The sequence below is a fragment of the Cedecea sp. AS113 genome (assembly GCF_037152415.1).
Lineage (GTDB): Bacteria > Pseudomonadota > Gammaproteobacteria > Enterobacterales > Enterobacteriaceae > Cedecea.
This window is the reverse complement of the sequence record NZ_JBBCMI010000001.1, coordinates 340,721-398,391: the sequence shown is the minus strand read 5'-3', so window position 1 is coordinate 398,391 and position 57,671 is coordinate 340,721. Positions and strand designations below refer to the sequence as shown.

The window sequence follows — 57,671 nt, the reverse complement described above, 5'->3', positions numbered from 1 at the left end:
CGCCAGCCCATTGTTTCGGTTTCGCTTGGCTTGCCTGCCATATTTCAGTTTGGTGGCCTGCAGCGCGGAGGCCCTTTGCAACGTATCATGCTGGAGCATGGTGACGTTGTGGTATGGGGGGGCGCATCAAGGCTTTTTTATCACGGTATTCTGCCGCTCAAACCCGGTTTTCATCCTCTCACCGACCAATTCCGCTACAACCTGACCTTTCGTCGTGCTTCGTAAGGCGAATAAAAATAAGAATTATTCTTGATGTGGGCGGCGAGCCGTTTAAACTGCTCGCTGTTTTATTTTGCCGGTAGGGAATTATGGAGCTACTTCGTGTGGTTTATCGCCAGTATCGCTGGCCTTTTGTAATGGTCATGGCGTTAAGCCTGGCCAGTGCGGCGCTAGGCATTGGCCTGATTGCGTTCATTAACCAGCGTCTGATTGAGACACCCGATCTTACCTTCGCGGTTCTGCCAGAGTTCATGGGATTACTCTTGTTGCTGATGGCCGTGACGCTGGGTTCGCAGCTGGCGTTAACCACCCTTGGACACCATTTTGTTTTTCGTCTGCGTAGCGAGTTTATCAAGCGCCTGATGGACACCGACGTAGAGCGCGTCGAGCAGTTGGGCAGTGCTGCGCTGTTGGCGGGGCTAACCAGCGACGTGCGCAACATTACGATTGCCTTTGTTCGCCTGCCGGAACTGGTACAAGGCATTATTCTGGCTATCGGTTCCGCAGCTTACCTTGCCTGGCTGTCACCTAAAATGCTGGGCGTGACCACCGTATGGCTGGTTATCACCATTGTGGGCGGTTATCTGCTGGTGGCGCGGGTATACAAACACATGGCCCAGCTTCGTGAAATTGAAGACCAGCTTTATCACGATTATCAAACCGTTATCGAAGGGCGTAAGGAACTGGCCCTGAACCGCGAACGTGCGGAGCGGATGTACGAAGACACCTACACGCCTCACGCTGCCGATTATCGAAACAATATTATCCGCGCAGATACCTACCACCTTAGCGCCGTGAACTGGTCCAACATTATGATGCTGGGTGCGATTGGGCTGGTGTTTTATATGGCTAATAGCCTGGGCTGGTCCGACACCAACGTAGCGGCAACCTTTTCTTTAACGTTGCTATTTTTGCGTACGCCACTCCTTTCCGCCGTCGGGGCGTTACCGACGCTGCTGAGCGCCCAGGTTGCCTTCAATAAGCTGAATAAGTTCCAGCTCGCCCCGTACGATGCTGCGTTCCCCCGTTCGAAGGCCGCCGGGAACTGGCAGCAGATTGAAATGCGCGATGTGGTGTTTCAATACGGGGATAATAGCTTTAGCGTTGGCCCGCTGAACCTCACTATCAAGCGCGGGGAACTGCTGTTTCTGATTGGCGGTAACGGCAGCGGAAAATCGACCCTGGCGATGTTGCTGACAGGACTTTATCAGCCGGTCAGCGGGGCGATTTATCTTGATGGCCAGCGCGTTGAGGCCCGGACGCAGGATGACTACCGTCGGCTATTCTCAGCGGTATTCACCGACGTTTGGCTGTTTGACCGCCTTCTGGGGGCACAGGGTAAACCGGCTAATTCTGAGCTGGTAAACAGCTGGCTCGAGCGGCTGAAAATGAGCAGTAAGCTAGAGCTGGACAACGGCACCATTCTCAACCTCAAGCTTTCGAAAGGGCAGCGCAAGCGCGTGGCGCTGCTGCTGGCGATAGCGGAAGAGCGAGATATCATCCTGCTCGACGAATGGGCCGCAGACCAGGATCCTCATTTCCGGCGTGAATTCTACCAGGTATTGCTGCCGTTAATGCAGCAAATGGGGAAAACGGTCTTTGCCATCAGCCATGACGATCACTACTTTATTCACGCTGACCGGCTTCTGGAAATGCGCCAGGGCCAACTCAGCGAGCTGACCGGCGACGAGCGGGCACAAGCTTCACGCGATGCCGTGGCAAGAACGGGTCATTGAGTCAGCGCCACCTAAACAAAGTAAAAAAACCAGCCAATTAAGGCTGGTTTTTTGTTTTCTTCGTCCCGTCAGGCTATAAACTAACTCGTCGTTTCCAGGGAATTATTTTATGACCGCCATTCAGAAGTACAGCACCAAAGAGCGTGACCAGGACAGGGCACGTATTCTGCAAATTCTGTTGACCAACAAAGCCGTCGCCAGCGGTATTCTGGCCAAAGAACCTTTCGCTGAAACACAGAGCGCCGAGCAGGATATCGCCGAGATAGTGACGCTGGTTGGGCGATTGCCCGCGCCGGATCTCGCCGATGTCCTGGAAGCCTTGCCAACGGAAGAGCGCTTAGCGCTATGGAGCCTCGTCACCGAAGACCGACGCGGTAGCGTGCTGGTTGAGGCTTCAGAGACGGTCTGGGATGACCTGATTGAAGATATGAGCGATAAAGCGCTGCTTAATGCGCTGCGCCCGCTGGATATCGACGATCAGATCTATCTGGCGCAGTACCTTCCTCGCGATCTGGTCGGGCGTTTGCTGGCCACGCTGCCGCAGAATGAGCGCACACAAGTTCGCCAGATCCTGCATTATGACAAGCACAGCGTTGGCGCAATCATGGATTTTGAAGTGATCACCGTGCGCCCAGATGTCACGCTTGCCGTTGTGCAGCGCTACCTTCGTATTCGCGGCAAAGTGCCGCAGAACACCGACAAACTGTTTGTCACCAGCCGGGACAAAACGCTGTTGGGTGAGCTGGACCTCACCGCGATTCTACTGCATTCGCCGCAAACGCCGGTGCTGAAGGTGATGGACGACAACCCCACCTGCTTCGCGCCGGAAGATCATGACGAGCAGGCCGCGCGTACCTTTGAACGCGATGACTTGATCAGCGCCGCAGTGGTTGACAGTACCGGCAAGCTGATGGGGCGCTTAACGGTGGATGAGATTGTTGACGTGGTGTACGAGGAAACCGACAACGACCTGCGCCGCATGGGCGGCCTGAGCACCGAAGAGGATGTCTTTGCACCCGTCAGCAAAGCCGTGCGCACCCGCTGGGCCTGGCTTGCCATTAACCTTTGTACGGCGTTTGTGGCCTCACGCGTGATTGGACTATTTGAACATACCATTTCGCAACTAGTGGCTCTGGCATCGCTGATGCCGATCGTGGCGGGCATCGGTGGTAACACAGGTAACCAGACGATCACCATGATTGTGCGTGCGCTGGCGTTGCAGCATATTCAAGCGGGTAACATCTCCTTCCTGATGCTGCGTGAGCTTGGCGTCGCGTTGATCAACGGGCTGGTCTGGGGAGGCGTGATGGGGGGCATTACCTGGCTGTTGTACAACGACGCGGCGATGGGCGGCGTGATGACGCTGGCGATGATCCTGAATCTTCTGGTCGCGGCGCTGATGGGCGTCGTGATTCCAATGACGATGACCAAACTGGGCAAAGATCCTGCCGTCGGCTCAAGCGTGATGATCACCGCGATTACCGATACCGGCGGATTCTTTATCTTCCTGGGGCTGGCTACGCTGTTCCTGTTGTAAGTGTAAAACACCGCACAAAGCCGCCAGTTCAGGCGGCTTTTCTTTTGGCTGTTCAGGCAAAATCCAGGCACAAAAAAACCAGCCGTAAGAGGCTGGTTTTCAATGTTTATTTGGTCGGCACGAGAGGATTTGAACCTCCGACCCCCGACACCCCATGACGGTGCGCTACCAGGCTGCGCTACGTGCCGACGCAGAAGAATTATAGTACATTTTTCCGCGTTGATTGCAAGGGAATACGCAGCTAACTGTCTTATAAATAAACAATTAGTTGGCGATGAAGCGCTTCTCGTCAGTCAGCACCTGCAGCAGCAAATCAAGCTGCGGCTTGGTTTCATTGATCCGTTTACCCTGCAGATCGTACATCCGATAGTTGCCGTTGTTATTCAGCACCAGCGTCATCTCGGGCGTTGTCACGGCCAGGGTTTGATTGTCGGCACCAATCACCCAATTGTTACGGCGCGTCGCGGCAAATAAATCCTCCCCCTGAGAGTACTCATTGGCTGCCGTTTTAACGTGCAGCAGACGCTGCATCAGGGTGGTCATCACGTCCTGATGATCGGTGAGTTTGGTGATGGTCTGCGCAGGTGTGCCCGGCCAGTGAATCACCAGCGGCACCTGAATCCGCGCACGTGACCAGGCGAAAGAGTCACGCTGGTCGCCGAGCGGAATCCCGTGGCCTGCGGTAATGATAACCACCGTGTTTTGCAGCTTGCCTGCCGCTTCCAGCGCATCCAGTACGCGTTTAATTTGCTCATCAACATTACCGGCTGCGCGGGAATAGCGCTGCTCAAAGCCCTGTTGATTTCCGTTATCGTCGATGCTGGTGCCGTTAAAGGCGACCCAGGAGAACCAGCGATTGTCCTCGGAAGCATACTGGTTAAGCCAACTGATCCACTGTGTTGCCGTCTGGCCGTCGGTCTGGTTTTTGGCCGGGCGCAACGAGAAATCAGACAGCAGGGCCTGGCGGTACATCGCCGAGTTAAAGCCGTCGGATGCAAACAGGCCAAGCTGGTAGCCCTGCTGATTTAAACCCGTAATCAGTGCGGCAGGGGTGCGGTTTGACAGCACACCGTCCATATAAGCCGGGGAGATACCGTAGAACAGGCCGAACATGCCGCTATCGGTGTTATTCCCGGAACTCATGTGCTGAGTAAAGCGGATATTATCGTGGGCAAATGCCTTCAGCGCCGGCATATCTTTGCTCATGCTTGCGGCATTCAGCCCGTCAACGGTAATCAGCAGCACATTGTTACCAAGACCCATATCGCGGAATTGCAGATTACTCAGCGGATACTGGACCGACAGCGCTGCCGGGCTACCTTGCTCCACCAGCCTGCGCTGGTATTCCTTGGCATCCAGCAGACCGTGTTTTTCAAGGAAACGACGGGCGGTCATTGGGTATGAGAGCGGCAGATTAGCCCGCTGCATGGTAATCGGGCGATAGAAGTTAGCATCCGCCCAGATGTACATCAGGTGGCTACTAAAGAAAGAAATAAAGAACAGAATCACTAAAGGACGCGCGTATTGCCGACGACGCCCGAGGCTGCGCAGTTTTTGCCAGCTCCATGTCGCAAACAGCATCTCAATAAGCAAAATCACCGGCACGCTGATAAACATCAGCTGCCAGTCACGGGCCATCTCCCCCTGGTCAGGGTTAATCACCAGTTCCCAGACGGTGGGATTCAGGTGGAGGTGGAAACGCGTGAAAACTTCGCTGTCTATCAGCAGTAACGTCATGCCCGCCGTGGCCAGGGCCGCGCTGATAAAGCGCAGCAGGCGCTGCGACATGACGATAAACGTCAGCGGAAAGATAAGCAGTAAATAGGCGGCAAACACCAAAAAACTGAAGTGCCCAACAACGCTCACGTACGAATAAATTCGCCCCGTCAGCGTCGTTGGCCAGTCGGCGATAAACAGATAGCGGCTACCCAGCAGCATGGCCAGCATGATATTAAACAGGGCAAACCAGTGCCCCCAACTGACCATTTGGGAAACTTTTTCGCGGTAGCGCTGACGGTTAGTCACCATAACTTGTTACGATAGTTCCTTAGTGGGCTTTATCTTCGCTCACCGAAGCTTGAAGCGCCTCAGCAAAGGAGCGAGCCAAAGGACGACGCTGAGCGGATGCCACGTCGGTGTTTATCAGATTGGTGACCATATTTCCCAATACCATCAGGGAAAGATCGGTAGGCGCGTGGTGTTTTTCCAGCACGGCTGCCAGTTCGGTCAGCATCGCTTCAACTTGTTCGTCACTGTAGCGGGATGTTTGTGGCATAAATTAAAAATCATTCGTATTCGGGAAAGGGCATTATCTTACCGTAGCAGGGACGATTTTTCCGCTTTTTTATCACGACTTGCGTCCCGGGAGCGGCAGTGGTTGAATACCGCCCGGTCTTAAAGGAGAGTTTAACATGAGTCTGGATATCAACCAGATTGCCCTGCATCAATTGATTAAGCGCGATGAGCAGACGCTGGACGTCGTGCTGCGCGACTCGCTGCTGGCAACTGACGGTGCCGTCGAAGAGATGATGGCGGAACTGCATCGCGTATATAGCGCTAAAAATAAAGCTTACGGCCTGTTCAGCGAAGAGAGCGAACTGGCCGAAGCGCTGCGCCTGCAGCGAAATGGCGATGAGGATTTTCTTGCCTTTACCCGTGCGGCGACCGGTCGTCTTCGCGATGAGCTGGCAAAATACCCGTTTGCCGACGGCGGTATCGTGCTGTTCTGCCATTATCGATATTTGGCGGTCGAATATCTGCTGGTGGCGGTGTTGAACAATCTGAGCAGCATGCGCGTTAACGAAGAGCTGGATATCAGCGCGACTCACTATCTCGATATCAACCATGCGGATATCGTGGCGCGGATTGATTTGACCGAGTGGGAAACCAACCCGGAATCTACCCGCTACCTGACCTTCCTGAAGGGCAGAGTGGGGCGCAAAGTGGCCGATTTCTTTATGGATTTCCTGGGCGCCAGCGAAGGGTTGAACGCCAAAGCGCAGAACAAAGGTCTGCTGCAGGCGCTGGACGACTTCACGAACGAAGCTCAACTGGACAAAAACGAACGCCAGGCCGCGCGCCAGCAGGTTTACGCTTACTGCAACGAACAGCTTCAGGCGGGGGAAGAGATTGAACTTTCTTCGCTGGCGGATGAGCTGCCGTGGGCGGTTGACGACAAAAACTTCCAGCAGTTCACCGCCGAAAAAGGCTATGAGCTGGAAGAGAGCTTCCCGGCGGATCGCGGCACGCTGCGGCAGCTGACCAAATACGCTGGCAGCGGCGGCGGGCTGACGATTAACTTCGATGCCATGCTGCTGGGGGAGCGTATTTTCTGGGATCCGGCAACCGACACCCTAACCATTAAGGGGACGCCGCCGAATCTGCGCGATCAGCTTCAACGCCGTTCCTCTGGTAAATAACCTGCCAACACGGCCCGCCTGTTTTTAGCCGGGCCGTATCATCCTGCTGATGCTTAAGGCGACACCGTCGGGGCAGTATTCGGGATGTAGTCTGGCTCCGGTCCTTCGTTTTCAGGCAGTTGCTGCAAATGGCGGATCTCCAGCTTTTGCCCCATCCAGACGGCGTGATCGGTATGATCGGCCCTGGGTTGCCCGGTGTTGGGATGCAGCAGTACGGTTAACCCGCAGCGGTTCAGCATCAACCACGGCGCAAATCGAGCAAACGCCTCCGGCATAAAAGCAACCTGATACATTGGCAGCGCATGAGGGCCAACGGGCACATCGTGCCAGCGCCCCAGCAGGACTGAAAAACGCAGCGCAATCTCTGCCCGAATCCGTTCCGCAATCAGCCTTTGTTCAGGCGTCTCGAAATAGATATGGGCGTGGTAGCTTTGTATCGTCCTGATAGCCTGGATATCCTTCTCTACGGCGGGTACCCGCGATGCACCCGCAGGGATTTTTTCAACCATGGAATTTGTCTCTTTTGGCCAGGCGTGGCGTCGGAAATGCTTATATAACAAAAAACCCCGCCGAAGCGGGGTTTTTTTCGAACTTAACTCGCGATTAAGCGCGAACGAAGTCGATGTGAGTCAGTTTTGGCTTGAACGGGTGACGCTGCACAGCCTGAACTTTCACTTTTACTTCTTTACCGTCGATAGACAGGGTCAGAACTTCTTCGTAGAAACCAGGTTTAGCCTGCTGGTTCATTACGGCGTCGTGATCCAGTTCGATGGATACAGGAGCTTCCGCGCCACCGTAAACGATAGCTGGGAATTTGTTTGCTGCACGCAGGCGGCGGCTCGCACCCTTGCCATGCTCTTTACGTTCTACTGCATTGATAGTAAACATTGACTGTTTCTCTTTAAATAAGCCTGCTACAGGCGACCCAGCAGCAGGTAAAGTTTTCTGCTTTGCGGATGCAAAAGCGGGCGGCATTATAGCCGTATCCGGCTCTGCCGGCAATGAAAAGTACCCGTTAGCCGCGTAATTCGTTGGCCCGGCGGAAGCGCCCCTGGTAGTCAAAAACCTTTTCACGGACGTTCCAGAACTGGCCATTTTTACGGGCTACCACAAAATCTGGATGGCGTAGCAGCGGCTGCTGAGCCACAACATCCGCGACGGTGATCCAGCGTAACGGCACGCCGGGCGCGCGCGAGTGCGGGCGGATAAACAACTGTTCGAACGCCATGCGCTGGGCCGGCGTCTGGAGACGGAAGCGCTCGCTGACGTCTGCGCCATCTTCGTCGTAATAGGTGATTTTAAGCCAATCGCCTTTAGCGTCTCCGCCGGACTGAAGCGTCATGCCGCTGCAGCGCAGCACCAGGGCATCTTTCAGCTTCAGCGCCGCTTTAAGCATATCGTCCGGGTCGACCAGGACGTGGTCACACTGATGGCAGCGGCGGGCGGCGATATCGTTTTCAGCATTGCAGTTTGGGCAGTTTTTGAAGCGGAAGCGGTAATCGCACTGCTCGCGCAGGCCGTCATCGTCTTCAAACCAGCCCTGACAGCGGCGGCCAAAGTGTTCAATCACCTTGCCATCAGCGGTGGTTTTTCCCCAGAAGGTATTGGCAAACCCGCAGGCAGGGCAAAAAACCTGCACCGGCACGTTGTCGCTCCTCCCTTTGGCGTGGCCCACTTCCGGCGTGAATAAATCGTGTGGGTTTCCGGCATAGTCGAGAATCAAACAGTCTTTTTTCCCCGGAGAGAGACGCAGGCCGCGACCAACAATTTGTTGGTAAAGGCTCACGGACTCGGTAGGGCGCAGAATGGCTATCAGATCCACGTGCGGCGCGTCAAAACCGGTGGTCAGTACCGCCACGTTCACCAAAAAGCGGAACTGCTGATTTTTAAAAGCGTCGATGAGCTTGTCGCGCGCAGGGCCTGGCGTGTCGGCTGTGATCAGGGCTGCATCGTTTGCAGGCAAGAGGGCGGTTATCTCTTTCGCGTGCTCTACCGTGGCGGCAAAGATCATCACGCCGCGTCGGTCTGCGGCAAATTCAACGATCTGGCTAATGATATGCGGCGTGATGCGTTTTTGTTGTTTCAGCTCGCGGTTCAGATCCGCTTCGCTGAACAGCCCGTTGGACTGCGCCTGCAGACGGCTAAAATCGTACTGCACCACCGGCATATCCAGCCGTTCCGGCGGCGTCAGGTAACCATGCTTAATCATATAGCGCAGCGGGAGCTCGTAAATGCAGTCGCGAAACAGCGCCTTTTCATCGCCGCGAACCATGCCGTGGTAATGAAACTGATAAATCCAGCCTTTGCCGAGGCGGAAGGGCGTGGCGGTCAGCCCCAATAGCCGCAGCCGGGGATTGTTGCCGCGCAGATGCGCCAGAATTTGCTGATACTGGCTTTCGTCACTGCCGCCGATGCGGTGGCACTCATCGACAATCAGCAGGGAAAACTCACCGTGGAAATGCTCGAGGTTGCGGGCCACGGACTGAACGCTGCCGAACACGACTTTGCCCTGGCTTTCCTTGCGCTGCAGGCCAGCGGCGAAAATATCTGCCTCCAGCCCGAGAGAGACATACTTCGCATGGTTTTGCGCCACAAGCTCTTTCACATGAGCCAGCACCAGCACGCGCCCGCGCGCCACTTTTGCAAGCTCCGCAATCACCAGGCTTTTGCCCGCACCGGTGGGCAACACGATGACGGCAGGTTCAGGATGCTTGCGGAAGTAGCTGAGGGTGGCATCCACCGCTTCTTGCTGGTAAGGACGAAGAGTAAAAGACATGGCCGGGCGGTTTTTCAACCTTGTTATCAAATGACTGCAACGATTATGCCATAAAGCACCGTTTTACCTTGAGAGAGTTTTTGATGTCGCTATACTGGCAAACTAATTATCAGGCAAACCAATTTCCACCTGAATGTGGGCTCCAGCCCCTGCCGCACGCTCACTTGTCGGCACCTTCATGAAACAGGCAATACACTAATGCGACTCGACAAATTTATCTCTCAGCAGCTCGGCATCAGCCGTGCTATTTCTGGCCGTGAAATCCGTGCTAACCGCGTCACCATTGACGGTGAAGTTGTGCGCGACGCCTCTTTTAAACTGCTGCCGGAACATCAGGTCGCGTTTGACGGTAATTCACTGACCCAGCAGCACGGCCCGCGCTACTTCATGCTGAACAAGCCGCAGGGGTACGTCTGTTCTACCGACGATCCCGATCACCCAACGGTGCTTTACTTCCTCGACGAGCCGGTGGCGCACAAGTTACATGCTGCAGGTCGTCTGGATATTGACACCACCGGCCTGGTACTGATGACGGACGACGGCCAGTGGTCACACCGCATTACCTCTCCACGCCATCACTGCGAGAAAACCTATCTGGTGACGCTGGAATCACCGGTTGAAGAAGGCACGGCGGAACACTTCGCCAAAGGCGTTCAACTGCATAATGAGAAAGACCTCACCAAACCTGCCGTGCTGGAAGTGATCACGCCGACGGAAGTGCGTCTGACCATCAGCGAAGGCCGTTACCATCAGGTAAAACGCATGTTTGCCGCCGTGGGCAATCATGTGGTTGGCCTGCACCGTGAGCGGATTGGCGACATCGCCCTGGATGCTGAACTGGCGCCGGGGGAGTACCGCCCGTTAACCGAACAGGAAATTGCCAGCGTCGGCATGCCCTAATCACCGGAGTCACTTTTGAGCCGTAAACAGAACTCTTCTGTCGGTATTATCGTTATCCTTGGCCTGCTGGCGATGCTGATGCCGCTGTCCATTGATATGTACTTACCGGCGCTGCCGATGATAGCCCAGGGCTTTAATGTCCCGGCGGGCAGCGCACAAATGACCCTCAGTACCTATATTTTGGGTTTTGCCATCGGGCAGATCTTCTACGGGCCGATGGCCGATAGCCTTGGGCGCAAGCCGGTGGTGCTGGGCGGCACGCTGGTGTTCGCGCTGGCGGCAATTGCTTGTGCGCTTTCACAGACTATCGATCAGCTAATTTGGATGCGTTTTCTGCACGGCCTAGCGGCCGCGGCGGCGAGCGTGGTGATCAACGCCCTGATGCGCGATATCTATCCGAAGGAAGAGTTCTCCCGGATGATGTCCTTCGTGATGTTGATTACCACCATTGCGCCGCTGGTAGCGCCAATGATCGGGGGCGCAGTGCTGGTGTGGTATAGCTGGCACACGATCTTCTGGATTCTGGCCGCCGCCGCGCTGCTTGCATCGGCGATGATTTTCTTCTTTATTCACGAAACGCTCGCCCCAGAAATGCGGCAGAAGTTTAATCTGCGCACCACGGCGGGCAATTTCGCCACGCTTTTCCGCCATAAGCGGGTGCTGAGCTATATGCTGGCCAGCGGCTTCAGCTTTGCCGGGATGTTCTCGTTCCTCAGCGCCGGGCCGTTCGTCTACATCGAATTAAACCATGTATCACCGCAGCACTTTGGCTACTACTTTGCGCTGAACGTTGTGTTTCTGTTCTTCATGACCATGATCAACAGCCGCTTTGTGCGTCGGGTTGGGGCGATCAACATGTTCCGTACCGGGCTATGCATTCAGTTTGCTATGGCGGTATGGCTGGTGGTCAGCAGCCAGCTGGATTTTGGCTTCTGGGCGATGGTGCTTGGCGTGGCGGTGTTTATCAGCTGCGTGTCGCTGGTATCATCCAATGCGATGGCGGTCATTCTGGATGAATTCCCGCATATGGCCGGCACGGCGTCTTCGCTGGCCGGAACATTCCGCTTTGGCATTGGCGCGTTAACCGGGGCGCTGCTCTCGGTGGCCACCTTTAACACCGCGTGGCCGATGATCTGGTCCATTGCTATTTGTGCGACGGCCTCCGTGCTGTTCTACTTCTACGCCAGCAAAGCCCGCCACTCGAAAACCTGAAAACTGCGGGCGTTTCTGTTCAGAAACGCCCGTACTCTTCCTGAAAATTCCCGTATAATCTCTGTTGATATAGGATATATGTTTCGCATATGTAAAAGGCTCAACTGTAAAAAGTCACAACTTTGTAGTTAAAAAGGTTGAGTTAGATCTCAGAAAGCGATACATATAGCGCCGAAACGCGTGCCATAGCACAAAAATAAAGCGTTAGTTTTGAAATCTCTACATGAGATGTGAGCCGTTTTAATGCTCGTTTAAACGCAATTTATCAACATTGTGTTAACCTTTGTGTAAAGAGTTTGAGATAAATTGCCGATTGGAACTTCCGGGGAAATGAAATTGAACACCATACAACTGTCCATCGTGCATCGTTTGCCGCAGAGCTACCGCTGGTTGACGGGTTTTGCAGGCTCCAGAGTTGAACCGATTCCGCAAAATGCGCAACAGGATGACGATTGCCTGATTGGCCTGAAGCTGCTTAGCCCGGACGGGGAAAAGGCGTGGCCAATCATGGATACGCTCAGCCAGGCATTAAGCGATATTGAAGTGGACAGCTCCGTCGTGGAGTGTGAAGGCGAGCCGTGCCTGTTCGTTAACCTGCAGGACGAGCTGGCGGCAACCTGTCGCCTGAAAAACGTGGGCGTTGCTATCGCTGAATCTTTTTCCAGCCATAACCCTTTCTGAATCTCAGGCGAGCGCCAGAAGCTGACGCGTGTAGTCGCTTTGTGGGGCGCTAAAGATCTGCCTGCAGTCTCCCTGTTCGACCACTTCTCCCTGACGCAGTACCACCATCTGATGGCAAAGTGCTTTCACTACCTGTAAATCATGGCTGATGAAGATATAAGCCAGGCGGTGTTTTTCCTGCAGAGATTTTAGCAGCGTCAGAATCTGAGCCTGAACCGAGCGATCGAGCGAAGAGGTCGGTTCATCCAACACGATAAGCCGCGGCTGCAAAATCAACGCTCTGGCGATAGCAATGCGCTGGCGCTGGCCACCGGAAAACTCAGCCGGGTAGCGGTGGAGCATATCCGCCTGCAGCCCGACCTCTTCCAGCGCCTGAACCACTTTGGCCTTACGTTCTGCGGCGTTTAACGCCGGATGATGCACCCGCAGGCCTTCCTCTACAATTTGCAGCACATCCAGGCGTGGATTCAGTGCCGAATTAGGATCCTGGAACACCACCTGCACCTGGCGGCGCAGCGGCAGCAGCTGCTTACGGTTGAGCTGGTGGAGCGGCTGGCCGTCAAACCAAATAGTGCCCGTGGAATGAATCAATCGCAGCAGCGCCAGGCCGGTGGTGCTTTTGCCCGATCCTGATTCCCCAACCAGCCCGAGGCTTTCCCCTGGCCGCAGTTCAAAGCTAAGATTTTTAAGCCCGTAGTGGTGTCCCACCGTTCTTTTCAGCAGGCCCCGGCGAATGGGAAACGCCACCTGCAGATCCTCAACTTTGAGCAGGGGAATAACGTCTGCTGCCAGCGGCACCGGGTCGCCGGACGGTTCAGCGTTCAGCAGCTGTTGGGTATAGGGATGCTGTGGATGACTGAACAGATCGGTGGTGGGCTGTTGCTCCACGCATTTGCCGTGACGCATCACCGCCACGTTGTCCGCCAGCTTTTTCACGATACTCAGGTTGTGGGTGATAAACAGCAGGCCCATATTCAGTTCCTGCTTCAGCTCTTGCAGCAGCTGCAGGATCTGCGCCTGAACCGAAACATCCAGCGCCGTCGTCGGCTCATCGGCAATCAGCAATTCAGGGCGAGTCAGCAGCGCCATCGCAATCATTACGCGCTGGCGTTCGCCGCCGGACAGCAGGTGAGGGTAGTCCTGGAGCCGGGTCGCAGGGTTGCGAATGCCCACGCGATCGAGGCAGGTGAGGATCTCCGCGCGAGCAGGTTCAGGCCGCATTCCCCGGTGGAGAGAGAGCACTTCATACAGCTGTTTTTCGAGGGTGTGCAAAGGATTCAGCGACACCATCGGTTCCTGAAATATCATTGCGATTTTGTTGCCGCGCACGCCACGCAGCGTCTTTTCCGGTGCGTTTAGCAGGTCTTTGCCGTGAAACAAAATTTCCCCGGAGGGATAAACCACCGGCGGAGACGGCAGCAGGCGCAGCACTGAAAGCGCCGTCACGCTCTTGCCTGAGCCAGACTCGCCGACCAGCGCAAGGGTTTCACCCGCTTCCACCCGAAGCGAAACCGAGTCCACCACCTGCCGCAGATTTTTGCCCTGCTGGAAAGCAATAGAAAGATCGTTGATAGCGAGAAGCGGAGTGGTCATGGTCAGCGCGCCTTAGCCGGATCAAAGGCGTCACGAACCGCTTCGCCAATAAAAATTAACAGGGAGAGTAAAATGGCCAGAGATAAGAACGCGGAGATGCCCAGCCAGGGAGCCTGAAGGTTGTTTTTGCCCTGTAACACCAGTTCCCCCAGCGAGGGCGAGCCCAGCGGCAGACCAAAACCGAGGAAATCGAGCGAGGTTAATGTCGTTATCGACGCGCACAGAATGAACGGCAGGAAGGTCAGGGTAGCCACCATGGCGTTGGGCAGCATATGCCGGGTCATGATTGACCAGTCGCTGACGCCCATCGCCCGCGCCGCGCGAATATAGTCGAAGTTGCGGGTGCGTAAAAATTCCGCCCGCACAACGCCCACCAGCCCCATCCAGCCAAACAAAACGGTGATACCCAGCAGCCACCAAAAATTGGGCTGTACCACGCTGGAGAGCATGATGATCAAAAACAGCGTCGGCATGCCGGACCAGACTTCAATCAACCGTTGCCCCCACAGATCAATGCGTCCGCCGTAATAGCCCTGCACCGCCCCGGCCAGCACGCCAATGATGCTGGAGAAAAAGGTCAGTAACAGGCCGAAGAGCACGGAAATGCGCGTGCCGTAGAGGATCCTCGCCAGCACATCGCTGCCGTTGGCGTCGGTGCCAAGCCAGTTTTGCGCGCTGGGCGGGGAAGGAAAAGGGACATTGCTGGCGTAGTTGATGGTGTTGCTACTAAAACGGATCGGCGCCCAGAGGACCCAGCCTTTTTCATTCAGGCGTTCCGTTAGCCAGGGATCCTGGTAGTCCGCAGGGGTTGAGAGCGGGCCGCCAAAATCACTTTCGCTGTAGTTTTTCAGCGCCGGGAACCAGAGTTTGCCCTCGTAGTTCACCACCAGCGGGCGCTCATTGGCGACCAGCTCAGCGCCCATGCTCAGGACAAAAATCAGCGCAAAGATCCACAGCGACCAGTAGCCGCGACGGTTCTGACGAAAGCGCGCCCAGCGCGCCTGGTTTACCGGGCTTAATCGGCTCATCCGCGTCCCTCAAAATCGATACGGGGGTCGACCAGCGTGTAGGTGACATCGCTGATGATGTTGGTCAGCAGGCCAATCAGACTAAAAATATAAAGGGTGCCGAAAATCACCGGGTAGTCGCGGGAAATTGTGGCTTCGTAGCCCAACAGGCCCAGCCCGTTAAGGGAGAACATCACCTCAATCAGCAGCGAGCCGGTAAAGAACATGCTGATAAACGTCGCCGGGAAACCGGCAATCACCAGCAGCATCGCGTTACGAAAGACGTGGCGATACAGAATTTTTTTCTCATCCAGCCCTTTGGCTCGCGCCGTCACCACGTATTGCTTGCGAATTTCATCGAGAAAGGAGTTTTTCGTCAGCATGGTTAACGTGGCAAAGCCGCCGATAACCGTCGCCAGCACCGGCAGCGTGATGTGCCACAGATAGTCAGTTATTTTGCTGTACCAGGGCAGGGCGTCAAAATTGGCCGACGTTAGTCCTCGCAGCGGGAACCAGTCGAGATAAGTCCCGCCGGCAAACAGCACAATCAGCAGGATGGCAAACAAAAATGCCGGAATGGCGTAGCCGATAATAATGAAAATGCTGCTCCAGATATCAAAGCTGCTGCCATTGCTGACCGCCTTACGGATCCCCAGCGGAATCGACACCAGATAAATAATCAGCGTGCTCCACAGTCCGATGGAAATGGAAACGGGGAGGCTGTCTTTTATCAGCTTAATCACCGAGGAGCTACGGAACAGGCTGTTGCCAAAGTCGAAACGCAAGTAGTCGCCGAGCATAGTGAAATAGCGCTCGTGTAGCGGTTTGTCGAACCCGTAGCGATGCACAATATCGGCAATGACTTCCGGGTCAAGTCCGCGGCCCCCACGATACTGGCTGCTGGTGGCGTCACCCACGCCCGTTCGGGCATGACCGCTGCCCATAGCGTCGTTGCTCATGCCCGGCATGCCGGTTGTGTGGCCCATTTGTATTGCGGCAATGGCCTGATCCACCGGCCCACCAGGGGCAATCTGCACGATGAAAAAGTTGATGGTGATGATTGCCCACAGCGTGGGAATGATAAGCAGCAAACGCCGCAGAATATAAGCGCCCACGTTATTCCCCCTGACGCCGGTCGGCGGGCAGCTTCGCCGCTTTGTTGACGTCATACCACCAGTTATCAAATCCGGTGCTGTAGAGCGGATGAATGGCGGGGCGGGAGAACTTATTCCACCAGGCCAGGCGGTCGGCCGACATATACCACATCGGCAGCATGTAGTTGTTCCAGGTCAGCACGCGGTCAAGGGCACGGCCCAGCGGCAGTAGTTTTTTCTTGTCGCCCTGGTTGGCGATAATCATCTCAATGAGCTTGTCGACCACCGGGCTTTGTACCCCTGGCGCGTTATAGCTGGAATTGATGTACTCCGAGGCCCAGATAATTTGCAAATCCGGGCTTGGGTAAGGCATTGCGCGGTATAAACTTGGCATCATGTCGTAGTCGCGGCTGCGCAGGCGGCTTGAAAGCTGCGAGTTATCGACCTGGCGGATATTCATGGTGATGCCCAGGCGCTGCAAATTGCGCTGGAAGGGGAGGATCCATTGCGTGTTGCCGGCCGTGCCGGTCAGCAGTTCGAACACAAACGGCTGGCCGGTGCTGACATTCACCAGCTTCTGGTCTTTTAACGCCCAGCCCGCGTCTTTAAGCAGGCTGAGCGCCTTGAGCAGATTTTCCCGGTCAAACCCGCGTCCGTCTGATTTCGGCGGGTTATAGATTGAGGTGAAGACCTCCGGCGGGAGATCCTTTTTCATCGGCGCCAGCAGCATCAGTTCGTCGGCGTCCGGGTAACCGCGAGCGGCGTATTCCGTATTCTGGAAATAGCTGTTGGCCCGGCTGTATGCGCCATAAAACAGCGCCTTGTTCATCCATTCGAAATCAAAGGCCAGGCCGATGGCTTCCCTTACCCGGCGGTCGCTGAAAAGGGGGCGCTGGATGTTAAACGCCAGCCAGCGGGTGTCTTGGGCGGATTCGTTTTTCTGCTCATCCTTGACGATGTAATGGTTGCTGAAGTTTTTCCCGATGTAGCGCGTGGCCCAGTTTTTGGCAGAGACTTCAGTGCGATAATCAAATGCCCCGGCCTTGAACGCCTCAAAAGCCACGTCATCATCGAGATAATAGTCGTAGCGGATGGTATTAAAGTTCCAGCGCCCGCGGTTTACCGGCAGATTTGCCGCCCAGTAATCCCGCACCCGCGAATAGGTAATGTATTGCCCCATTTTCCAGTCGGTGATTTTATAGGGCCCGCTGGAAAGCGGTGGGGTAGAGAGCGGGTCGCTCAGCTTATGATCCTTCCAGAACTTCTCTGGGAACACCGGGAGCGAAAACAGGCCCAGCATCCGGTCTTTGCTTGGTGTGGCAAGCTCAATACGCACGGTGAGCGGCGCAATGGCGCGTACCGTTGCCCCTTTGTAAATCAGGCGGAACTGCGGCACGCCTTCCGTCATGAATTTATTGAAGGTGAAGGCGACATCCTCGGCGGTAATCGGACTGCCGTCCTGAAAGCGGGCGCGCGGGTTAATGGACACTTCCGCCCAGGCAAAGTTGGACGGGTAGCGGGCCATCTCGGCAATCAAAGGATAATAGCTGCCGGGTTCGTCATCGGAAGTGGTGAACAGGGTGTCATACAGCGTGTCGGTGCGAACGCCCGGATTACCCCGCATGGCAAAGCGGTTGAAGTTATCAAAAGTGCCAATGGCCGAGAGCGTGATATTGCCGCCCTTGGGGGCTGCGGGATTGACGTAATCGAACTGCGTGAAGTTGACGGCATATTTAGGTTCGCCCAGGACGGCAAAAGAGTAGCTTTCGTTTATCTCTGCGGCGCGTGGCGTAAGGGAAAAGGTGCTCAGGCAAAGCAGCATCAGTGCACGTACAGCTTTTGTCATCTTCATTCCTTGCCCGGTGGGTGGGAAAGCGCAGGCGTCACGCTGCCGCGCCCGGTAAACCCATGATGGTTAATCATAAGTTAGCCAGTGAAGATTGCGCAATGCCTGTCAGTCTTTCAATTCGTCATAAAGCGTGTGGGAAGGATTCCAACTGACAAGCTGGCTTAAGGTCAGAGGGCGGCTGAAGTAATACCCCTGCAGGAAGTTACAGCCGCGTTCGATAAGCCATTTCGCCTGCTCCGGCGTTTCTACCCCTTCCGCTACCGTGTTCATATTCAGGCGCTGAGCCAGCGTCAGCACGGCGTCCAGCACCGGCGCGGTCACCGTTTCCATACCGATAGAGTTGACGAAGCCGCGGTCAATTTTCAGATAATCCAGAGTAAAACGCTCGAGGTAAATCAGGGCGCTGTGGCCGGTGCCGAAGTCATCCACCGCAATTTCAAATCCCTGCTCGTGCAGCCAGGCGAAAATGCCCATCGCCTCTTTTTCTTTCAGCATGTCGCGTTCGGTTATCTCAAACACTAACTGGAAATGGTGCGGCGGCAGTGACGCGGCGAAGGCCTGAATGTCCTGCTTAAACGTCGGGGAGTGAAGGTGGCTTGGGGCGAGGTTCACGCCGAGCTTGGCCCCGGCGGGCAGAACTTTTTGCAGCGTTGGCGCGTCCCGGGCAATCAATTCAAACAAATGGCGCGTGAGGGGCACAATCAACTGCTGAGCTTCGGCAAAGCCGATAAACGCATCCGGGGGGATCATACCCGCCGTTGGGTGCTCCCAGCGCATCAGCACCTCTATGCCACGCATCTGCAGAGCCTGTGAGTCGACCACGGGCTGGTAAACAACAAAAAACTGCCCCCGCTTGATGCCGGTAAGAATTTCTTTCCCCGCCCGTACCTTGACCGACAGAAAGTAACCGCACAGCGCGACGCTCAGCAGGCCGGATAATAGCCCGGCCAGAATGGCCAGTTGAATATCCTCCAGCGGCCACGGTGTACCATAAATGTAGAGTTTAATCGGGTAACCATTAAGGACTGAGATTCTGGTGGGCGAGGGGGGAAGCTCATCGGTATTTATCACGTCCGGTGAATAGGACGTGAGCGCCTTGTTTCCCACCACCAGGGCCATGGAGCTGATGTCCTGCTGACGGGAGGTGAAAACCAGGTAGGGCGTAAGATTGACGTTTAGGGTGGTAAAAACGCCGCGCCCCGAGGCCAGCGGGTTAAGAAACCAGGCGGCAATCACCGGCTTGCCCGGCATCATTGGCGTGCCGTTCATAATCGCCAGGTCGACGGTTTTATTGATATTGATCTCGGGTTCCAGCGCATCCATCGACATTTCCATGTTGCCGGTGGCGGAAGAACAGTAGGCAATGCCGTTACGCACCAGCAAAAAGGCTCGTACGTTAGGATTAAAAGCCGCACGAGAAGTCAGTTCGCCGCTGACCCTTTCACACTCGTTCATGGTTAAAGGCTGGATACCCTCGGCGGTGGCGTGAAGTTCTTTAAAAAAGGTATCCAGGTAGTTACTGATGTCGCGAGAGAGGAGGTTATAGGCGGACTCACGCTTTGAATGGAGCGCCAGGCTGGTTAGCCCACCGATAAATAATGCGGCAAATAATCCCATTAGCAGGCTAAACGCGACTATCTGCTTTGGGGTGCTAAAGTAGCGTGAAAAAATATTTCTATAAGACATGGAATTATGAGTCCCGCAGGGGCAAGCGAATCATCGTTTGTTTTGTGCTTTTTTCTGACTATAACCCATAACCAGGAAATTGTTTAACTTGTTTCACAAGGTAACTATTTCATCTTTCAATTTTAAGAGGAAAGAGTAACCGTCTGAATTTTAGGCATAAAAAAACGCTGCATTGGCAGCGTTTTTAACGTTGGTGGCTTTGCTGAGTAGCCAAGGGAATAACTCTCAACAAAACATATCTTGTGGCGGCGTTAGCTGCGGCTTAGCACCCGGCGCGCTTCGTTGTAACGCTTCTTCCAGTAAGGCTCGTCCATGCTGGAGATCACAACGCCGCTGCTGGTGGAAGCATGTACAAATTGGTTATTGCCAATGTAGATGCCTACGTGACGGCCAGTTGAGCCTGCACGGAACAGCACTAAATCACCGGTGCGTAACTTGTTACGCGAGACAGATTTACCGGACTCCTGCTGCTCAGACGTTGAGCGAGGCAGGGTTAAACCAAACTGTTCCTGGAAAGTGCGCTGCACAAAGGCAGAACAATCAATACCAGCTCTGCTGCTGCCGCCAAGACGGTAGCGTACACCTTTCCAGCTCGCGTATTGCTCCATAATGCGTGACTTCACGTCAACATTACGAACCATCTCTTCGAATTCATCCTGAGAGGCTTGCAGTAAAAAACCATCTTTTTCACCGACTGCATGCGTCTCAGAATGCATATTTGCTGTGTTAGTCGAACTACAGGCGGAAAGCATAACTGCCACCGCAATCGCGGGTATCGCCCGCAAGATGTATCTCAAAATAGGCTGAGATTTGACCATTTTGTTTGTTTTCCCTTGATGTCCTTAACGAATAATTCGTTATACAAAAATACCAACGTGACGAGACTAATTACCTAAAAGCCACGAGACAATTATTCATGCACAAAAATGTGGAACATCGCACACTTTTATTCACAGCACAAATAGATCAGCCGTAGAGCAAACTTTCCCGAGACTACCCGATAAAACCAGGCTATGCGAGCGTTTTTATTCTTATTTTTATAAGAAATTGTGATGATTCGTCGCGAAAGGTTATTTCGAACAAATGATCGGCAATGCTGCTGATTTTATCGTCAGGTCATTCAAATTGAAGCGGATTTTGTATGAGTAAATATTCATCTGGCTGTCATGATGCTGAAAAAATAAACAGAGGCCCGGGTGGGCCTCTGTTCGGTGACTATCTTCATCACTTATTAACCGTCAGCGGGACGCTTTATATTTTCCCGGAACAGTGCGGTTCAGTATAGAAATTAACCGGTCGCTGACTGGGGTTAATAGCACCCAGGGCAGGCCAACCAGAGCAATAGAGACTGACCCGACGTAGACATCGGTAAACCAGTGTGCGCCTATCATTATTCTTGGCGAAGAGAAGATAAAGAAGATCGCGAGGGCAATAAGAAACGCTCGTGGGCCGAAATAACGCAGCATAAAACCGGTGAAGATAAGCAGCATCAGGCCGTGATCGCCAGGGAAGCTATCGCTCGAGGCGTCTTTCGTCGGGAAGTGCAGCAGTTCGCTGACGCGATGAATGTCTTTAAAGTACAGCGTAGGGCTGGCGTGCACCACCGGGATAAGGTGGCCGAGCTGGTTGATGACCACGGCGCACAGCAGCATCACCACGCCCATCAGCACCAGGCGGCGGCGGCCAGCGGCGTCTTCATGCAGCCAGAACCAGGAAAACAGCGCGCCCATCGCCAGCAGCGAAATGCCGTCGAAGGCCCGGTTATTGGTGATGGCAATCAGCGTTAAAAAGGTATGGCTTTTAACCAATTCATTATTAAAGAAATGGAACAGCGTGGCGTCAATGTTGAACCAAAATCCATGGTTCTCTGGCAGGTACCAGCTAAAGAACAGGGCAATGCCCAGGAGGTTCAGCAGCAGGATAAGAGGGAGGCGATTAATCATGATACAGCTTCTAAATCTCATTCTGGGGGCGCGAAGGTAGACGCGCTAACTTAAACGTAAGCTCAACAGGCTGGCTTGCAGGACGTTCCAGTCGGGCTGAGCCGGGTGAATCAATTCGATGCGGCTGTCCAGCGGCGGCGAGGGTTGCGTTTCAATATGCAGGTCGTTGCACTGGCGGTTGATACGTACCAGGCCTTCGGGAATACGCAACACGCCTTTGACTCGCTCAACCGGGGCAAGACGTGCCCACTCCAACAGGCCAATGGTGTCGAACACGGTTTCTTCATCGAAAATCCAGCCACAGGCGTAATAACCCTGCCCACTGTTCACGCTCCGGCGCCAGCGCTGATGCCCCGGCAGGCTCAGCGCAGCAAGACCATGAGGAACCGATTGGGCATGCTGGTGCTCAGGGCTTTGCGGCAGCTCGCGTTGGTTCTGTCTTGGTTTGTCGAGAAGCGCAATGCTGACGGCCCCTTTTTCTACGTGCATAAGTTCGCGGCTGTCGCCATTGTTTTGATACCAGCGCGCTAAAGCAGCCTGGCTTTCCGGCGTGGCGCGATCTTGCTTGTTGGCTACAATGATGTCCGCCGCCGCAAGCTGATCGCGGAAGTTATCATTATTCAGGGCTTTTTCATCCAGAAGCTGGCGCGAGTCGAGCAGGCAAAGCGTGGCCCGCAGGTTAATCCACGGCTGATATACGTCGGCGGTGAGCATGTCCAGGATTTGTTTTGGGTGGCCAAGGCCGGTAGGTTCAATCAGCAGGCGGTCGGGCTTGCCCTGGCGCAGCAGCGTATTGAGGCCGACCTGCATCGGCAGGCCGTTAACGCAGCACATACAGCCGCCAGGGATCTCTTTCAGCAGCGCGCCGCTATCTGCCAGCAGGGCGCCATCAATCCCCACTTCGCCAAATTCATTGACCAGCACCGCCCATTTTTCATCGGCGGGCTTGTTGGCCAGTAAGTGCAAAATGGTGGTGGTTTTACCGCTGCCCAGAAAGCCGGTAATTAAATTCGTTTTTGTCACGGTGACTCCGGGGGTTTACTGCCTGCAAACCACGTCAATCTATCAGTGATTATTCATTATTTACGCTGACTATCCTGACGACAACCCGGAGAAAAGAGAAGCCTTAACGCGGCTTACCGCACGGTAAGACCACGTTAAGCGCATTGATTGTTAACTTAAGCGCAAGTTTTCGACCGCGCCGCGTGCGCCCAGGCGGATGAGTTGCTGCCAGGCTTGCCGCACGTTTTCGACAAATTTTTCGTTTTTGGGCAGGTCATCACCAAAAATTTCGTTCAGGCAGATGAGGGCGCTGACGCGTTCGTTTTCGCCGCTGTCGCTCACCAGCATCTGGATTTTGCCCTGGAGCGGATCGCGAACGTCAATCGCATGACCCTGTTCGTCGAGGCCGCTAACGTAGCGCATCCAGCCTGCGATCCCGAGCGCCAGGCATGGCCAACTGCTCCCGTTTGCCAGATGCCAGCGCACGCTTTCCAGCCAGCGCTGAGGAAGCTTCTGACTGCCGTCCATGGCTATTTGCCAGGTTCGGTGCTTCAGCGCCGGATTTGCGAACCGCTCGAGCAGGCTGGCGGCGTACTGATTCAGGTCGATGCCCCGAATGTTCAGCGTCACCGCCTGCTCCTGCAGCATCAGGTGCTTTGCTGCACGGGCAAAATGTTCGTCAGCCATACAATCATTAATATGCGGGTAACCGGCGAGGTAGCCGAGATAAGCCATAAATGAGTGGCTGCCGTTGAGCATCCGCAGCTTCATCTGCTCGTAGGGCACCACATCGTCAACCATTTCCACCCCGACGGCTTCCCATTCCGGGCGTCCGGCGACGAAATTATCTTCGACGACCCACTGAATAAACGGCTCGGCGGCAATGGCGCAGGGGTCTTGTACGCCCAGTATTTCCGCAATTTCCTGCAGCGATTCCTCCGTGGCTGCCGGAACAATGCGGTCGACCATGGTGCTGGGGAAGGTGACTTCTTTGGCAATCCATTCTGTCAGCCCGGCGCTTCGACTCGCGGCCATACCCAGAACGGCCTGGCGAACCAGGTGCCCGTTATCAGGAATGTTATCGCAGGATAAGATCGTAAAGGGGCTAAGCCCACGCTCACGGCGACGGCTTAGCGCCTCCACAAGTATTCCTGGTACGGAATGCGGAGACTCCGGCGACGCCAGATCGTGAATAATCCGCTCATTGGTGGGATCAAGTTTTCCGCTGGCGGGATCGATGCAGTAGCCTTTTTCGGTCACGGTCAGGGAGACAATGGCGACCTGCGGTTCACAAAACTTCTCTATGATGGCTTCCATGCCATCCAGCCTCGCATTCAGGCATTCTTTCACGGCACCGATGACCCGCGCCTGGTTTCCCGCCGCCCCTTTTTCCAGCACCGTGAAAAGATGATCCTGTTGCCTGAGATCGTGCATCAGCTTATCACCGTTAAACAGGCTGATCTCACAGATCCCCCAGTCGCCGCCCAGTTTGTTGAGCACCCGATCGGTGAGCAGGGCCTGATGCGCACGGTGGAAAGCGCCAAACCCAAAATGCACGATACGGGTTTTCAGCGCGCGGCGGTCGTAGTTTGGCCGTTGAACGGTATCCGGAAGTGAAGCAGTGGCAAGGGTATCCATAGAGTCGCATCCTGTGTAGGGAGGTGGGAATCTATGCAGTGTAAAGCTGTATGACAGGAAATAAAATTGGTCTGTTTAGTTAATCGCTTTTGTGTGATGTAGGTCTGATAATAAAGCAGGATGATGTAATTGGTATAATAACTTTGGTTGTGAGAACAAAAAAAACGCTCCCGAAGGAGCGTCATTTATTATTAGTCTGCGCGGCCCATAGAGCGTTTTTCTGCGATATGAATGCGGATTTTTTCCCCGGCAACCATGTATTCCGGCACCTGAATCACCAGGCCGGTGGACAGCGTTGCTGGCTTGGTACGAGAGCTGGCGGAAGCGCCTTTGATGCCCGGAGCCGTTTCGATGATTTCCAGATCCACGGTCTGCGGCAGCTCCAGCGCCAGCAGCTGGCCGTCCCAGGTCAGAACCTGCATGTCCGGCATACCGCCTTCGGGAATGAACTGCAGCTCTTCTTCGATCTGGTCTTTGGTGAAGATGTACGGCGTGTAATCTTCTTTATCCATGAACACGTATTCGTTGCCGTCGATATAGGAGAAGTCAACGAAGCGGCGGGTCAGGGTGATGGTGTCAACGATATCATCACCTTTGAAGCGCTCTTCCACTTTCTGCCCGGTGCGAACATCGGAGAAACGCATCTTGTACAGGGTTGCTGCGCCGCGTGCGCTGGGAGCCTGGATATCAATGTCTTTAACAATCAGCAGCTTGCCGTTGTAATTGAGTACCATGCCTTTTTTGATTTCGTTAGCTCTTGCCATCGGTGTTTCCTGTCAAAAATTGAGATGCGAAAATATTGCGTCAAAGTACTCGTGAGGCGCGTTTCAGGCAAGTGGATTTAATAAAGAAGCACAAAAGTAAGGGGCTTAAGGCAAACGTGCCGACAACATCCTGCTTTGCCGACACGCCGGTGGCTTAACGCGCCTTAGCCGCGGCCATCCTTAGGCGCTAAGAAATAGAAAGCAAACGGCAGCGAACATAGAATAGTGAACATGATCGTGTAGATAGTGACCCACGCGCCCTGCATGATAAACATGTCCAGCGTCCACTGTTCCATTGGCCAGTTGTACTGCTCTTCCACGCCTTCAAAGGTCACCTTCGAAATAAGCGACACGACAATAGTGAAAACGATGGCAACCGCGATAAGGAACTTTTTACCTTCCGGCGTACGAAGTTTTGCAAGCATATCAGCCTCCTGGCTGGGAAATGATTAAGCGTAATGGCCCCGACAACCGGGGCCAGGTAATTAAAACGTGACGTTCACTTTGCCCCAGACCGTCCGGCCTGGTTCATTGACCGGGGTATTGGACGAATAGCCAAAGCTGCTGTTGCCCGCCAGGTTCAAGTGTTCGCTGTAGGTTTTGTTCAACAGATTATCGACCCCTGCGCTGAGCTTGATGGCTTTGCTTAGACGGTAAGCCGCGTTGGCGGAAAAAATCGCAAAGCTGCTGCTTTTATCGAAGTCTTTCCCGACCACGTTACCCTCATTCAGCGCCACGCGATGCTGGCCGCTGACCAGCCGCAGCAGGCCGGTGCTGCTCCAGTCTCCTCGCTCCCAGGTCAGGCCGAAGCGTGTTTCCAGCGGGGCTATTTGCGGCAGCGGCTGATGGTCACTGGTGTTTTGCCCCCAGGCATACGCCAGGCTTGCGTCCGCTTTCCAGGCTTCGGTCAGCGCGTAGCTCATGCCCATTTCGCCTCCCATAATGGTGGCGTCCACGTTATCTGCCTGACTGACGCGGGCGTTCCTGGGGTCATAGCGGAAGAGAATAAAATCATTCACCCGGCCAAGGTAGGCGGAAACCCAGCTGTTGAAGCGCTCCCCGCTGTACTGGGCGCCAATATCCAGCTGTGTCGTTTTTTCCGTTTTCAGCTTATCGAAGACATTTTTAGTGCCGTCCGGCCCGTAGGTGGGGGAAAACAGCTCCCAGTAATCCGGGAAGCGCTCGGTGTAGCCCACGCCAGCGTACAGCATGACGGGGATATCGCTCAGCGTTTGTTCGTAGCGCACAAAACCTGCCGGTAGCGTTTTGCTCCGCACGCTGGCACCTGCGTCCGTATCATTATTGACGCGAGTTCGATCGAGGCGCGCGCCGCCGATAACTTTGCTGCTGTCGGTGGCATTCCAGGTCAGTTCGCTAAAGATACCTGCGTCCTGGAAACGGGCATCCTGCTTCCAGCCGGCGCCCTGTTTGCTGCGATGGGTGCTTTGCTGCCCGTCGATACCGCTGCGCAGTTCGTAGTCAGACCACAGCCACGTGCCCATCATGCGCCCGCCAACCGTGCGGCGATCGAGCTGCATCGCCATTGGCATATTCATGCTCATGGATGAACCCATGTCCATCGAACTGCCCATATCCATGCCCATCGAGGAGGCCATATGCCCGCCGGACATGCCGCTGGACATTGTTCCCGGCGAGCGGAGGGAATAGTTGTCCATAATATGATTGGCGTAGTTGTAGTAGACGCTGCTTTCAAACTTGTTGAACACCTCGCCGATGTTCGACATTTCAAAGCGCGCCCCGAGGCTGTCGCGCCTGAACTGGGAGCCGTCCATACTGCGGCCCGCGTAGCGGGCTTCACCGTTGCCTTTACCCGCCGTTAGCTCCAGCAATGTGTCTTTGTTGGGCGTCCAGCCCAGCGCAACATCGGCGTTCCATTTATCCCACTTTGAGGCCACCCGGTTGCCGCTGCCGTCTTCGTAATCGGCGGAGTGGGACTTATTGCCGATCAGGCGTAAATAGCCGTCCTCACTCCCCAGACTGACGTCTGCATTGCTGTCCCAGCGCTGGTTGGACGCTGTGAGCAGGCTGGCCGTGCCCTGGATGCCCGCTTTATCAAAGCGCGGCGGTTCCCTGTCGAAGCGGACGGTTCCCGCGGAGTTACCCGGCCCCCATAGCACGCTTTCCGGCCCTTTAATCAGCGTCAGCAGATCAAAGCTCTCCGGTGAAATATATGAACTTGGGGCATCCATTCTGGCCGGACAGGCCCCCGGCATTTCACCATTATTGGTCAGGATACGCAGGCGAGAACCGAACATGCCGCGAAAAACCGGGTCGCCGTTGGTGCCGCCATTGCGGATTTGCGAGAAACCGGGGATGGTTTTCAGGTAGTCAGATCCGTCGCTGGCTGGCACGGGCTGACGCGGCGTTTTAGGGGACGTCACAACTTCCAGCGGTGATGATGCCGGAGAGGTGACGATCATCACGGCATCGTCCGGCATAGTCATCGTGTCATGCGAACCCGCCGCGATGGCTGCGGGAGAAGTGATAGCCAGCAGTATCCAGGATACCAGCGGCTTTAAATGTGTTTTCATCATTGCCTTACTGTCCTTCAGGCGTAACGTTGCCGCTCTTTATAAAAAGAACAGCTCGAGACAACGCTTCAGCGTCGCCTGCGGCATTACGCGGTTAATTATTGGTGTTTTAAGCGAAGTAACAGGCAGCAGAGGGCGGGGCGCGGGCCGGGTGAGGTGACCAGGGGCGAGAAATCGCCGCGCAGCAGAGTGCGATCACCGGCGTCCGGCGCACGCAAATCAACAATAACAGCAGTAAAACGGTGAGGCAGAATTCAATAAAAGGCAGGTGGATCAGCAGCTGGCAATAGCCGCAGGCGATTTCTTCTCCCGGCGACATGCCCGGGCCGGACATCAGCATATTGTGCGGCATTGACGCCTGAGGGCACGGTTCGGGCACAGGCATGTGATGGCCCATGTCAGACATGTCCATTGTCATCATCATGCTGCTGTGTTCGCAGGCTGAATGGTGCATCAGCGATTTTGAAATTACCGGTGCAATAAACAGCATGGCAACGGCAAGCAGCGCCAGCCAGCAGGCTGTTCGGTGAAAGTGATTGCGCCGTGACAAAACGTTACCGATCCGTAGTCGTTGTGGCGCAAGTGTATCCTGAAAGAAGGAATGATGTTAAATGAATTGTTAGATTGACGCAGGCAGTGGGTCTGCTATTGTCACGCACCTTTTGACGCCGGTGGAAACGTAAATGGATTGTCGTCCTGACTGCGGCGCTTGCTGTACTGCGCCTTCTATATCAACGCCTATCCCCGGTATGCCGGAGGGGAAGCCCGCCAACACGCCCTGTATTCAGCTGGACGAACGCCTGCGCTGCAAGCTGTTTGGATCGCCTTTGCGGCCTAAAGTCTGCGGCGGCCTCCAGCCTGCCAGAGAGATGTGCGGTACCTCACGCCAGCAGGCAATGGCCTACCTGATCCACCTTGAAGCCGCGACGGCACCTTAAATATCTTTGATTTGGGCCATGCAATAAATACTGACGGCTATCATCCCCAGTGCGATGAAAAAGACGCTGTGATAGTTCCAGATCTCGGCCACCACGCCGGCGAGCGAACCGGCAATGATCCACCCTACGCGCGTGGTGTTGGTATACAGCGTGGTGGCGGCCCCTGCCTGACCAGGCATAAGATCCTGAAAATAGGTCATGCCGATCCCGGCCAGAATCCCGATAAAGATAGCGTTGAGCAGCTGCAGCCCCAGCAGCATATATTCATTGGTCAGCGTTACCATTCCGACATAGAAAAGCAACCCGGCGGCAACGGCAAAGCGCATCAGGAAGCGCTTACCGAAGCGTTTGGCGTAGTAGCCCGCAATCAGCATGGTCGGGATTTCCAACCCGGCTGCGGTGCCCATCATGATCCCGGCGAGCTTCTCCGGGAGGTGTAACTCATTGATGATGTAAAGCGGCATATTGATGATATAGAGGCTGTTACAGCCCCACATCATGGTACAGGCGGCGAACAGGAGCAGGGCGTCGCGGCGGTTGCGACGCGGTGACTCGAGCCGGGCTTCTGCTTTTGCCACCGGTTCTTTGCGCATGGACGGCAAAAAGAGCCACACCATCGCGCCGCAAATCACAAAGGCAAACGCCGCACTTAGGTACATCACCTTGAAGCCAAACCCCATCGCCAGCGCGTAGGCAATTGGCGGCCCAATCACCCAGGCAAGAGACACCTGTGCGCGGAGGATAGAGCTGAACATCACCGCTTCACGCCCGGTGCTGTCGGCATGCTCGCGGGCAAGCGCAAACATCTGCGGGTTGGCGGTGGAGCCGAAGCTGCTTAGAAACACCCCGACGAACAGCAAAATAAAGTAGTTACGGTTCCAGGCGAACAGGATGCAGCCCAGCGCACCGAGCAGGCAGCAGGCAAAAATCAGCGTTTTCCGGTCGCCTTTGCGGTCGGAGCGCCCGGCTAAAAACTGGCTCACCAGAATGCCAATCACCGCGCTGCCGGTGAAGAAAAAGCCGACCAGCGCAGGGCGAACGTGGACTTCATCGGTTAAAAACAGGCTTAGCGTTGGGGTTTGTAGTGCCCCGGCGATGCCGGTCAAAAAAGCCACAATCAGAAACGCGGTTGAGGTGAAGTCCAGAGGCTTACGGGCGGCGGTAACGGGAGCGTTTTGCATACTTTTGGACGGCAGGAAAAAGAATGCGCGGAGTGTACCCTCGTTACCCCTAAATAGACAGATTTACCCTTAAGTCCTGCGCGGGAACTCGCACAAATTATCCAGGAAGCGAAGGCCGCTTTGGCGATACGTTGCCAAAGCTGAAATTTGCTGATGCCGGGTTGTAAACTGTTGCCAGTGTGCTGAACACTCGGCCTGCTAAACTGAAAATGTGCTGAAGCTCTAAATTTCGCAAACAGAAATGCGAGAAATGTTGCGTGTCATGCAGCATTAGCGCAACACTCCTTGAAACGTTTCAGCGTCATCTTTTTGCATCCCGCAGCTCGAGATGGCGCATTTTTTCTCAAGCTAGCTGAATCGTTTCAATTCAGCGAGAGAGGCGATCTATGTTCCAGTTATCTGTGCAGGATATTCACCCGGGCAAAGCTGCCGGGAGCAAAGAAGACGCTATCCGCCAGGTTGCCGCCGCCCTTGTGCAGGCAGGCAACGTCGGTGAAGGCTACGTCAACGGTATGCTGGCGCGTGAGCAGCAAACCACCACTTATTTAGGCAACGGGATTGCTATCCCGCACGGCACCACCGACACGCGCGATCTGGTGCTGAAAACCGGCGTTCAGGTTTTTCAGTTCCCGCAGGGCGTGGAGTGGGGCGAAGGGCAGACCGCTTACGTGGCGATCGGTATTGCGGCCAGTTCCGACGAACACCTTGGCCTGCTGCGCCAGTTGACGCATGTGCTGAGTGACGACGAAGTGGCTGCACAGCTGAAATCCGCCACCAGCGCGGAAGAACTCCGGGCGCTGCTGATGGGCGAGAAGCAAAGCAGCGCGCTGCTGCTGGACAACAGCCTGCTGGCGCTGAACGTCGAGGCCAGCGATTTGATGACGCTGCAGGCGCTGAACGCGGGCCGCCTGAAGCAGGCGGGTGCGGTTGATGCCGCTTTCGTCAGCAACGTGATTGCCGGTAATCCACTGTATCTCGGTCAGGGTATCTGGCTGAATGACAGCGCGGCAGGCAACCTGGCCAGCGCGGTTGCTGTCAGCCGTCCGGCGGCCAGTTTTGAAGCGGATGGAAACCCGGTTTCTCTCCTGATGACCGTCGCTGTGGCCGACGACCAGCCCTTGCAGGTGCTGAACCGCCTGAGCGACATGCTGATTGGCAACCGTGCCGACAAGCTTTTAACCGCAGATGCGCCGGCGTTGCTGACGCTGCTGACCAGCGATGATGCCCCGGCAGAAGAAGCGCTGAGCGCCGAGTTTACCGTGCGTAATGAACACGGCCTGCACGCCCGGCCGGGTACGGCGCTGGTTAACACCATAAAACAATTCAATAGCGAAATTACCGTGACAAACCTTGATGGAACCGGGAAACCGGCAAATGGACGTAGCCTGATGAAAGTTGTTGCTCTGGGTGTGAAAAAAGGCCACCGGCTGCGCTTTACCGCGCAGGGTGAAGATGCTGAACAGGCGCTGAAAGCGATTGGCGAAGCCATCTCTGAAGGACTGGGGGAGGGCGCGTAATGACCAGACGTGTAGCAACGATCACCCTGAACCCGGCCTATGACCTGGTGGGCTTTTGCCCGGAAATCGAGCGTGGAGAAGTAAACCTGGTGCGCACCACCGGTCTGCATGCGGCTGGCAAGGGCATCAACGTCGCTAAAGTACTGAAAGATCTCGGCATCGACGTGACCGTAGGCGGATTCCTCGGCAAAGACAACCAGGACGGCTTCCAGCAGCTGTTTAGCGAGTTGGGAATCGCCAACCGCTTCCAGGTCGTACAGGGCCGTACCCGCATCAACGTTAAGTTGACCGAAAAAGACGGGGAAGTCACCGACCTGAACTTTTCCGGGTTTGAAGTCACCGGCGCGGACTGGGAACGCTTTGTGGCGGACTCCCTGAGCTGGCTGGGCCAGTTCGACATGGTTTGCGTCAGCGGCAGCCTGCCTGCGGGCGTTTCCCCGGAAGCGTTCACGGACTGGATGACCCGTTTGCGCAGCCAGTGTCCGTGCATCATTTTCGACAGCAGCCGCGAAGCGCTGGTTGCCGGTTTGAAGGCGGCACCGTGGCTGGTCAAACCGAACCGTCGCGAGCTGGAAATTTGGGCCGGTCGCAAGCTGCCTGAATTGAAGGATGTGATTGAGGCGGCGCATGCGCTCCGTGAGCAGGGGATTGCGCATGTGGTGATTTCTCTAGGCGCGGAAGGCGCGCTGTGGGTTAACGCTTCAGGGGAATGGATTGCCAAACCACCCACCTGTGAAGTTGTTAGTACCGTTGGCGCAGGAGATTCCATGGTTGGCGGCCTGATTTATGGCCTGCTGATGCGCGAGTCCAGCGAACACACGCTGCGCCTTGCTACCGCCGTTGCGGCCCTGGCCGTCAGCCAGAGCAACGTAGGCATTACCGATCGTACACAGCTGGCCGCCATGATGGCTCGTGTCGACCTGAAACCTTTCCACTGACAGCAGGAGACAGGCAATGAAAACGCTGTTAATTATTGAACCGGGACTTGGGCAGGCGCGCGCGTATCTCGCGAAGACGCTGCTCGGTGCCGCAGCGCCAAAAGCGCACCTCGACATTATTGATAACCCGAACGATGCCGAACTGGCGATTGTCGTTGGCAACGCCATTCCCGCTGATACTTCACTGAACGGCAAAAAGGTGTTCCTGGGCGATATCGATCGCGCGGTGCAGCACCCGGAATTGTTCCTGAACGAAGCGAAAGGTAAGGCTCATACGTACACCGCCCCGACAGCTGTTGCAACCGCCCCAGCAAAAGGGCCGAAGCGTATCGTCGCCGTCACGGCCTGCCCGACCGGCGTGGCGCACACTTTTATGGCGGCGGAAGCCATCGAAACCGAAGCGAAAAAACGCGGCTGGTGGGTGAAGGTTGAAACCCGTGGTTCCGTTGGCGCAGGGAACGCGATTACCCCTGAAGAAGTGGCCGAGGCGGATCTGGTGATTGTGGCGGCGGATATTGAAGTGGATCTGGCTAAATTTGCCGGGAAGCCGATGTACCGCACGTCTACAGGCCTGGCGCTGAAGAAAACGGCTCAGGAGCTGGATAAGGCGCTGGTCGAGGCCAAACCTTACGAAGCCGCAGGTAAAGCCAGCGCGGCTCAGGAATCCGGCAAAAAAGAAAGCGCCGGGGCGTATCGCCATCTGCTGACGGGGGTGTCTTACATGCTGCCGATGGTGGTTGCGGGCGGCCTGTGTATTGCGCTCTCCTTTGCCTTCGGTATCACTGCCTTTAAGGAACCTGGTACGCTTGCCGCGGCGCTGATGCAAATTGGTGGTGGCTCTGCGTTTGCGCTGATGGTCCCGGTTCTGGCGGGGTATATTGCCTTCTCGATTGCGGACCGTCCTGGCCTGACGCCGGGTCTTATCGGCGGCATGCTGGCCGTTAGCACCGGTTCGGGCTTTATCGGCGGCATCATCGCCGGTTTCCTGGCGGGTTATATCGCGAAGCTGATTAGCTCGAAGCTGAAGCTGCCACCAAGCATGGAAGCACTGAAGCCGATCCTGATCATTCCGCTGTTCTCAAGCCTGGTTGTTGGCCTGGCAATGATCTACCTGATTGGCACCCCGGTGGCTAAAATCCTGGCGGGCCTGACCCACTGGCTGCAAACCATGGGCACCGCGAACGCGGTTCTGCTGGGCGCGATTCTGGGTGGCATGATGTGTACCGATATGGGCGGCCCGGTGAACAAAGCGGCTTACGCTTTTGGCGTCGGCTTGCTCAGTACCCAGACCTACGCACCAATGGCGGCGATCATGGCCGCGGGCATGGTACCACCGCTGGCGCTGGGCCTGGCTACGCTGGTGGCTCGCCGTAAGTTTGATAAGGCGCAGCAGGAAGGGGGCAAAGCGGCGCTGGTGCTCGGGCTGTGCTTTATTACCGAAGGGGCGATTCCGTTTGCCGCCCGTGATCCGATGCGCGTGCTGCCTTGCTGCATCATCGGCGGGGCGCTGACGGGGGCGCTGTCCATGGCGGTTGGCGCGAAACTGATGGCCCCGCACGGCGGCCTGTTTGTCCTGCTGATCCCTGGCGCGATTACTCCGGTGCTGGGTTACCTGCTGGCGATTGTCGCCGGTACGCTGGTGGCGGGCCTGTCCTACGCCTTCCTCAAACGTCCTGAAACGGAGCTGGCGGCGAAGGTCGCTTAATCTTCCGCTCAGCTAAAAAACGCCTCGTTAATGCGGGGCGTTTTTCTTTCTATGATCAATGTTACTCTCCGAACAATCCTTAAAGGCCGCTAAGTCAGTTCGTGAGGCATGTCTCGAGCCTGACTGAAAACCTGCCAGGTCGTTGCACCCCATTTATTCTCACTTTTCACACACCTGCTTTTTCAAGCTTGTTTCTGAGTGAATAAAAATAAATATTTTGGCCTGGCACACAATGAGAGTGTACTATATACACCATTGGTGTACGTAGTACCCTTAAGGATGAGGGCGCAATGACGCACGCTATAACTTTTATTGAGACGACGTTATTTACCCGTCAGATTAAACAGTTTGCGACAGATGATGAACTTAGCGCGTTGCAAAAGGTTTTAATTGGCTCCCCGGAGAAAGGTGATCTGATTCAGGGCACCGGAGGGTTACGGAAAATCAGAATGGCAACCGGCGTTCGGGGTAAAAGCGGGGGCGCTCGGGTAATCTATTTTTTTGCAACGGCAGAGATGATTTGGCTGATCATGGCGTGGCCGAAGCACATAAAAGACAACCTGACGGCAGCAGAAAAAGCTGAACTCAGGAGGCTGACTAAATTACTAAAAGGTAACGTAGAAAATGAGCTTCTTTAATGACCTTAAAACCTCGCTTGAAGAGGCGGTGGAAATTAAAAACGGGGGAAAATTACCCGCGAAGGTCGTGCGTTATGACGTGGCGGATGTTCGGGCGATAAGGGAACAGCTGAAGGTTTCGCAAAGTGAAATGGCTCAGGCCTTAGGCACCAGCGTTGACACGATCAAAAGTTGGGAGTCAAAACGTCGCAATCCCACCGGATTAGCGGCCAAGGTACTGGCTACCATTCAAAGCAATCCTGCATTTTATTATGAGCTGGCAGCGCACTGAGTGCAGCTACCAGCAATGACCCTGACGCATCCAGCGACAGCGTTATGCCGTCGCTTCCTCGTGCTGTTGTGCTTTAAGCCAGGCGATCTCTTCGGCCCAGATATCCGGGTTGGTAGTTTCCAGAATTAGCGGAATACCATCGAAACGGGCGTCACGCATGATCCAGCTAAACGGCGTGTGGCCGATATTCCCGAGGCCGAGGCTGTTGTGGCGGTCAACGCGGCTGCCAAACTCGCTTTTGGCATCGTTGAGGTGCATCCCGCGCAGGTATTTGAACCCGACGATACGCTCGAACTCACTAAAGGTTTTTTCGCAGTCAGCTTCTGTGCGCAGATCGTACCCGGCGGCAAAGGCGTGGCAGGTATCGATGCAGACGCCAACGCGGGATTTATCTTCCACGCCGTCAATAATCGCCGCGAGATGCTCAAAGCGGAAACCAAGGTTACTGCCCTGGCCAGCGGTGTTTTCGATGACTGCGGTCACGCCTTCGGACTTCTCCAGCGCAATGTTAATCGACTCTGCAATGCGCCTCAGGCATTCCTCTTCCGGAATCTGCTTCAGGTGGCTGCCCGGATGGAAATTCAATAGCGTCAGCCCCAGCTGCTGGCAGCGCACCATTTCGTCGATAAACGCCTCGCGGGATTTTTCCAGCGCATCTTCAACCGGGTGGCCGAGGTTTATCAGGTAGCTGTCGTGGGGGAGGATTTGGCCTGGGCCATAATGGTATTTTTCGCAGGCGCTCTTAAAGTTGTCGATAACTTCGCTGGTCAGCGGCGCGGCGCGCCACTGGCGTTGATTCTTGGTGAACAGGGCAAAAGCGGTGGCTTCCAGTTCGTGGGCGCGAATGGCGGCGTTTTCCAGGCCACCCGAGGCGCTAACGTGCGCTCCAATAAACTTCATCTGTCTTCTCCTGTTTCTTGACGGGCAAAACCCGCTATCGGTAGTCCGTCATGATAGCGGGTCAGGAGGCTTTTTTCCGTATTGAATTATGCTAACAGGTGATGAATTGCCAGGTTAATGGCCGCGCCGCCGACAATCAGCCAGATGAACAGCACCAGCGCCATAAGCAGCGGGCGAACCCCGGCTTTTTTCAGGGCACTAACGTGGGTCGTCAGGCCCAGAGCAGCCATCGCCACTGCCAGCAGGAAGGTATCCAGCGTGACCAGCACATTCACCAGCGCCTGTGGCAGGAAGTGGAAGGAGTTGAAGATCGCCACCACGATAAAGAGTATTGCAAACCACGGGATGGTGATTTTACCGGTTTGCGCCGAGCCAGCCGGTGCCAGAGATTTAACGCGGGCGGCCAGGAAAATCAGGAACGGGGCGAGCATCATCACGCGGAGCATTTTGGCAATCACCGCCGCATTTTCCGTTTCCGGGCTAATGGCGTGCCCTGCGGCAACAACCTGGGCAACTTCATGCATCGTTGACCCGGTGTAAATCCCAAAGGCTTCCGGCGTAAACCAGTGACTGACGAACGGGTAAATCATCGGGTAGATAAAGATAGCCAGCGTCCCGAAGATAACCACGGTGGCGACGGCCACGGTGACTTTACTGGCTTCGGCTTTCACCACCGGTTCGGTGGCAAGTACAGCCGCCGCGCCGCAAATACTGCTGCCCGCACCAATCAGCCAACTGGTTTGTCTGTCCAGACCAAACACTTTCTGGCCGAGCCAGCAGGCGAGGGCGAAGGTGCTGCACAGCGTCAGGGCGTCAATCACCAGGCCGCTGACGCCAACGTCGGCAATCTGCGAAAACGTCAGGCGGAAGCCATACAGAATAATGCCGAGGCGCAGAAGGTGCTGCTTGGCGAACAGCACGCCGCCGTCGCACTGCTGCCAGATTTTGGGATACACGGTGTTGCCGATTATCATGCCGCACAGGATGGCGAGCGTCAGGGCGCTAAGGCCGACGCCTGCCACCGCGGGAATGTTGCCAAGCCATAACGCCAGGCCGGTAATGGCGGCGGAAAGCGCCAGCCCCGGTAAAAAATGCCACAGCGTGTGGCGGCGAGCTTGTACGGTGAGTACTGTCATAACCTTCTCCTCTGTCTTAGGGAAAAGGCTACGCCTGGCTGGCATAAAAATAAAATTGATTATATATTTATAATTAATCTTTATAAGTGGTAAGCGATGGCTGCCACCACAGGAAATCTCTCTTATGCATATCACGCTGCGGCAGCTGGAAGTCTTTGCTGAAGTGCTTAAAAGCGGTTCGACCACGCAAGCTTCCCAGATGCTGTCCCTCTCTCAGTCGGCGGTCAGCGCCGCGCTTGCCGATCTTGAAGGTCAGCTTGGGGTTCAGCTCTTTGACCGAGTGGGGAAGCGCCTCGTGGTAAATGAACACGGCAGGCTGCTCTACCCGCGAGTTGTCGGGCTGCTGGAGCAGGCCGGTGAAATAGAACAGCTGTTTCGGGAAGATAACGGCGCGATCCGCGTGTATGCCAGCAGCACCATTGGCAACTATATTCTGCCGGAAATGATTGCCCGCTATCGCCGCGACTTCCCGAAGCTGCCGCTGGAGCTTAGCGTCGGCAACAGCCAGGACGTGATCAACGCGGTGGCGGATTTTCGCGTCGATATTGGCCTGATTGAAGGGCCTTGTCATATGGCGGAGCTGGTGACCGAGCCGTGGCTCGACGATGAGCTGGTGGTCTTTGCTTCGCCGGGCAACCCGCTGGTGCACCAGGCGGTAACGCTGGAAAGCCTGGCAAAGCAGCCGTGGATCCTGCGTGAGCGCGGCTCAGGCACCCGCGAAATCGTCGACTATTTACTGCTTTCGCATCTGCCAGAGTTTCAGTTGGGTATGGAGCTGGGCAATTCCGAGGCGATCAAACATGCGGTGCGCCACGGGCTGGGCATCAGCTGCCTGTCTCGCCGGGTGATTGCCGAGCAGCTGGAGAGCGGCTCATTGGTTGAAGTGGCTATTCCCCTCCCTCGTCTGGTGCGGACGCTGTACCGGATCCACCATCGCCAGAAGCATATCTCTAACGCGCTGCTGCGTTTTCTGCGCTACTGCGAAGCATAATGCACCAAAATCTTGCAGCTGCACCTGATTGGGGTGTGGCTGCGAGGCAACCTCCCGCCCGTTAACTTCTTTTTCACCGCAATGTAGCAGCGATCTTTGCGATTCATCGTCGTTGGCACATTAGTTGCAGAATTGAATTCAAAGAATCTTTTGTTTCAATCAGGCGACGAGGCTGCACATGACGATGAAAAAATGGTTGTTCTCTTTAGTTGGCGCAACGGTGCTGCTGGCTCAGGCCGGGGCGGTAATGGCCGATCAGCTGCAGGATATCGAAAAACGCGGCGTGCTGCGCGTAGCGGTTCCGCAGGATTTCCCGCCTTTTGGTTCAGTGAACGCTGACCTGAAACCTCAGGGTTACGACATTGATATGGCGGCTTACCTGGCAAAAGGTCTGAAGGTCAAGCTACAGCTGGTGCCGGTCACCAGCGCGAACCGCGTGCCATATCTGCAGACGGACAAAGTTGACCTGGTCATTTCCAGCCTCGGCAAGAACGCTGAACGTGAAAAAGTCATCGATTTTAGCCGCGCTTACGCCCCGTTCTTCCTTGGCGTGTTCGGGCCGAAAGATGGCGCAGTGACAGATGCTAAAGCGCTTAGTGGGAAAACCATTGGCGTGACCCGTGGCGCAGTAGAGGACATGGTATTAACCGACCTCGCGCCGAAAGACGCCGACGTGAAGCGCTACGAAGACAATAACACTACCATCTCCGCCTATCTTTCAGGCCAGGTGCAGTACATCGCCACCGGTAACCTCGTTGTGGCGGCGATTGCCCGCCAGAGCCCAGCCAAAGCGCCGGTCAGCAAATTTATGCTCAAGGATTCCCCTTGCTACATCGGGCTGAAAAAGAATGAACCTGCGCTGAAAGCGAAGGTGGACGAGCTGATTGGTGAGGCGCTGAAGAACCATACCCTGAACACCTTGTCGCAGAAATGGATGCAGGCGCCGCTGCCTGCCAACCTCGGCGCTTGAGGTGCCGGGGATGACCACGCAACTTGATTTTGCCGGTCTGCTGCCTTACTGGCCGGAGTTATTGTCCGGCCTGTGGGTGACGCTGGGGCTCACTTTTATGGCGACGGTCGGTGGCGTGGCTATCGGCATTACCGGGGCGGCCATTCGCAGCGGAAAGCCAGGGCTGTTAAGCCTGGCGTGGGGCGGATACGTGGAACTGATTCGCAACACGCCGTTCGTTGTGCAGCTGTTCTTTATTGTCTTTGGGCTCCCTGCGCTGGGGTTAAAGCTCAACGCCGGGGAAGCGGCGCTTATCGCGATGCTGATTAATTTAGGGGCTTACAGCACCGAGATTATTCGCGCAGGTATTCAGGTGACGCCGAAAGGGCAGTGGGAAGCGGCTCGCGTGCTGGGATTAAGCCGTAGCCAGACCTTTTTACGCGTGGTGCTGCCGCCGTCGCTGAAGCGTATTTATCCGTCGCTGGTCAGCCAGTGCATCATTGTGATGCTGGGCTCTTCCGTGGTGTCCCAGGTGTCCTGCGAAGATCTGACCTTTGCGGCCAGCCTCATTCAGTCGCGTACCTTCCTCAGCTTCGAGGTCTATCTGGTGACGACCTTAATGTACCTGGTGCTGTCGTTAATGATGCGTCAACTGCTGCTGGCGGCAGGGCGGAAATGGTTGGGGAGTGATGTCGGATGATGACGTTTACCGACTGGGATATCGTGCGCAACCTGCTGCTGGCGGCCCGCTGGACGGTGCTGCTGTCGCTGATTGCTTTTTTCTGCGGCACTCTGGTGACGCTGCCTTTATTGCTGCTGCGCATGAGCCGCTGGAAATGGCCCAAACGCTTCATCAGCGCCTACGTCGCGCTGTTTCAGGGCACGCCGCTGCTGATGCAGTTGTTCCTCGCTTTCTTCGGCATTGCGCTGTTTGGCATTGATGTCAGCCCCTGGACGGCGGCCACGCTTGCTCTGACGCTGTTTACCAGCGCGTTTTTGCTGGATATCTGGTACGGCAGCATTCGTGCTTTGCCTAAAGGCCAGTGGGAAGCCTGCCGCTGCCTCGGTTTGAGCTTCGGGCAGACGCTGTGCCGGGTCATTGCCCCACAGGCGATGCGTATCGCCGTGGCACCCACGGTTGGGTTTTCGGTGCAGGTCATTAAGGGCACGGCCCTGGCCTCGATCATCGGTTTTGTCGAACTAACCAAAGCCGGCACCATGCTGAACAACGTCACGTTTGAGCCGTTTAAAGTCTTTGCCCTGGTGGCGCTCGGCTATTTCTTACTTTGCTATCCGCTGTCGCGCTACAGCCGCTACCTGGAGAAAAAATTTAATGCCGCTCATCACCATTAATGATGTACAGAAATATTATGGCGACAATCACGTCCTGAAGGGCGTTAGCCTGGATATCGACATGGGCGAAGTGGTGTCGATCATCGGCCGCAGCGGCTCCGGCAAAAGTACGCTGCTGCGCTGCATGAACGGGCTGGAAGGCTACCAGGACGGCAGCATCAAGCTGGGCGGCATGACCATTACCGACCGCGAGTCACAGGCGCGTGAAATCAGCCGTTCCGTGGGGATGGTGTTTCAGAACTTTAACCTATTCCCGCACATGACCGCGCTGGAAAACGTGATGCTGGCGCCGCGCCGGGTGCTGAATAAAAGCGCCGCCGAATGCCGCGAGTTGGGGCTGGAGATGCTCAATAAAGTCGGCCTGGGCGAGCGGGTGGATTACTACCCGGCTAACCTGTCCGGCGGCCAGCAGCAGCGCGTGGCCATTGCCCGCGCGCTGGCAATGAACCCAAAAGTCTTGCTGTGCGATGAAATCACCTCGGCGCTTGATCCGGAACTGGTGGGCGAAGTGCTGAAAGTACTGGAGCAGCTGGCGGCAGAAGGCATGACGCTGATTCTGGTCACTCACGAAATGAACTTTGCCCGGGAAGTCGGCGACCGCGTGGTGTTTATGCACCAGGGCAAAGTGTGGGAGCAGGGGGAAAGCAAGTCGTTCTTCGCCAATCCCCGGACTCAGGAACTGCAGCAGTTTATTTCGTCCGTGCGCGGGCTGGGTTAATCTTTGACCGCCGGGCAACTGAGCGCGCCGGCGGTTTTTTAATTCCCCTCAAATTATCGGCCTGATAAGTGCCTCGCTAATAATCGCCGGGCGATCATGAAGCTCTCTTATAACCCGGGATTTCTGCTATCTGAACAAAGACGTTTTGTTACAATCTTGCCTCATTTTTTGGATAGGCAACAATTTCCTATGGTTTCACAAGATAAAACGACAGAAGCGCCTGGCTTACGCCGCGAATTAAAGGCGCGCCACCTGACGATGATCGCCATCGGCGGATCCATCGGCACGGGGCTTTTCGTTGCCTCTGGGGCAACAATTTCTCAGGCAGGACCGGGTGGGGCGCTGCTCTCTTATATGCTGATTGGCCTGATGGTGTACTTCCTGATGACCAGCCTCGGCGAGCTGGCGGCGTTTATGCCGGTGTCCGGTTCTTTCGCGACCTACGGCCAGAAATATGTCGAAGACGGCTTCGGCTTCGCGCTCGGCTGGAACTATTGGTACAACTGGGCGGTGACCATCGCCGTTGACCTCGTGGCCGCACAGCTGGTGATGAATTACTGGTTCCCGGACACCCCTGGCTGGATCTGGAGCGCGCTGTTCCTGGGCATTATGTTCCTGCTGAACTGGATCTCCGTGAAGGGCTTTGGCGAAGCGGAATACTGGTTCTCGCTGATAAAAGTGACCACCGTCATCATCTTCATCATTGTGGGTGTGATGATGATCGTGGGTATTTTCAAAGGGGCGCAGCCGGTAGGCTGGAGCAACTGGACAACCGGCGACGCGCCGTTTGCCGGGGGCTTTGCCGCAATGATCGGCGTGGCGATGATCGTCGGCTTCTCTTTCCAGGGCACCGAGCTTATCGGGATTGCCGCCGGTGAATCCGCTGACCCGGAGAAAAACATTCCTCGCGCCGTGCGCCAGGTGTTCTGGCGTATCCTGCTGTTCTACGTGTTCGCGATTCTGATTGTCAGCCTGATCATTCCTTATACCGATCCAAGCCTGCTGCGCAATGACGTGAAAGACATCAGCGTCAGTCCGTTCACTCTGGTGTTCCAGCACGCGGGCCTGCTGTCTGCGGCGGCGGTGATGAACGCCGTTATCCTGACGGCGGTGCTGTCTGCGGGTAACTCCGGGATGTACGCTTCCACGCGCATGCTTTACACCCTGGCCTGCGACGGCAAAGCGCCGCGTATTTTCTCGAAGCTGTCCAAAGGTGGCGTGCCGCGTAACGCGCTGTATGCGACCACCGTTATTGCCGCGCTGTGTTTCCTGACTTCTATGTTTGGCAACCAGACCGTTTACCTCTGGCTGCTGAATACCTCGGGGATGACCGGCTTTATCGCCTGGCTCGGGATTGCCATCAGCCACTATCGCTTCCGTCGCGGCTACGTGCTGCAGGGCAACGACATTAACGACCTGCCGTACCGCTCGGGCTTCTTCCCGATTGGGCCGATCTTCGCGTTCGTGCTGTGCCTGATCATCACGCTGGGCCAGAACTACGAAGCGTTCCTGTCGGATACCATTGACTGGGGCGGCGTGGCGGCGACCTATATCGGCATCCCGCTGTTCCTGGCTATCTGGTTTGGCTACAAGATAACGAAGGGCAGCCGCTTTGTGCGCTACAGCGAAATGGAATTCCCGAAATTTCGTGAGAAATAAGCCTTAGCAACAATAAGTTACTCTTTAGAGGGCGTGATCATCACGCCCTTTTTTATTTCGCTCTCGCCAGCAATAATTCCTCCAGGTTATAGTAGAGAACAATTAAATTGATAACCATTATCATTTGCTTTATCGTTAACGCCATTCTTTAAGGAACGAAGGAGTGTTAGCGTGAAGCGTATGATTAAATTCAAGAATATTTGTCTGGCCCTGGCATTAACCGCCGCTGGTTTGCCTGCCGCACTGGCCGCGACGGTGACCGATATCGTCGGGCGTGAAGTAACCATCCCGCAGAAGGTTGACCGCATTTTGCTGGGGGAAGGGCGGCTGTTTTATGCTCTGGCGCTGCTGGAAGGGCAAAAACCGATTGACCGTATCGTCGGCTGGCAGGGCGATTTCCGTAAGTTAGATACGCAGACTTACGCGGAATATAAAGCGAAATTCCCGAAAATTGATGACATTCCGCTGATTGGCAGTACCACCGCCGACAGCGTCAGCCCGGAAAAAGTGCTGACTTTACACCCAGACGTGGCGATTTTTGGCCTGTCTGGTCACGGCCCTGGCCGCCACAGCGAGCTGGTCTCTCAGCTTGAAAAAGCGGGCGTCCCGGTGGTCTTCGTTGATTTTCGTACCTCGCCGCTGAAAAATACCTTGCCGAGCATGCGCGTGCTGGGCAAAGTGTTGCATCGCGAGAAACAGGCCGATGATTACATCGCCTTTTATGAAGCAAACCTGAAAAAAATTACCGACGTCACCGGCAAGATGGCGGAAAAAGACAAGCCATCCGTGTTCATAGAACTGCGTGCGGCGGCCATGGAAGAGTGCTGTGGTTCGGCGGGCAAGGGTAACATGGGCGACTTCATCGACCTGGCGGGCGGCACGAACATTGCCAAAAATCTGCTGCCGGGCGCGCTGGGCACCGTAAACCTGGAAAAAGTGCTTGCCGCTGACCCGCAGATTTATATCGCCAGCGGCGGTAAAGCCCCTGGCTCAACCTCTCCGGGCGTAGTGCTTGGCGCTCAGGCTACTCAGGCCGAAGCGCAGGCCAGCCTGAAGAGCGTGCTGGAGCGTAAAGGCATTGACCAGTTAACGGCGGTCAAAGAAGGGCGCGCCTATGGCGTATGGCACAATTTCTACAATTCGCCGTACAACATCCTCGCGATTCAGGCGATGGCAACCTGGTTCCATCCACAGCAGTTTGCTGAGGTGAACCCGGAACAGACAATGCAGCAACTTTATAAACAGTTCCTGGCGGTCGAGCCAACGGGAACGTACTGGACCGATCTTAAGAAGTAACGAAGGTAAGACTTAATGAGTGCCACCACCGATCCAATGCCAAACGAGGCGCAGCCTGCCACCATTATGGGGCGATACCAGCAGGTGCTACGTCACCGCTATTTGCTGATGGGGGCGTTGGTTATTGCGATTTTCGCCTCGCTGCTGCTGGACTTTACCCTTGGTCCGTCCGGGCTGCCGCTGGATACGCTGTGGCAGACTCTGATTGACCCGGCCAGCGCTAACGCCGGTACGCGGGTGATCGTGTGGGACATTCGTCTGCCTTATGCGCTGATGGCGCTGCTGGTCGGTATGGCGCTGGGCCTGGCGGGGGCGGAGATGCAAACCATCCTCAATAACCCGCTGGCCAGCCCGTTTACCCTCGGCGTTTCCTCCGCCGCGGCCTTTGGTGCCGCGTTGGCGATTATCCTCGGCATCGGTATTCCTGGGGTGCCCGATCAGTGGTTTATCTCCGCCAACGCCTTCGTCTTTGCACTGTTTGCCGCGCTGATGCTGGACGCCATTACCCGCTGGACCCGCGTGGCAAGTTCCGGCGTGGTGCTGTTTGGTATCGCGCTGGTGTTCACCTTTAACGCCCTGGTGTCGATGCTGCAGTTTATCGCCAGCGAAGACACGCTGCAGGGGCTGGTGTTCTGGACGATGGGCAGCCTGGCGCGAGCCTCCTGGGACAAGCTCGGCGTGCTGCTGCTGGCCTTCGCCATCATCATGCCGATTTCTATGCTGAGTTCCTGGAAGCTGACCGCGCTGCGCTTAGGCGAAGATCGTGCTGTCAGTTTTGGCATCGACGTAAAGCGTCTGCGTTTAGGCACGTTGCTGCGCATCAGTATTTTGTCCGCGCTGTCCGTGGCGTTTGTCGGCCCCATTGGTTTTATCGGCCTGGTGGCACCGCACATCGCCCGTATGCTGTTTGGCGAAGATCATCGTTTCTATCTCCCGGGCAGCGTGCTGGTCGGTGCTCTGGTGCTGTCGCTGGCGTCGGTTGCCTCTAAAAACATTATCCCTGGCGTCATTATTCCGGTGGGGATTGTCACCTCTCTGGTGGGCGTGCCGTTCTTCCTGAGTATTATTCTGCGCCATAAGGGGAACGTGTGATGCAGGGCTTAAAGATTGATGCATTCAACGCCGGTTACCCGAAGCGTCAAATCATCGAAAACCTGAGCGTGCCAACGCTGCCGCGGGGCAAAATCACCGTGCTGCTGGGGCCGAACGGCTGCGGGAAATCGACGCTGCTGCGTTCGCTGGCGGGGCTGAATCGCGCGGAAGGGCAGCTGTATCTTGATGGTGAAGACTTAATGGCTTTGCCGTTCGCCAAACGCGCCGAAAAAGTGGTTTATCTGCCGCAGTCGCTGCCGCAGGGCGTCCATCTCCACGTGCTGGAGTCCATTATCGTGGCCCAGCGCGCGTCCGGTGGCCGCCACAGCGCTGAAAGCGAAGCGCAGGTCATGCAATTGCTGAAACAGCTGGGGATCTCGCACCTGGCGCTGAGCTACCTCGACCAGCTTTCCGGCGGGCAAAAACAGCTGGTGGGCCTCGCGCAGTCTTTGATTCGCCGTCCGTCCCTGCTGCTGCTCGACGAACCGCTGAGCGCGCTGGATTTAAATTACCAGTTCCACGTCATGGATCTGGTCGCCCGCGAAACCCGCGAGCGTAATATCGTCACCGTTGTGGTGGTGCACGACATCAATATTGCTTTACGCCATAGCGAGCACGTTCTCATGCTGCGCGACGGCAAACTGGTTGCCAGCGGCGAGCCGGAGGAAGTGATTACTCCGCGCAGTCTGGCCCAGGTTTACGGCGTGAAGGGGCGCATTGAACGCTGCTCACAGGGCGTTGCCCAGGTGCTGATCGACGGCCTGGTGGAAACGCCCACCGTATAACAACGCATTTCAGAAATACTAAGGAACACAGTATGCAGCCGGCGGCCAATGTAGCCGCTGGCGCATAGTGCAATGTGAGCGCTAAACGGTTGTTTCGTTTGTAATTCACCTCATGGAGAGAAAGAAATGTTAAGGTTGAATCCCATTGTCCGGGGAGGACTTTGTGCGTCTTTACTTGGTCTGGCTTTTCCCGTCATCGCCGACGATCGTGAAGAAACCCTCGTTGTCACCGCGTCTGCCACCGAGCAAAACCTCAAAGATGCGCCCGCCAGTATCAGCGTCATCACCCGGGACGAACTGCAAAAAAAACCGGTTAACAATCTGAAGGATGTGCTGCAGAACGTGCCTGGCGTCCAGCTGACCAACGAAGGGGATAACCGCCGGGGCGTCAGTCTGCGAGGCCTGGACAGCAGCTACACCCTGATTCTGGTGGACGGTAAACGAGTCAACTCCCGTAATGCGGTATTCCGCCATAACGACTTCGATCTGAACTGGATCCCGGCGGATGCCATCGAGCGCATCGAAGTGGTGCGCGGGCCGATGTCCTCCCTGTATGGTTCCGACGCCCTCGGCGGCGTGGTGAACATCATCACCCGTAAAGTTGGTAAAGCCTGGCACGGCACCTTCACCGTAGATTCCACGGTGCAAGAACACCGCGATCGCGGCGACACCTATAACGGCAACTTTTTCACCAGCGGCCCGCTGATTGACGACGTGCTGGGCGTAAAAGTCTATGGCAGCCTGGGCAAGCGCCAGAAGGACGGCCAACAGGCGTCAACGACCAACGCCAGCGGCCTGACGCCGCAGATTGAAGGCTTCACTTCCCGCAATGCCAGCACCGAGTTTGCCTGGACGCCGGCTGAAAATCAGGATGTCACCGTGGGCTACGGCTTTGACCGCCAGGACAGGGAATCTGACTCGCTCGATAAGAATCGCATCGAACGTCAGGATTACTCCCTCGGGCATAACGGCCGCTGGGGCTTCGGCAATACCGAACTGCGTTTCTATGGCGACAAAATCGATAACCTGAATCCAGGCAACAGCGGGGCGATTACTTCACGCAACAACAGCCTGGACGGCAAACTGGTGCTGCCGCTCAGCGACATCAACCAGTTCCTGACCTTCGGCGGGGAGTGGCGGCATGACAAGCTGAGCGATCCGGTGAATATTACCGGCGGTAATAGCTCGCAAACCTCGGCCAGCCAGTACGCCCTGTTTATTGAAGACGAATGGCGCATCTTTGAGCCGCTGGCGCTGACCACCGGCATTCGTATGGATGACCATGAAACCTACGGTGACCACTGGAGCCCGCGGGCCTATCTCGTTTATAACGCGACGGATACCGTCACCGTCAAAGGCGGCTGGGCTACGGCCTTCAAAGCGCCGTCTCTGCTGCAGCTTAGCCCGGACTGGACCAGTAAATCCTGCCGTGGTGCCTGCCAGATTGTCGGCAGCCCTGATCTGAAGCCGGAAACCAGCGAAAGCTTTGAGCTGGGGCTGTATTACGCCGGGGACGAAGGCATTCTGGACGGCGTGAGCGGTAGCGTGACCGCTTTCCAGAACAACGTTGAGGATATGATTGATATTCAGCGTACCGCGAACCGTAGCGTGGCACCGTCTTACTCAAACTTTGTGGGCTTTGATAAGAGCGGTAACCCAATCTTCCGCTATTACAACGTGAACAAAGCTCGCATCCGCGGCGTAGAAACCGAGCTAAAAATACCGTTTAACGACCAGTGGAAGCTGTCGCTGAACTACACCTATAACGACGGGCGTGACCTGAGCAACGGCGGCAATAAGCCGCTGCAGCAGCAGTCGTTCCACACCGCCAACGGCACCGTTGACTGGGCGCCGCTGGAGGACTGGTCGTTCTATGTGTCGGCGAACTACACCGGCAAGCAGCGTGCGGTTTCTGCAACGGATAAAACGCCCGGCGGCTACATCGTGTGGAACACCGGCGGAGCCTGGAAAGCGACCAAGAACGTGAAGGTGCGGGCAGGGGTTCTGAACCTCGGCGACAAAGATCTGAATCGTGATATCTACAGCTATAACGAAGACGGTCGCCGCTACTTTATGGCGCTGGATTATAGTTTCTAAGTTGTGGATACCCGTCCCTGGAACGGCGGCAATGTTTCTTTAAATTTCGCTGTCCAGGGCGGCGACTATATTTTTCTTTCTAAATCTTCAGGGAGAGATCTTTTGCCCTGTCGTTGTTCCGTTCACCTGTAGATTTGTTTTCCCTCTACGCTCAGAGTACGGTGAACGTGTCAGGGGGCATTACGCCATGCCCCCTGACAACCCCCGGTACCCGGCGAGTTCATCGCCGCTGAAGCGGTAAACCCACCGGCTATCACCCAAACATTCGGGGTCGTTCGCGATTCGTTCCCGACGATCGCTCTCTTTCGCTGTTCCCGGCAGCTCAACCCCGCCTGAGTTGGGTCATAGCCGGGGGCGCTGAGAGCCGGGAACAAGGGCGTGGCTGTGAGACTTACAGCTATCCAAACGTTCAGAGTGGCTGCGGGTTTAAAGCGAGGCACGGTTCCGGCTTAAATCGCCTCCGTTTTCTCTCCGACTGGCCAGGGTCCGGCCGTCGGGAACGGCCGGAGGCTGAGAGCGTCGGGAACGCATCTCAGCCGACCCAGGACTGGGAGATAAAACGGAGGTTTGCCGCTTCAGCGGTCGATTTATTTGGCCGGGAGTCCGGGTTCTTAGGGGAGTGACGGTGACTCCCCTAAGACGTTCACTGGTGATGGCGCTACAGATAAAGCAGGACTGGAAGTGAACGGAACTATAGCCGCTCCTTTATAGCGCGACTTTGTGACTAAGAGACAGCGGCCAGGTGACAGGCAACGCCCTATCCCCGCAAATACTCCGCATGAAAACGAAGATGATCCTCTACAAACGTCGCGATGAAGTAGTAGCTGTGGTCGCAGCCCGGCTGTATGCGCAGCGTCAGCGGCCAGCCTTTCTCCTGCGCAACTTTCTCAAACTCTTCCGGCCTTAGCTGGTCGGCGAGGAACTGATCGTCATCCCCTTGATCGATAAGCATTGGCAGCTGTGCCGACGGCGAGGCTTTACCCAGCAGGCAGCAGCTGTCCCACTTTTGCCACAAGGATTCATCTTCACCCAAATAGGCTCTAAAGGCTTTTTGCCCCCACGGCACGCGGGTTGGGTTAACAATCGGTGCAAAAGCCGATACAGACCGGAAGCGTCCGGGGTTTTTCAGCGCCATGATCAATGCGCCGTGTCCACCCATGGAATGGCCAAAGATCGACGCTTTTTCGCTGACGCTAAAGTTCTCTGCAATCAGCTGCGGCAGTTCGTCACGCAGATAATCGTACATGCGGAAGTGCGTGGCCCACGGCTGCTGAGTCGCGTTGAGGTAAAAGCCCGCGCCCTGGCCCAGGTCATAGCCTGCGTCGTTAGGGACTTCTTCGCCACGGGGGCTGGTGTCCGGCATCACCAGAACAATACCAAGCTCGGCCGCTACGCGCTGCGCGCCCGCTTTGGTCGTGAAGTTTTCGTCGTTGCAGGTTAGCCCGGAAAGCCAGTAAACCACTGGCGGCGGGGAGGCGCTTGCCGGCGGTGGCAGAAAAATACTGAACGTCATTGGGCAGTTAAGTAGGGTGGACGCGTGGCGCCAGCGCTGCTGCCAGCCTTCGAAACATCGGTGCTCTTCCAGTAATTCCATCCAGAGGATCCTTATCTATTTTCAAGACTTATGAACAACTTTCACTTCACCTGAGTCTAGCCATCCCGCATTATGGCCGCAACGGTATTGTTCTCGCCCGCTCAGGCAATGAACGGTATTTTCGATTTCAATAATTATGCCCGGCACTACTGGATTCTAAGCACGTGCTGCCGCACAATAAGCGGACACTTTGCCCCATGAAGGGCAGAGGTCAGCCACACCTGCAGGAGAAAACAGCATGTCATCACTCTCGAAAGAAGCCGCCCTGGTTCATGAGGCGCTGGTTGCGCGCGGTCTGGAAACGCCGCTGCGTCCGCCGTTGCGTGAACTGGATAATGAAACCCGTAAAAGCCAGATTGCCGCCCATATGACGGAAATCATGCAGCTGCTTAATCTCGATTTGAGTGACGACAGCCTGATGGAAACTCCGCATCGCATCGCCAAAATGTATGTCGATGAGATTTTCTCCGGCCTGGACTACGCCAATTTCCCGAAAATCACCGTCATTGAAAACAAAATGAAGGTGGATGAAATGGTCACCGTGCGTGATATCACCCTGACCAGCACCTGCGAGCACCACTTCGTGACCATCGACGGGAAAGCCACCGTGGCGTATATCCCGAAAGATACCGTCATCGGCTTGTCTAAAATTAACCGCATCGTGCAGTTCTTTGCTCAGCGCCCGCAGGTTCAGGAACGCCTGACCCAGCAGATCCTGATTGCGCTGCAAACGCTGCTGGGCACCAACAACGTGGCGGTGTCCATTGATGCGGTGCATTACTGCGTGAAAGCGCGTGGGGTAAAAGACGCCACCAGCGCGACCACCACCACCTCGCTCGGCGGCTTGTTTAAGTCGAGCCAGAATACGCGTCAGGAGTTCCTGCGCGCAGTACGCCACAATTAATCCCCCCCAGGCAGGTATCCGTGGAGAGAAATGTCACCCTGGACTTCGTCCGCGGTACCGCCATTCTGGGCATTCTGCTGCTCAATATTGTCGCCTTTGGCCTGCCGAAGGCGGCTTATCTCAACCCGGCCTGGTATGGCGAGATAACCTCCCGCGACGCCTGGACCTGGGCGGTGATGGACCTGTTTGCCGAAGTTAAATTCCTCACGCTTTTTGCGCTGCTCTTTGGGGCTGGCCTGCAAATGCTGCTGGCTCGCGGCTCACGCTGGATCCAGTCGCGGCTGACGCTGTTAGTGCTGCTGGGGTTTATGCATGCGCTGCTGCTGTGGGATGGCGACATTCTGCTGGCATACGGCCTGACCGGGCTGGTGTGCTGGCGGCTGATTCGTGACGCGACGGGGCAAAAGCAGCTGTTTAATACCGGCGTCGTGCTGTACCTCATCGGTATTGGCGTCCTGTTGCTGCTGGGCGTCATTTCAGGTGACGGCATTAATCGCTCCTGGGTGCCGGATGCGGCCAACCTGCAATATGAGCAGTGGTGGAAGCTCGGTGGCGGCGTGGAAGCTATCAGCAACCGCGCCGATTTGCTCTCTTCGAACCTGGTGGCGCTGGGGGCGCAATACGGCTGGCAACTGGCGGGCATGATGCTGATTGGCGCGGCACTGATGCGCAGCGGCTGGCTGAAAGGGGAGTTTAGCCTGAAGCATTACCGGCGAACTGGTGCCATTTTGATCGTCATCGGCATGGCGATTAACCTGCCGGCAATTTTAGCCCAGTGGCACCTGAAGTGGGATTTCCGCTGGTGTGCGTTGCTGTTACAGGCCCCACGTGAGCTGAGCGCTCCTTTTCAGGCGATTGGCTATGCTGCGTTGGCCTGGGGCTTCTGGCCGCAGCTGTCCCGTTTCCGGCTGGTGGGCTGGATTGCCTGCGTCGGTCGGATGGCGCTGACCAACTACCTGCTGCAAACCATTCTCTGCACAACCTTGTTCTATCGCTTTGGTTTCTATATGAAATTTGACCGTTTATCGCTGCTGGCTTTTGTGCCTGCGGTGTGGGCGGCGAACATTCTGCTGTCGGTGTTATGGCTGCGCTATTTCCGCCAGGGACCGGTGGAATGGCTGTGGCGGCAGCTAACCGCCCGTGCTTCAGGGACCGCCTTACACAAAGCACAGAGATAATGATATTCGTCACAAAGGTTAACGAATTGTATGTAACCGCTTTCATCACTGTGATCGACTTCACGCCGAACCGCCCCCCACTCGCCGCAAAATAGCCACCTTGCCTAAAACAGGGTGCACCTATGAGACCGACTCCCCCAACGCCGATTACCATTCGTGACGTTGCCCGTATCGCCGGGGTTTCAGTAGCGACAGTATCCCGAGTATTAAATAACAGCGCGCTGGTCAGCCCGGAAACGCGCGAAAACGTCATGCAGGCGGTTGCTGAGCTGGGCTACCGTCCAAACGCCAACGCGCAAGCGCTGGCTACTCAAGTGAGCGACACCATCGGCGTGGTGGTGATGGACGTCTCCGATCCCTTCTTCGGGGCGCTGGTCAAAGCCGTGGATGTGGTTGCCCAGCAGCACAATAAATATTTGCTGATCGGCAACAGCTACCACCAGGAAGACAAAGAGCGTCATGCCATTGAAGTGCTGATCCGCCAGCGCTGCAGCGCCCTGATTGTGCACGCCAAGGCGCTGAGCGACGAGGAACTGGCTACTTTTCTGGAGCAGGTTCCCGGCATGGTGCTGATCAATCGCCTGGTGCCCGGCTACGCTCACCGCTGTGTTTGTCTGGACAACGTCAGCGGCGCGGTGATGGCTACGCGGATGCTGCTGAACCAGGGGCATTCGCGCATCGGGTACCTGGCCTCCAGCCATCAAATTGAGGATAACGACCAGCGGCATCAGGGCTGGCTGCAGGCGCTGGCGGAGCAGGGGATCGTGCCGCCGGAGGGCTGGGTCGGCATGGGCACGCCGGATATGCAGGGCGGGGAAGCGGCGATGGTTGAGCTGCTTGGGCGCAATCTGCAGCTTAGCGCGGTCTTTTCCTATAACGACAGCATGGCCGCTGGCGCGCTAACGGCGCTGAAAGACAACGGCATTGCCGTGCCGCAGCATGTATCTATCATCGGCTTCGACGATATTCCCATTGCCCGTTACACCGACCCGCAGCTGACAACCGTGCGCTATCCGGTGGTTTCGATGGCGCGTTTAGCTACCGAACTGGCGTTACAGGGCGCAGCAGGCCAGCTGGATCGTGATGTAACGCACTGTTTTATGCCGACTTTAGTCCGTCGTCATTCGGTGGCGATAAAGCAAAATGTGGCGTCGATCACTCCGCTGTCAAAGAGTTAGATGTAACCGGTTTCAATCTGTGAGTAAATTCACAGTTAATTAACATTGCGCTGACTATTATGTCAGCGTTTTATCAGCTGAAACACGATGTAACGGTGACTGCTCATTTTTAGCGTCGTGATAAGGCCATTAACGCTCATAAAAACGCAGTATTGGATTGTTACCGAACACGGAAGTGCACATTTTTTAGGATAACTTCGGCATTCAGTAACTTTTTTATAACATTACTGTCCTGCCTGGTTTCGAACGCGAACTACCCTGCAAAATAAAAACCGGAGATACCATGAATAAGAAGGTTTTGACTCTGTCCGCCGTGATGTCCTGCATGTTGTTTGGTGCCGCAGCGAACGCCGCTGACCGTATTGGCGTGACGATTTATAAATATGACGACAACTTCATGTCAGTGGTTCGTAAAGCTATCGAGAAAGATGCGAAAGCGTCACCTGACGTACAGCTGCTGATGAACGACTCCCAGAACGACCAGTCCAAACAGAACGACCAGATTGACGTTCTGCTGGCAAAAGGCGTGAAAGCGCTGGCCATCAACCTGGTTGACCCGGCCGCCGCGGGCACCGTTATCGAAAAAGCGCGCGCGCAAAACGTGCCGGTGGTGTTCTTCAACAAAGAACCTTCCCGCAAAGCGTTGGATAGCTACGACAAAGCTTACTACGTCGGCACCGACTCTAAAGAGTCCGGTATCATCCAGGGCGACCTGATTGCTAAACACTGGGCGGCTAACCCGGCCTGGGACCTGAACAAAGACGGCCAGATCCAGTTCGTGCTGCTGAAAGGCGAACCAGGTCACCCGGATGCCGAAGCACGTACCACCTACGTTATCAAAGAGCTGAACGACAAAGGCCTGAAAACTCAGCAGCTGCAGCTGGATACCGCGATGTGGGATACCGCTCAGGCTAAAGACAAAATGGACGCGTGGCTCTCTGGCCCGAACGCTAACAAAATCGAAGTGGTTATTGCTAACAACGACGCAATGGCAATGGGTGCGGTAGAAGCGCTGAAAGCCCACAACAAATCGTCTATTCCAGTGTTTGGCGTAGATGCCCTGCCGGAAGCGCTGGCACTGGTGAAATCCGGTGCGATGGCCGGGACCGTGCTGAACGATGCCAACAACCAGGCTAAAGCGACCTTCGACCTGGCGAAAAACCTGGCCGACGGTAAGCCAGCCGCTGAAGGCACCAACTGGAAGATCGAGAACAAAATCGTACGCGTACCTTACGTAGGCGTGGATAAAGATAATCTCGCACAGTTCATCGGCAAATAAATACCCGTCATCCTTCGAGCCGCAGGGGCGTGAACTGCACTCGCTCACCCCAGTTGCTTACTTGATGTAAGCGCCTGGGGATTATCGAGCTTGTTGCCTGCCTGCAACTCGAATTATTTAGGGTAACGTTTTTTAGTTGTACACGGGCGCAGATACCTGCGCCCGGCTTTAGGCAGGTTACTCAGCGACACAGGTATAATTATGGTCGACAATAACTCAGCTACGCCGACGGAATTTTTGCTGGAAATGACCGGCATTAATAAATCCTTCCCCGGCGTTAAGGCACTGGATAATGTTAATTTAAAAGTACGGCCACACTCTATTCACGCCCTGATGGGTGAAAACGGTGCGGGCAAATCGACATTATTGAAATGCCTTTTTGGGATCTACAGCAAAGATTCCGGCAGTATCCTTTTCCAGGGAAAAGAGGTGAATTTCAGCAGCACGAAAGAGGCGCTGGAAAACGGTATTTCTATGGTGCATCAGGAGCTTAACCTGGTTCTGCAGCGCACCGTGATGGACAACATGTGGCTTGGGCGCTACCCGACCAAAGGCGTGTTTGTCGATCAGGATAAAATGTACCGCGACACCAAAGAGATATTTGATGAGCTGGATATTGATATCGACCCGCGAGCCCGCGTCGGTACGCTGTCCGTTTCTCAAATGCAGATGATTGAAATCGCCAAGGCTTTTTCCTATAACGCCAAAATCGTTATTATGGATGAGCCAACGTCCTCGCTGACGGAAAAAGAAGTTAATCATCTCTTTAAAATTATTCGCAAATTAAAAGATCGCGGCTGCGGGATTGTTTATATCTCCCATAAAATGGAAGAAATATTCCAGCTGTGCGATGAAATTACGATTTTGCGCGACGGGCAGTGGATTGCCACCCAGCCGCTGGAAGGGCTGGATATGGACAAAATCATCGCCATGATGGTCGGCCGCTCCCTGAACCAGCGCTTCCCGGACAAATCCAACGTGCCGGGCGAAGTGATCCTTGAAGTCCGCAACCTGACCTCGCTGCGCCAGCCGTCGATTCGTGATATCTCCTTTGATCTGCATAAAGGTGAAATCCTCGGCATTGCGGGCCTCGTCGGCGCGAAGCGTACCGACATTGTAGAAACGCTGTTTGGTATCCGCGAGAAATCTGGCGGTACCATCAAGCTTCACGGAAAAAAAATCAACAACAGCAGCGCGAACGAAGCGATTAATCACGGTTTTGCGCTGGTGACCGAAGAGCGTCGCTCAACCGGGATTTACGCCTACCTGGATATCGGTTTTAACTCACTCATTTCCAATATTCGTAACTACAAAAATAAGGTCGGCCTGCTGGATAACTCCCGCATGAAAAGCGATACCCAGTGGGTTATCGACTCCATGCGCGTGAAAACCCCGGGGCACCGCACTTCTATCGGCTCGCTGTCCGGCGGTAACCAGCAGAAGGTGATCATTGGCCGCTGGCTGCTGACCCAGCCGGAAATCCTGATGCTGGATGAACCGACGCGCGGCATTGATGTGGGCGCCAAGTTTGAGATTTATCAGCTGATTGCTGAGCTTGCCAAAAAAGGGAAAGGGATCATTATCATTTCGTCCGAGATGCCGGAATTGTTAGGGATTACAGACCGTATTCTGGTGATGAGCAACGGGCTCGTGGCCGGAATTGTAGACACCAAAACAACAACGCAGAACGAAATTTTACGTCTTGCGTCTGTGCACCTGTGATGATTTAGGGGCTATTAAAAATGAGTGCGTTAAATAAGAAGAGTTTTCTAACTTATCTAAAAGAGGGCGGCATCTACGTGGTGCTGCTGGTGTTGCTGGCGATCATTATTTTCCAGGATCCGACGTTCTTAAGCCTGCTTAACCTGAGTAACATTCTGACCCAGTCTTCGGTGCGTATTATCATCGCGCTCGGTGTGGCTGGGCTGATTGTCACCCAGGGGACTGACCTGTCCGCAGGGCGCCAGGTGGGGCTGGCGGCGGTTGTGGCGGCTACGCTTTTGCAATCAATGGATAACGTCAACAAGGTGTTCCCGGACATGCACACCATGCCGATTCCGCTGGTGCTGTTGATTGTCTGCGCCGTGGGCGCGGTGATTGGCCTGGTGAACGGGATCATTATCGCTTACCTGAACGTGACGCCGTTTATCACTACCCTGGGCACCATGATCATCGTGTACGGGATCAACTCCCTGTATTACGACTTCGTGGGCGCGTCGCCGATTTCCGGGTTTGACTCCCACTTCTCTACCTTCACGCAGGGCTTTATCGCGCTGGGTAGCTTCCGCCTGTCGTACATTACGTTCTACGCCTTGTTTGCGGTGCTGTTTGTGTGGGTGCTGTGGAACAAAACCCGCTTTGGGAAAAACATCTTCGCTATCGGCGGCAACCCGGAAGCGGCGAAAGTCTCCGGCGTTAACGTGGCGCTGAACCTGATCATGATTTATGCCCTGTCCGGCGTGTTCTATGCCTTTGGCGGGATGCTGGAAGCGGGCCGTATCGGCTCGGCCACCAACAACCTCGGCTTTATGTACGAGCTGGATGCGATTGCGGCGTGCGTGGTGGGCGGCGTGTCGTTCAGCGGCGGGGTAGGGACGGTGCTGGGCGTGGTGACAGGGGTAATTATCTTTACGGTTATTAACTACGGCCTGACCTATATCGGCGTGAACCCTTACTGGCAGTACATCATCAAGGGCGGCATTATCATCTTCGCCGTGGCGCTGGACTCCCTGAAGTACGCGCGTAAGAAGTAATTTCTGCGGTAACCGTATTTTGACCGGGCGCGGCTTCGATTTTCTGGCATAAGCTGCGCCCCTGATATCTCAGTGTTAATGGCTTTAACACCCTGATACTGCCGTTCATCTTACCCACAGGTGGCACAAATGAAGGTAAATAATTTATCCTGTATATCTTGTACCAGGAAACTGTTTATTAATATTACCTTTAACCACTTTATAGGCTAATTCTCGATCACCTTTTACATATTTAGTGAACGGATTATTCCATACTATACGGTTGGTGGGGGCTGCCATGTAAGCAAAACTGATTCCCTTACTGATGAAGATATCTCGCGCTCTTTCCAGCCAGTTACCCTTTCCAATATAGCAAGCCTGAAATTTGATCACGCCCACGCGGCGTAGAGACATTTTTTTCAAATCATCCGCCAGCGCCTCGGGGCTGTAGTGACCCAGCATATGTTCACTGGCGTGAGCAAAAATATCTATGCGGTCATTTTCCGTCACGGACTGAAGATAGTGGAAGTTGTTATAAATATACTTTTTTTCTTCGCTCTCAGACTCTCGACCTACCAGCTCAAGCATGTCTTTATATTTTGACTTCAGGTAAGCATATTCATGAGGTCGGCGTTTTTTAAAGTTATAGGCAAGCACGACCTCTATTTTTCCAAAGGGCCAGTCATGCGATCTTAATAAAGGTATTTTGCCTGCGGTTCTAAATAAGCTGTTTGTAAATTTCATTTTCTCTATTTTTATGAGGACTAAGGTAGGGGAAGTGAATTCCATGTAATACACTCCGCGGGAATGCATATTATTCAACATTCACCTAAATGGCCTACGAAAGAAAGGTTTTTGGTCTTAATTCATTTTGTTTATGAGTTAAAGGTTGAGAATTAAAGTTTCTCACTTATTGAGATGGAGATATTGCGCTCCGCCAAAATAATATGGGGTGAAAGGCATAAGGGCGAACTCAGATGTCGGATTCAAGGGAATAAGAATGCAGCAGTTGAGGAATTAGGAAAGGCGACGAC

52 protein-coding genes and 1 tRNA gene (1 of these 53 cut by a window edge) are annotated in these 57,671 nt (G+C 55.3%); 29 read left to right on the top strand and 24 right to left on the bottom strand.

Translation table 11 applies throughout. From position 1 onward, the window contains the following. The 3 genes from alkB to mgtE form a co-directional block, all read left to right on the top strand. Positions 1 to 225: the final stretch of a DNA oxidative demethylase AlkB gene (gene alkB / locus WFN87_RS01905; protein ID WP_336981677.1), read on the top strand. Its footprint begins 417 nt before the window's first position; 225 of the gene's 642 nt are visible here — the last part of the coding sequence; its start codon lies off the left edge, out of view; it ends in the stop codon at positions 223 to 225. A gap of 83 nt (positions 226 to 308) precedes the next feature. After that, entirely contained in the window at positions 309 to 1,955 is a 1,647-nt protein-coding gene (locus tag WFN87_RS01900; protein WP_166991002.1) for a multidrug ABC transporter permease/ATP-binding protein, read from the top strand. Positions 1,956 to 2,064: 109 nt separating this feature from the next. Continuing rightward, positions 2,065 to 3,492, top strand: a complete 1,428-nt coding sequence (mgtE, locus tag WFN87_RS01895; RefSeq protein ID WP_166872271.1) for a magnesium transporter — start codon at positions 2,065 to 2,067, stop codon at positions 3,490 to 3,492. A 111-nt stretch (positions 3,493 to 3,603) separates the two neighbouring features. On the opposite strand, the gene WFN87_RS01890 is transcribed toward mgtE, so the two are convergent. The 3 genes from WFN87_RS01890 to WFN87_RS01880 all read right to left on the bottom strand — a co-directional run bounded on the left by WFN87_RS01890 (position 3,604) and on the right by WFN87_RS01880 (position 5,767). After that, positions 3,604 to 3,680: transfer RNA gene (locus tag WFN87_RS01890), tRNA-Pro, on the bottom strand. A 76-nt stretch (positions 3,681 to 3,756) separates the two neighbouring features. Beyond that, a complete protein-coding gene (gene yejM, locus WFN87_RS01885) occupies positions 3,757 to 5,520 on the bottom strand; it encodes an LPS biosynthesis-modulating metalloenzyme YejM (RefSeq protein ID WP_336981676.1) in 1,764 nt (587 codons plus the stop codon). A gap of 19 nt (positions 5,521 to 5,539) precedes the next feature. After that, positions 5,540 to 5,767, bottom strand: a complete 228-nt coding sequence (locus tag WFN87_RS01880) for a YejL family protein (protein ID WP_008459871.1) — start codon at positions 5,765 to 5,767, stop codon at positions 5,540 to 5,542. 136 nt (positions 5,768 to 5,903) lie between these two features. Between WFN87_RS01880 and yejK the strand changes: the two genes are divergently transcribed. Further along, positions 5,904 to 6,911, top strand: coding sequence for a nucleoid-associated protein YejK (gene yejK, locus WFN87_RS01875; protein WP_008459874.1), 1,008 nt, complete (start codon positions 5,904 to 5,906; stop codon positions 6,909 to 6,911). Positions 6,912 to 6,964: 53 nt separating this feature from the next. Here the strand turns inward: yejK and WFN87_RS01870 are convergent, their stop codons facing one another. The 3 genes from WFN87_RS01870 to WFN87_RS01860 all read right to left on the bottom strand — a co-directional run bounded on the left by WFN87_RS01870 (position 6,965) and on the right by WFN87_RS01860 (position 9,687). After that, positions 6,965 to 7,420, bottom strand: coding sequence for a DOPA 4,5-dioxygenase family protein (locus WFN87_RS01870; protein WP_166991005.1), 456 nt, complete (start codon positions 7,418 to 7,420; stop codon positions 6,965 to 6,967). Between the two features lie 94 nt (positions 7,421 to 7,514). Beyond that, positions 7,515 to 7,799, bottom strand: coding sequence for a 50S ribosomal protein L25 (rplY, locus tag WFN87_RS01865; protein ID WP_008459879.1), 285 nt, complete (start codon positions 7,797 to 7,799; stop codon positions 7,515 to 7,517). 127 nt (positions 7,800 to 7,926) lie between these two features. Further along, positions 7,927 to 9,687: a DEAD/DEAH box helicase gene (locus WFN87_RS01860; protein ID WP_336981673.1), complete on the bottom strand. Its 1,761-nt coding sequence runs from the start codon at positions 9,685 to 9,687 to the stop codon at positions 7,927 to 7,929. Between the two features lie 198 nt (positions 9,688 to 9,885). Between WFN87_RS01860 and rsuA the strand changes: the two genes are divergently transcribed. The 3 genes from rsuA to WFN87_RS01845 all read left to right on the top strand — a co-directional run bounded on the left by rsuA (position 9,886) and on the right by WFN87_RS01845 (position 12,480). Then, positions 9,886 to 10,587 carry a 16S rRNA pseudouridine(516) synthase RsuA gene (gene rsuA, locus WFN87_RS01855; protein ID WP_166872284.1) on the top strand — a complete coding sequence of 234 codons (702 nt, stop codon included), beginning with the start codon at positions 9,886 to 9,888 and terminating at the stop codon, positions 10,585 to 10,587. Between the two features lie 15 nt (positions 10,588 to 10,602). After that, positions 10,603 to 11,799, top strand: a complete 1,197-nt coding sequence (locus WFN87_RS01850; protein ID WP_336981671.1) for a Bcr/CflA family multidrug efflux MFS transporter — start codon at positions 10,603 to 10,605, stop codon at positions 11,797 to 11,799. Between the two features lie 336 nt (positions 11,800 to 12,135). Next, positions 12,136 to 12,480, top strand: a complete 345-nt coding sequence (locus WFN87_RS01845; RefSeq protein ID WP_008459886.1) for a YejG family protein — start codon at positions 12,136 to 12,138, stop codon at positions 12,478 to 12,480. A 3-nt stretch (positions 12,481 to 12,483) separates the two neighbouring features. Here WFN87_RS01845 and yejF read toward each other — a convergent pair whose 3' ends face one another. The 13 genes from yejF to WFN87_RS01780 form a co-directional block, all read right to left on the bottom strand. Then, on the bottom strand, positions 12,484 to 14,073 hold the full coding sequence (yejF, locus tag WFN87_RS01840) for a microcin C ABC transporter ATP-binding protein YejF (protein ID WP_336981669.1): 1,590 nt from the start codon (positions 14,071 to 14,073) through the stop codon (positions 12,484 to 12,486). Positions 14,074 to 14,075: 2 nt separating this feature from the next. After that, positions 14,076 to 15,101, bottom strand: coding sequence for a microcin C ABC transporter permease (locus WFN87_RS01835; protein ID WP_166991018.1), 1,026 nt, complete (start codon positions 15,099 to 15,101; stop codon positions 14,076 to 14,078). Next, positions 15,098 to 16,195, bottom strand: coding sequence for a microcin C ABC transporter permease YejB (locus tag WFN87_RS01830; protein WP_166872295.1), 1,098 nt, complete (start codon positions 16,193 to 16,195; stop codon positions 15,098 to 15,100). The genes WFN87_RS01835 and WFN87_RS01830 overlap by 4 nt, the downstream gene beginning before the upstream one ends. Before the next feature lies 1 nt (position 16,196). Further along, positions 16,197 to 17,996 (bottom strand): extracellular solute-binding protein, encoded by a 1,800-nt coding sequence (locus WFN87_RS01825; RefSeq protein ID WP_442892741.1) that lies wholly within the window; start codon positions 17,994 to 17,996, stop codon positions 16,197 to 16,199. 132 nt (positions 17,997 to 18,128) lie between these two features. Continuing rightward, positions 18,129 to 19,709, bottom strand: coding sequence for a cyclic di-GMP phosphodiesterase (locus WFN87_RS01820; RefSeq protein ID WP_336819224.1), 1,581 nt, complete (start codon positions 19,707 to 19,709; stop codon positions 18,129 to 18,131). Between the two features lie 251 nt (positions 19,710 to 19,960). Further along, on the bottom strand, positions 19,961 to 20,527 hold the full coding sequence (gene mepS, locus WFN87_RS01815) for a bifunctional murein DD-endopeptidase/murein LD-carboxypeptidase (protein ID WP_039295455.1): 567 nt from the start codon (positions 20,525 to 20,527) through the stop codon (positions 19,961 to 19,963). Positions 20,528 to 20,947: 420 nt separating this feature from the next. Next, complete coding sequence (locus WFN87_RS01810; RefSeq protein ID WP_166991030.1) at positions 20,948 to 21,652, bottom strand: phosphatase PAP2 family protein; 705 nt, start codon at positions 21,650 to 21,652, stop codon at positions 20,948 to 20,950. Positions 21,653 to 21,697: 45 nt separating this feature from the next. Next, positions 21,698 to 22,675 carry a CobW family GTP-binding protein gene (locus tag WFN87_RS01805; protein ID WP_336981667.1) on the bottom strand — a complete coding sequence of 326 codons (978 nt, stop codon included), beginning with the start codon at positions 22,673 to 22,675 and terminating at the stop codon, positions 21,698 to 21,700. A 150-nt stretch (positions 22,676 to 22,825) separates the two neighbouring features. Next, positions 22,826 to 24,292, bottom strand: coding sequence for a mannitol dehydrogenase family protein (locus tag WFN87_RS01800; RefSeq protein WP_336981665.1), 1,467 nt, complete (start codon positions 24,290 to 24,292; stop codon positions 22,826 to 22,828). 191 nt (positions 24,293 to 24,483) lie between these two features. Then, positions 24,484 to 25,056 (bottom strand): elongation factor P-like protein YeiP, encoded by a 573-nt coding sequence (gene yeiP, locus WFN87_RS01795; protein WP_008459912.1) that lies wholly within the window; start codon positions 25,054 to 25,056, stop codon positions 24,484 to 24,486. A gap of 164 nt (positions 25,057 to 25,220) precedes the next feature. Further along, positions 25,221 to 25,481: a DUF2534 family protein gene (locus WFN87_RS01790; protein ID WP_008459914.1), complete on the bottom strand. Its 261-nt coding sequence runs from the start codon at positions 25,479 to 25,481 to the stop codon at positions 25,221 to 25,223. A 60-nt stretch (positions 25,482 to 25,541) separates the two neighbouring features. Beyond that, positions 25,542 to 27,608 carry a TonB-dependent copper receptor gene (locus WFN87_RS01785; protein ID WP_336981733.1) on the bottom strand — a complete coding sequence of 689 codons (2,067 nt, stop codon included), beginning with the start codon at positions 27,606 to 27,608 and terminating at the stop codon, positions 25,542 to 25,544. Positions 27,609 to 27,717: 109 nt separating this feature from the next. Beyond that, positions 27,718 to 28,158 (bottom strand): DUF2946 family protein, encoded by a 441-nt coding sequence (locus WFN87_RS01780; protein ID WP_166991045.1) that lies wholly within the window; start codon positions 28,156 to 28,158, stop codon positions 27,718 to 27,720. A 133-nt stretch (positions 28,159 to 28,291) separates the two neighbouring features. Here WFN87_RS01780 and WFN87_RS01775 point away from each other — a divergent pair, with 133 nt between their 5' ends. Then, entirely contained in the window at positions 28,292 to 28,546 is a 255-nt protein-coding gene (locus WFN87_RS01775; RefSeq protein WP_008459920.1) for a zinc/iron-chelating domain-containing protein, read from the top strand. Here the strand turns inward: WFN87_RS01775 and setB are convergent. Beyond that, a complete protein-coding gene (gene setB / locus WFN87_RS01770; protein ID WP_336981661.1) occupies positions 28,543 to 29,727 on the bottom strand; it encodes a sugar efflux transporter SetB in 1,185 nt (394 codons plus the stop codon). The two genes, WFN87_RS01775 and setB, sit on opposite strands and share 4 nt — an antisense overlap. A 386-nt stretch (positions 29,728 to 30,113) precedes the next feature. On the opposite strand from setB, the gene fruB reads away from it, so the two are divergent. The 5 genes from fruB to nadS all read left to right on the top strand — a co-directional run bounded on the left by fruB (position 30,114) and on the right by nadS (position 34,796). Continuing rightward, complete coding sequence (fruB, locus tag WFN87_RS01765) at positions 30,114 to 31,244, top strand: fused PTS fructose transporter subunit IIA/HPr protein (RefSeq protein WP_008459922.1); 1,131 nt, start codon at positions 30,114 to 30,116, stop codon at positions 31,242 to 31,244. Continuing rightward, on the top strand, positions 31,244 to 32,182 hold the full coding sequence (gene fruK, locus WFN87_RS01760) for a 1-phosphofructokinase (protein WP_008459923.1): 939 nt from the start codon (positions 31,244 to 31,246) through the stop codon (positions 32,180 to 32,182). The genes fruB and fruK overlap by 1 nt, the downstream gene beginning before the upstream one ends. Before the next feature lie 16 nt (positions 32,183 to 32,198). Further along, positions 32,199 to 33,887: a PTS fructose transporter subunit IIBC gene (gene fruA, locus WFN87_RS01755; RefSeq protein WP_336981658.1), complete on the top strand. Its 1,689-nt coding sequence runs from the start codon at positions 32,199 to 32,201 to the stop codon at positions 33,885 to 33,887. Between the two features lie 290 nt (positions 33,888 to 34,177). Beyond that, positions 34,178 to 34,525 carry a type II toxin-antitoxin system RelE/ParE family toxin gene (locus tag WFN87_RS01750; RefSeq protein ID WP_336981656.1) on the top strand — a complete coding sequence of 116 codons (348 nt, stop codon included), beginning with the start codon at positions 34,178 to 34,180 and terminating at the stop codon, positions 34,523 to 34,525. Further along, positions 34,512 to 34,796, top strand: a complete 285-nt coding sequence (gene nadS, locus WFN87_RS01745; protein ID WP_008459926.1) for a NadS family protein — start codon at positions 34,512 to 34,514, stop codon at positions 34,794 to 34,796. The genes WFN87_RS01750 and nadS overlap by 14 nt, the downstream gene beginning before the upstream one ends. Positions 34,797 to 34,838: 42 nt before the next feature. Here nadS and nfo read toward each other — a convergent pair whose 3' ends face one another. After that, complete coding sequence (gene nfo / locus WFN87_RS01740) at positions 34,839 to 35,696, bottom strand: deoxyribonuclease IV (protein ID WP_336981654.1); 858 nt, start codon at positions 35,694 to 35,696, stop codon at positions 34,839 to 34,841. A gap of 86 nt (positions 35,697 to 35,782) precedes the next feature. Further along, complete coding sequence (locus WFN87_RS01735; RefSeq protein ID WP_008459930.1) at positions 35,783 to 36,832, bottom strand: YeiH family protein; 1,050 nt, start codon at positions 36,830 to 36,832, stop codon at positions 35,783 to 35,785. A 124-nt stretch (positions 36,833 to 36,956) separates the two neighbouring features. On the opposite strand from WFN87_RS01735, the gene yieE reads away from it, so the two are divergent. The 10 genes from yieE (at position 36,957) to cirA (ending at position 47,772) form a co-directional block, all read left to right on the top strand. Beyond that, complete coding sequence (gene yieE, locus WFN87_RS01730) at positions 36,957 to 37,823, top strand: DNA-binding transcriptional regulator YeiE (RefSeq protein WP_008459931.1); 867 nt, start codon at positions 36,957 to 36,959, stop codon at positions 37,821 to 37,823. Positions 37,824 to 38,007: 184 nt separating this feature from the next. After that, positions 38,008 to 38,793 (top strand): transporter substrate-binding domain-containing protein, encoded by a 786-nt coding sequence (locus tag WFN87_RS01725; RefSeq protein WP_336981731.1) that lies wholly within the window; start codon positions 38,008 to 38,010, stop codon positions 38,791 to 38,793. Positions 38,794 to 38,803: 10 nt separating this feature from the next. Then, positions 38,804 to 39,472, top strand: a complete 669-nt coding sequence (locus tag WFN87_RS01720) for an amino acid ABC transporter permease (RefSeq protein ID WP_336819217.1) — start codon at positions 38,804 to 38,806, stop codon at positions 39,470 to 39,472. Next, complete coding sequence (locus WFN87_RS01715; RefSeq protein ID WP_039304915.1) at positions 39,469 to 40,125, top strand: amino acid ABC transporter permease; 657 nt, start codon at positions 39,469 to 39,471, stop codon at positions 40,123 to 40,125. The genes WFN87_RS01720 and WFN87_RS01715 overlap by 4 nt, the downstream gene beginning before the upstream one ends. Then, entirely contained in the window at positions 40,106 to 40,843 is a 738-nt protein-coding gene (locus WFN87_RS01710; RefSeq protein ID WP_039295413.1) for an amino acid ABC transporter ATP-binding protein, read from the top strand. Before WFN87_RS01715 ends, WFN87_RS01710 begins: the two co-directional genes overlap by 20 nt. 189 nt (positions 40,844 to 41,032) lie before the next feature. Next, entirely contained in the window at positions 41,033 to 42,502 is a 1,470-nt protein-coding gene (locus WFN87_RS01705) for an amino acid permease (RefSeq protein ID WP_008459942.1), read from the top strand. A gap of 180 nt (positions 42,503 to 42,682) precedes the next feature. Continuing rightward, positions 42,683 to 43,798 carry an ABC transporter substrate-binding protein gene (locus WFN87_RS01700; protein WP_336981729.1) on the top strand — a complete coding sequence of 372 codons (1,116 nt, stop codon included), beginning with the start codon at positions 42,683 to 42,685 and terminating at the stop codon, positions 43,796 to 43,798. A 15-nt stretch (positions 43,799 to 43,813) separates the two neighbouring features. Further along, on the top strand, positions 43,814 to 44,890 hold the full coding sequence (locus WFN87_RS01695) for a FecCD family ABC transporter permease (RefSeq protein ID WP_008459946.1): 1,077 nt from the start codon (positions 43,814 to 43,816) through the stop codon (positions 44,888 to 44,890). Then, positions 44,887 to 45,675 carry an ABC transporter ATP-binding protein gene (locus WFN87_RS01690; RefSeq protein ID WP_085938913.1) on the top strand — a complete coding sequence of 263 codons (789 nt, stop codon included), beginning with the start codon at positions 44,887 to 44,889 and terminating at the stop codon, positions 45,673 to 45,675. Before WFN87_RS01695 ends, WFN87_RS01690 begins: the two co-directional genes overlap by 4 nt. Before the next feature lie 126 nt (positions 45,676 to 45,801). Continuing rightward, on the top strand, positions 45,802 to 47,772 hold the full coding sequence (gene cirA, locus WFN87_RS01685; protein ID WP_336981649.1) for a catecholate siderophore receptor CirA: 1,971 nt from the start codon (positions 45,802 to 45,804) through the stop codon (positions 47,770 to 47,772). Between the two features lie 757 nt (positions 47,773 to 48,529). Here the strand turns inward: cirA and fghA are convergent. Next, positions 48,530 to 49,366 carry an S-formylglutathione hydrolase gene (gene fghA / locus WFN87_RS01680; protein WP_336981647.1) on the bottom strand — a complete coding sequence of 279 codons (837 nt, stop codon included), beginning with the start codon at positions 49,364 to 49,366 and terminating at the stop codon, positions 48,530 to 48,532. Between the two features lie 238 nt (positions 49,367 to 49,604). On the opposite strand from fghA, the gene folE reads away from it, so the two are divergent. The 6 genes from folE (at position 49,605) to mglC (ending at position 56,658) form a co-directional block, all read left to right on the top strand. Next, complete coding sequence (gene folE, locus WFN87_RS01675; protein ID WP_008455254.1) at positions 49,605 to 50,270, top strand: GTP cyclohydrolase I FolE; 666 nt, start codon at positions 49,605 to 49,607, stop codon at positions 50,268 to 50,270. Between the two features lie 20 nt (positions 50,271 to 50,290). After that, a complete protein-coding gene (gene yeiB, locus WFN87_RS01670; protein WP_166991072.1) occupies positions 50,291 to 51,448 on the top strand; it encodes a DUF418 domain-containing protein YeiB in 1,158 nt (385 codons plus the stop codon). A gap of 122 nt (positions 51,449 to 51,570) precedes the next feature. Beyond that, complete coding sequence (gene galS / locus WFN87_RS01665; RefSeq protein WP_008455251.1) at positions 51,571 to 52,626, top strand: HTH-type transcriptional regulator GalS; 1,056 nt, start codon at positions 51,571 to 51,573, stop codon at positions 52,624 to 52,626. Positions 52,627 to 52,909: 283 nt separating this feature from the next. Beyond that, the gene (gene mglB / locus WFN87_RS01660) at positions 52,910 to 53,905 is read left to right on the top strand and encodes a galactose/glucose ABC transporter substrate-binding protein MglB (protein WP_008455250.1); all 996 of its coding nucleotides are present in this window, start codon (positions 52,910 to 52,912) and stop codon (positions 53,903 to 53,905) included. 201 nt (positions 53,906 to 54,106) lie between these two features. Then, positions 54,107 to 55,627, top strand: coding sequence for a galactose/methyl galactoside ABC transporter ATP-binding protein MglA (gene mglA / locus WFN87_RS01655; protein ID WP_039295397.1), 1,521 nt, complete (start codon positions 54,107 to 54,109; stop codon positions 55,625 to 55,627). A gap of 20 nt (positions 55,628 to 55,647) precedes the next feature. Continuing rightward, a complete protein-coding gene (gene mglC / locus WFN87_RS01650; protein WP_039295392.1) occupies positions 55,648 to 56,658 on the top strand; it encodes a galactose/methyl galactoside ABC transporter permease MglC in 1,011 nt (336 codons plus the stop codon). 144 nt (positions 56,659 to 56,802) lie between these two features. Here mglC and WFN87_RS01645 read toward each other — a convergent pair whose 3' ends face one another. After that, entirely contained in the window at positions 56,803 to 57,426 is a 624-nt protein-coding gene (locus WFN87_RS01645; protein WP_034807793.1) for a hypothetical protein, read from the bottom strand. Positions 57,427 to 57,671 lie beyond the last annotated feature (245 nt).

Bases quoted from the DNA above. Each gene is read 5' to 3' on its own strand.
- WFN87_RS01900 (WP_166991002.1), top strand. From the start codon at position 309: ATGGAGCTACTTCGTGTGGTTTATCGCCAGTATCGCTGGCCTTTTGTA.
- mgtE (WP_166872271.1), top strand. From the start codon at position 2,065: ATGACCGCCATTCAGAAGTACAGCACCAAAGAGCGTGACCAGGACAGG.
- yejM (WP_336981676.1), bottom strand. From the start codon at position 5,520: ATGGTGACTAACCGTCAGCGCTACCGCGAAAAAGTTTCCCAAATGGTC.
- WFN87_RS01880 (WP_008459871.1), bottom strand. From the start codon at position 5,767: ATGCCACAAACATCCCGCTACAGTGACGAACAAGTTGAAGCGATGCTG.
- yejK (WP_008459874.1), top strand. From the start codon at position 5,904: ATGAGTCTGGATATCAACCAGATTGCCCTGCATCAATTGATTAAGCGC.
- WFN87_RS01870 (WP_166991005.1), bottom strand. From the start codon at position 7,420: ATGGTTGAAAAAATCCCTGCGGGTGCATCGCGGGTACCCGCCGTAGAG.
- rplY (WP_008459879.1), bottom strand. From the start codon at position 7,799: ATGTTTACTATCAATGCAGTAGAACGTAAAGAGCATGGCAAGGGTGCG.
- WFN87_RS01860 (WP_336981673.1), bottom strand. From the start codon at position 9,687: ATGTCTTTTACTCTTCGTCCTTACCAGCAAGAAGCGGTGGATGCCACC.
- rsuA (WP_166872284.1), top strand. From the start codon at position 9,886: ATGCGACTCGACAAATTTATCTCTCAGCAGCTCGGCATCAGCCGTGCT.
- yejF (WP_336981669.1), bottom strand. From the start codon at position 14,073: ATGACCACTCCGCTTCTCGCTATCAACGATCTTTCTATTGCTTTCCAG.
- WFN87_RS01835 (WP_166991018.1), bottom strand. From the start codon at position 15,101: ATGAGCCGATTAAGCCCGGTAAACCAGGCGCGCTGGGCGCGCTTTCGT.
- WFN87_RS01825 (WP_442892741.1), bottom strand. From the start codon at position 17,996: ATGCTGCTTTGCCTGAGCACCTTTTCCCTTACGCCACGCGCCGCAGAG.
- WFN87_RS01820 (WP_336819224.1), bottom strand. From the start codon at position 19,709: ATGTCTTATAGAAATATTTTTTCACGCTACTTTAGCACCCCAAAGCAG.
- mepS (WP_039295455.1), bottom strand. From the start codon at position 20,527: ATGGTCAAATCTCAGCCTATTTTGAGATACATCTTGCGGGCGATACCC.
- WFN87_RS01810 (WP_166991030.1), bottom strand. From the start codon at position 21,652: ATGATTAATCGCCTCCCTCTTATCCTGCTGCTGAACCTCCTGGGCATT.
- WFN87_RS01800 (WP_336981665.1), bottom strand. From the start codon at position 24,292: ATGGATACCCTTGCCACTGCTTCACTTCCGGATACCGTTCAACGGCCA.
- yeiP (WP_008459912.1), bottom strand. From the start codon at position 25,056: ATGGCAAGAGCTAACGAAATCAAAAAAGGCATGGTACTCAATTACAAC.
- WFN87_RS01790 (WP_008459914.1), bottom strand. From the start codon at position 25,481: ATGCTTGCAAAACTTCGTACGCCGGAAGGTAAAAAGTTCCTTATCGCG.
- WFN87_RS01785 (WP_336981733.1), bottom strand. From the start codon at position 27,608: ATGAAAACACATTTAAAGCCGCTGGTATCCTGGATACTGCTGGCTATC.
- WFN87_RS01775 (WP_008459920.1), top strand. From the start codon at position 28,292: ATGGATTGTCGTCCTGACTGCGGCGCTTGCTGTACTGCGCCTTCTATA.
- setB (WP_336981661.1), bottom strand. From the start codon at position 29,727: ATGCAAAACGCTCCCGTTACCGCCGCCCGTAAGCCTCTGGACTTCACC.
- fruB (WP_008459922.1), top strand. From the start codon at position 30,114: ATGTTCCAGTTATCTGTGCAGGATATTCACCCGGGCAAAGCTGCCGGG.
- fruK (WP_008459923.1), top strand. From the start codon at position 31,244: ATGACCAGACGTGTAGCAACGATCACCCTGAACCCGGCCTATGACCTG.
- fruA (WP_336981658.1), top strand. From the start codon at position 32,199: ATGAAAACGCTGTTAATTATTGAACCGGGACTTGGGCAGGCGCGCGCG.
- WFN87_RS01750 (WP_336981656.1), top strand. From the start codon at position 34,178: ATGACGCACGCTATAACTTTTATTGAGACGACGTTATTTACCCGTCAG.
- nadS (WP_008459926.1), top strand. From the start codon at position 34,512: ATGAGCTTCTTTAATGACCTTAAAACCTCGCTTGAAGAGGCGGTGGAA.
- nfo (WP_336981654.1), bottom strand. From the start codon at position 35,696: ATGAAGTTTATTGGAGCGCACGTTAGCGCCTCGGGTGGCCTGGAAAAC.
- WFN87_RS01735 (WP_008459930.1), bottom strand. From the start codon at position 36,832: ATGACAGTACTCACCGTACAAGCTCGCCGCCACACGCTGTGGCATTTT.
- yieE (WP_008459931.1), top strand. From the start codon at position 36,957: ATGCATATCACGCTGCGGCAGCTGGAAGTCTTTGCTGAAGTGCTTAAA.
- WFN87_RS01725 (WP_336981731.1), top strand. From the start codon at position 38,008: ATGAAAAAATGGTTGTTCTCTTTAGTTGGCGCAACGGTGCTGCTGGCT.
- WFN87_RS01720 (WP_336819217.1), top strand. From the start codon at position 38,804: ATGACCACGCAACTTGATTTTGCCGGTCTGCTGCCTTACTGGCCGGAG.
- WFN87_RS01715 (WP_039304915.1), top strand. From the start codon at position 39,469: ATGATGACGTTTACCGACTGGGATATCGTGCGCAACCTGCTGCTGGCG.
- WFN87_RS01710 (WP_039295413.1), top strand. From the start codon at position 40,106: ATGCCGCTCATCACCATTAATGATGTACAGAAATATTATGGCGACAAT.
- WFN87_RS01705 (WP_008459942.1), top strand. From the start codon at position 41,033: ATGGTTTCACAAGATAAAACGACAGAAGCGCCTGGCTTACGCCGCGAA.
- WFN87_RS01700 (WP_336981729.1), top strand. From the start codon at position 42,683: ATGATTAAATTCAAGAATATTTGTCTGGCCCTGGCATTAACCGCCGCT.
- WFN87_RS01695 (WP_008459946.1), top strand. From the start codon at position 43,814: ATGAGTGCCACCACCGATCCAATGCCAAACGAGGCGCAGCCTGCCACC.
- cirA (WP_336981649.1), top strand. From the start codon at position 45,802: ATGTTAAGGTTGAATCCCATTGTCCGGGGAGGACTTTGTGCGTCTTTA.
- fghA (WP_336981647.1), bottom strand. From the start codon at position 49,366: ATGGAATTACTGGAAGAGCACCGATGTTTCGAAGGCTGGCAGCAGCGC.
- folE (WP_008455254.1), top strand. From the start codon at position 49,605: ATGTCATCACTCTCGAAAGAAGCCGCCCTGGTTCATGAGGCGCTGGTT.
- galS (WP_008455251.1), top strand. From the start codon at position 51,571: ATGAGACCGACTCCCCCAACGCCGATTACCATTCGTGACGTTGCCCGT.
- mglB (WP_008455250.1), top strand. From the start codon at position 52,910: ATGAATAAGAAGGTTTTGACTCTGTCCGCCGTGATGTCCTGCATGTTG.
- mglA (WP_039295397.1), top strand. From the start codon at position 54,107: ATGGTCGACAATAACTCAGCTACGCCGACGGAATTTTTGCTGGAAATG.
- mglC (WP_039295392.1), top strand. From the start codon at position 55,648: ATGAGTGCGTTAAATAAGAAGAGTTTTCTAACTTATCTAAAAGAGGGC.
- WFN87_RS01645 (WP_034807793.1), bottom strand. From the start codon at position 57,426: ATGGAATTCACTTCCCCTACCTTAGTCCTCATAAAAATAGAGAAAATG.